The sequence below is a fragment of the Glycomyces buryatensis genome (genome assembly GCF_004912275.1).
Taxonomy (GTDB): Bacteria; Actinomycetota; Actinomycetes; order Mycobacteriales; family Micromonosporaceae; genus Glycomyces; species Glycomyces buryatensis.
In genome coordinates this window covers 1-56,241 of sequence record NZ_STGY01000067.1, presented here as the reverse complement: position 1 = coordinate 56,241, position 56,241 = coordinate 1, and the positions used below count along the sequence as shown (strand labels likewise).

At 69.2% G+C, this 56,241-nt stretch carries 58 protein-coding genes, 1 tRNA gene and 1 riboswitch (1 of these 60 only partly in view); of the genes, 45 read left to right on the top strand and 14 right to left on the bottom strand.

Going from position 1 to position 56,241, the window contains the following annotated elements; translation table 11 throughout:
- From FAB82_RS18615 to FAB82_RS18535, 17 genes are all read left to right on the top strand, one after another.
- Positions 1–803 carry the 3' portion of an aspartate carbamoyltransferase catalytic subunit gene (locus tag FAB82_RS18615; protein ID WP_136536046.1) on the top strand. Its footprint begins 118 nt before the window's first position, so the window shows 803 of its 921 coding nt (coding positions 119–921); its start codon lies off the left edge, out of view; the stop codon is at positions 801–803.
- Positions 800–2,113: a dihydroorotase gene (locus FAB82_RS18610; RefSeq protein WP_136536045.1), complete on the top strand. Its 1,314-nt coding sequence runs from the start codon at positions 800–802 to the stop codon at positions 2,111–2,113. Before FAB82_RS18615 ends, FAB82_RS18610 begins: the two co-directional genes overlap by 4 nt.
- Complete coding sequence (carA, locus tag FAB82_RS18605; protein WP_136536044.1) at positions 2,110–3,243, top strand: glutamine-hydrolyzing carbamoyl-phosphate synthase small subunit; 1,134 nt, start codon at positions 2,110–2,112, stop codon at positions 3,241–3,243. Before FAB82_RS18610 ends, carA begins: the two co-directional genes overlap by 4 nt.
- Positions 3,236–6,559, top strand: coding sequence for a carbamoyl-phosphate synthase large subunit (gene carB / locus FAB82_RS18600; protein ID WP_136536043.1), 3,324 nt, complete (start codon positions 3,236–3,238; stop codon positions 6,557–6,559). The genes carA and carB overlap by 8 nt, the downstream gene beginning before the upstream one ends.
- A gap of 68 nt (positions 6,560–6,627) precedes the next feature.
- A complete protein-coding gene (locus FAB82_RS18595; protein WP_342799467.1) occupies positions 6,628–7,731 on the top strand; it encodes a quinone-dependent dihydroorotate dehydrogenase in 1,104 nt (367 codons plus the stop codon).
- Positions 7,732–7,812: 81 nt separating this feature from the next.
- A complete protein-coding gene (gene pyrF, locus FAB82_RS18590; RefSeq protein WP_136536297.1) occupies positions 7,813–8,691 on the top strand; it encodes an orotidine-5'-phosphate decarboxylase in 879 nt (292 codons plus the stop codon).
- 148 nt (positions 8,692–8,839) lie between these two features.
- Positions 8,840–9,163, top strand: a complete 324-nt coding sequence (gene mihF / locus FAB82_RS18585) for an integration host factor, actinobacterial type (protein WP_136536041.1) — start codon at positions 8,840–8,842, stop codon at positions 9,161–9,163.
- 20 nt (positions 9,164–9,183) lie between these two features.
- Positions 9,184–9,786, top strand: coding sequence for a guanylate kinase (gene gmk, locus FAB82_RS18580; protein ID WP_136536040.1), 603 nt, complete (start codon positions 9,184–9,186; stop codon positions 9,784–9,786).
- A 29-nt stretch (positions 9,787–9,815) separates the two neighbouring features.
- On the top strand, positions 9,816–10,088 hold the full coding sequence (rpoZ, locus tag FAB82_RS18575) for a DNA-directed RNA polymerase subunit omega (RefSeq protein WP_136536039.1): 273 nt from the start codon (positions 9,816–9,818) through the stop codon (positions 10,086–10,088).
- 9 nt (positions 10,089–10,097) lie between these two features.
- Entirely contained in the window at positions 10,098–11,333 is a 1,236-nt protein-coding gene (gene coaBC, locus FAB82_RS18570; RefSeq protein ID WP_136536038.1) for a bifunctional phosphopantothenoylcysteine decarboxylase/phosphopantothenate--cysteine ligase CoaBC, read from the top strand.
- 116 nt (positions 11,334–11,449) lie between these two features.
- Entirely contained in the window at positions 11,450–12,643 is a 1,194-nt protein-coding gene (gene metK, locus FAB82_RS18565; protein WP_136536037.1) for a methionine adenosyltransferase, read from the top strand.
- A gap of 88 nt (positions 12,644–12,731) precedes the next feature.
- Positions 12,732–14,630 carry a primosomal protein N' family DNA-binding protein gene (locus FAB82_RS18560; RefSeq protein ID WP_136536296.1) on the top strand — a complete coding sequence of 633 codons (1,899 nt, stop codon included), beginning with the start codon at positions 12,732–12,734 and terminating at the stop codon, positions 14,628–14,630.
- Positions 14,631–14,817: 187 nt separating this feature from the next.
- Positions 14,818–15,573: a DUF72 domain-containing protein gene (locus FAB82_RS18555; protein ID WP_136536036.1), complete on the top strand. Its 756-nt coding sequence runs from the start codon at positions 14,818–14,820 to the stop codon at positions 15,571–15,573.
- A 78-nt stretch (positions 15,574–15,651) separates the two neighbouring features.
- Positions 15,652–16,131 (top strand): VOC family protein, encoded by a 480-nt coding sequence (locus tag FAB82_RS18550; RefSeq protein ID WP_136536035.1) that lies wholly within the window; start codon positions 15,652–15,654, stop codon positions 16,129–16,131.
- Between the two features lie 98 nt (positions 16,132–16,229).
- Positions 16,230–17,336: a hypothetical protein gene (locus tag FAB82_RS18545; protein ID WP_136536034.1), complete on the top strand. Its 1,107-nt coding sequence runs from the start codon at positions 16,230–16,232 to the stop codon at positions 17,334–17,336.
- A 19-nt stretch (positions 17,337–17,355) separates the two neighbouring features.
- Positions 17,356–18,606: a sensor histidine kinase gene (locus FAB82_RS18540; RefSeq protein WP_136536033.1), complete on the top strand. Its 1,251-nt coding sequence runs from the start codon at positions 17,356–17,358 to the stop codon at positions 18,604–18,606.
- A complete protein-coding gene (locus FAB82_RS18535) occupies positions 18,599–19,243 on the top strand; it encodes a response regulator (protein WP_136536032.1) in 645 nt (214 codons plus the stop codon). The genes FAB82_RS18540 and FAB82_RS18535 overlap by 8 nt, the downstream gene beginning before the upstream one ends.
- A gap of 65 nt (positions 19,244–19,308) precedes the next feature.
- Here the strand turns inward: FAB82_RS18535 and FAB82_RS18530 are convergent, their stop codons facing one another.
- The 4 genes from FAB82_RS18530 to FAB82_RS18515 form a co-directional block, all read right to left on the bottom strand.
- Complete coding sequence (locus FAB82_RS18530) at positions 19,309–20,640, bottom strand: replication-associated recombination protein A (protein ID WP_136536031.1); 1,332 nt, start codon at positions 20,638–20,640, stop codon at positions 19,309–19,311.
- Positions 20,641–20,874: 234 nt separating this feature from the next.
- A complete protein-coding gene (locus FAB82_RS18525; RefSeq protein ID WP_136536030.1) occupies positions 20,875–21,294 on the bottom strand; it encodes a nuclear transport factor 2 family protein in 420 nt (139 codons plus the stop codon).
- Positions 21,285–22,088, bottom strand: coding sequence for an MBL fold metallo-hydrolase (locus tag FAB82_RS18520; RefSeq protein WP_136536029.1), 804 nt, complete (start codon positions 22,086–22,088; stop codon positions 21,285–21,287). Before FAB82_RS18520 ends, FAB82_RS18525 begins: the two co-directional genes overlap by 10 nt.
- A gap of 120 nt (positions 22,089–22,208) precedes the next feature.
- A complete protein-coding gene (locus FAB82_RS18515) occupies positions 22,209–22,709 on the bottom strand; it encodes a MarR family winged helix-turn-helix transcriptional regulator (RefSeq protein WP_136536028.1) in 501 nt (166 codons plus the stop codon).
- A gap of 204 nt (positions 22,710–22,913) precedes the next feature.
- Here FAB82_RS18515 and FAB82_RS18510 point away from each other — a divergent pair, with 204 nt between their 5' ends.
- The 14 genes from FAB82_RS18510 (at position 22,914) to ribH (ending at position 35,371) form a co-directional block, all read left to right on the top strand.
- Complete coding sequence (locus FAB82_RS18510) at positions 22,914–23,279, top strand: GntR family transcriptional regulator (protein ID WP_136536027.1); 366 nt, start codon at positions 22,914–22,916, stop codon at positions 23,277–23,279.
- A complete protein-coding gene (locus tag FAB82_RS18505) occupies positions 23,276–24,151 on the top strand; it encodes an ATP-binding cassette domain-containing protein (protein WP_136536026.1) in 876 nt (291 codons plus the stop codon). Before FAB82_RS18510 ends, FAB82_RS18505 begins: the two co-directional genes overlap by 4 nt.
- Positions 24,152–24,153: 2 nt before the next feature.
- Positions 24,154–24,912, top strand: coding sequence for a hypothetical protein (locus tag FAB82_RS18500; RefSeq protein ID WP_136536025.1), 759 nt, complete (start codon positions 24,154–24,156; stop codon positions 24,910–24,912).
- 3 nt (positions 24,913–24,915) lie between these two features.
- Positions 24,916–25,674, top strand: a complete 759-nt coding sequence (locus FAB82_RS18495; RefSeq protein ID WP_136536024.1) for a hypothetical protein — start codon at positions 24,916–24,918, stop codon at positions 25,672–25,674.
- 2 nt (positions 25,675–25,676) lie between these two features.
- Entirely contained in the window at positions 25,677–26,372 is a 696-nt protein-coding gene (locus FAB82_RS18490) for a hypothetical protein (RefSeq protein ID WP_136536023.1), read from the top strand.
- Positions 26,373–26,605: 233 nt separating this feature from the next.
- Positions 26,606–27,157, top strand: coding sequence for a peptide deformylase (gene def / locus FAB82_RS18485; RefSeq protein ID WP_136536022.1), 552 nt, complete (start codon positions 26,606–26,608; stop codon positions 27,155–27,157).
- A complete protein-coding gene (fmt, locus tag FAB82_RS18480) occupies positions 27,154–28,077 on the top strand; it encodes a methionyl-tRNA formyltransferase (RefSeq protein ID WP_136536021.1) in 924 nt (307 codons plus the stop codon). Before def ends, fmt begins: the two co-directional genes overlap by 4 nt.
- On the top strand, positions 28,035–29,426 hold the full coding sequence (locus FAB82_RS18475; RefSeq protein ID WP_425461591.1) for an RsmB/NOP family class I SAM-dependent RNA methyltransferase: 1,392 nt from the start codon (positions 28,035–28,037) through the stop codon (positions 29,424–29,426). The genes fmt and FAB82_RS18475 overlap by 43 nt, the downstream gene beginning before the upstream one ends.
- 184 nt (positions 29,427–29,610) lie before the next feature.
- The gene (locus FAB82_RS18470; protein ID WP_136536019.1) at positions 29,611–30,975 is read left to right on the top strand and encodes a glycoside hydrolase family 6 protein; all 1,365 of its coding nucleotides are present in this window, start codon (positions 29,611–29,613) and stop codon (positions 30,973–30,975) included.
- Positions 30,976–31,039: 64 nt separating this feature from the next.
- The gene (gene rpe / locus FAB82_RS18465) at positions 31,040–31,711 is read left to right on the top strand and encodes a ribulose-phosphate 3-epimerase (RefSeq protein ID WP_136536018.1); all 672 of its coding nucleotides are present in this window, start codon (positions 31,040–31,042) and stop codon (positions 31,709–31,711) included.
- Between the two features lie 15 nt (positions 31,712–31,726).
- On the top strand, positions 31,727–32,713 hold the full coding sequence (locus FAB82_RS18460) for a GGDEF domain-containing response regulator (protein WP_136536017.1): 987 nt from the start codon (positions 31,727–31,729) through the stop codon (positions 32,711–32,713).
- A gap of 77 nt (positions 32,714–32,790) precedes the next feature.
- Positions 32,791–32,934, top strand: a riboswitch (FMN riboswitch).
- Between the two features lie 93 nt (positions 32,935–33,027).
- The gene (locus FAB82_RS18455) at positions 33,028–33,648 is read left to right on the top strand and encodes a riboflavin synthase (protein WP_136536016.1); all 621 of its coding nucleotides are present in this window, start codon (positions 33,028–33,030) and stop codon (positions 33,646–33,648) included.
- Positions 33,645–34,898: a bifunctional 3,4-dihydroxy-2-butanone-4-phosphate synthase/GTP cyclohydrolase II gene (locus FAB82_RS18450; protein WP_136536015.1), complete on the top strand. Its 1,254-nt coding sequence runs from the start codon at positions 33,645–33,647 to the stop codon at positions 34,896–34,898. Before FAB82_RS18455 ends, FAB82_RS18450 begins: the two co-directional genes overlap by 4 nt.
- Before the next feature lie 2 nt (positions 34,899–34,900).
- Positions 34,901–35,371, top strand: a complete 471-nt coding sequence (ribH, locus tag FAB82_RS18445; RefSeq protein ID WP_136536014.1) for a 6,7-dimethyl-8-ribityllumazine synthase — start codon at positions 34,901–34,903, stop codon at positions 35,369–35,371.
- 61 nt (positions 35,372–35,432) lie between these two features.
- Here ribH and FAB82_RS18440 read toward each other — a convergent pair whose 3' ends face one another.
- Positions 35,433–36,350, bottom strand: coding sequence for an NmrA family NAD(P)-binding protein (locus FAB82_RS18440; RefSeq protein WP_136536013.1), 918 nt, complete (start codon positions 36,348–36,350; stop codon positions 35,433–35,435).
- Positions 36,351–36,461: 111 nt separating this feature from the next.
- Between FAB82_RS18440 and FAB82_RS18435 the strand changes: the two genes are divergently transcribed.
- Positions 36,462–37,238 carry a TetR/AcrR family transcriptional regulator gene (locus tag FAB82_RS18435; RefSeq protein WP_136536012.1) on the top strand — a complete coding sequence of 259 codons (777 nt, stop codon included), beginning with the start codon at positions 36,462–36,464 and terminating at the stop codon, positions 37,236–37,238.
- Between the two features lie 25 nt (positions 37,239–37,263).
- On the opposite strand, the gene FAB82_RS18430 is transcribed toward FAB82_RS18435, so the two are convergent.
- Both FAB82_RS18430 and FAB82_RS18425 read right to left on the bottom strand, forming a co-directional pair.
- Entirely contained in the window at positions 37,264–37,968 is a 705-nt protein-coding gene (locus FAB82_RS18430; RefSeq protein WP_136536011.1) for a GH12 family glycosyl hydrolase domain-containing protein, read from the bottom strand.
- A gap of 178 nt (positions 37,969–38,146) precedes the next feature.
- A complete protein-coding gene (locus tag FAB82_RS18425) occupies positions 38,147–38,875 on the bottom strand; it encodes a GH12 family glycosyl hydrolase domain-containing protein (protein ID WP_136536010.1) in 729 nt (242 codons plus the stop codon).
- Positions 38,876–39,145: 270 nt separating this feature from the next.
- On the opposite strand from FAB82_RS18425, the gene FAB82_RS18420 reads away from it, so the two are divergent.
- On the top strand, positions 39,146–39,409 hold the full coding sequence (locus FAB82_RS18420) for a phosphoribosyl-ATP diphosphatase (protein WP_136536009.1): 264 nt from the start codon (positions 39,146–39,148) through the stop codon (positions 39,407–39,409).
- 38 nt (positions 39,410–39,447) lie between these two features.
- A complete protein-coding gene (gene hisG / locus FAB82_RS18415; protein ID WP_136536008.1) occupies positions 39,448–40,293 on the top strand; it encodes an ATP phosphoribosyltransferase in 846 nt (281 codons plus the stop codon).
- A gap of 14 nt (positions 40,294–40,307) precedes the next feature.
- Here the strand turns inward: hisG and FAB82_RS18410 are convergent, their stop codons facing one another.
- Genes FAB82_RS18410 through FAB82_RS18395 form a run of 4 tightly spaced genes read right to left on the bottom strand, consistent with a single transcriptional unit; the run spans position 40,308 to position 43,109 of the window.
- Positions 40,308–41,810 carry a PH domain-containing protein gene (locus FAB82_RS18410; protein WP_136536007.1) on the bottom strand — a complete coding sequence of 501 codons (1,503 nt, stop codon included), beginning with the start codon at positions 41,808–41,810 and terminating at the stop codon, positions 40,308–40,310.
- A complete protein-coding gene (locus FAB82_RS18405) occupies positions 41,807–42,313 on the bottom strand; it encodes a PH domain-containing protein (RefSeq protein ID WP_136536006.1) in 507 nt (168 codons plus the stop codon). The genes FAB82_RS18410 and FAB82_RS18405 overlap by 4 nt, the downstream gene beginning before the upstream one ends.
- A 3-nt stretch (positions 42,314–42,316) precedes the next feature.
- Positions 42,317–42,520 (bottom strand): hypothetical protein, encoded by a 204-nt coding sequence (locus FAB82_RS18400; RefSeq protein ID WP_136536005.1) that lies wholly within the window; start codon positions 42,518–42,520, stop codon positions 42,317–42,319.
- Between the two features lie 25 nt (positions 42,521–42,545).
- On the bottom strand, positions 42,546–43,109 hold the full coding sequence (locus tag FAB82_RS18395; protein WP_136536004.1) for an alpha/beta hydrolase: 564 nt from the start codon (positions 43,107–43,109) through the stop codon (positions 42,546–42,548).
- A gap of 410 nt (positions 43,110–43,519) precedes the next feature.
- On the opposite strand from FAB82_RS18395, the gene FAB82_RS18390 reads away from it, so the two are divergent.
- From FAB82_RS18390 to FAB82_RS18350, 9 genes are all read left to right on the top strand, one after another.
- Positions 43,520–44,569 carry an AAA family ATPase gene (locus FAB82_RS18390; protein WP_136536003.1) on the top strand — a complete coding sequence of 350 codons (1,050 nt, stop codon included), beginning with the start codon at positions 43,520–43,522 and terminating at the stop codon, positions 44,567–44,569.
- 12 nt (positions 44,570–44,581) lie between these two features.
- Positions 44,582–45,466 (top strand): DUF58 domain-containing protein, encoded by an 885-nt coding sequence (locus FAB82_RS18385; RefSeq protein WP_246039705.1) that lies wholly within the window; start codon positions 44,582–44,584, stop codon positions 45,464–45,466.
- A gap of 19 nt (positions 45,467–45,485) precedes the next feature.
- A complete protein-coding gene (locus tag FAB82_RS18380) occupies positions 45,486–46,436 on the top strand; it encodes a VWA domain-containing protein (protein ID WP_136536001.1) in 951 nt (316 codons plus the stop codon).
- Positions 46,437–46,557: 121 nt separating this feature from the next.
- Positions 46,558–47,262, top strand: coding sequence for a beta-ketoacyl-ACP reductase (locus tag FAB82_RS18375; protein ID WP_136536000.1), 705 nt, complete (start codon positions 46,558–46,560; stop codon positions 47,260–47,262).
- Positions 47,263–47,312: 50 nt separating this feature from the next.
- Positions 47,313–48,095, top strand: a complete 783-nt coding sequence (gene fabI / locus FAB82_RS18370) for an enoyl-ACP reductase FabI (RefSeq protein WP_136535999.1) — start codon at positions 47,313–47,315, stop codon at positions 48,093–48,095.
- A 10-nt stretch (positions 48,096–48,105) separates the two neighbouring features.
- Positions 48,106–49,146: a ferrochelatase gene (locus FAB82_RS18365; RefSeq protein ID WP_136536295.1), complete on the top strand. Its 1,041-nt coding sequence runs from the start codon at positions 48,106–48,108 to the stop codon at positions 49,144–49,146.
- 115 nt (positions 49,147–49,261) lie between these two features.
- Positions 49,262–49,699 (top strand): NfeD family protein, encoded by a 438-nt coding sequence (locus FAB82_RS18360; RefSeq protein WP_246039704.1) that lies wholly within the window; start codon positions 49,262–49,264, stop codon positions 49,697–49,699.
- A 4-nt stretch (positions 49,700–49,703) separates the two neighbouring features.
- Complete coding sequence (locus FAB82_RS18355; protein WP_136535997.1) at positions 49,704–50,744, top strand: SPFH domain-containing protein; 1,041 nt, start codon at positions 49,704–49,706, stop codon at positions 50,742–50,744.
- A 50-nt stretch (positions 50,745–50,794) separates the two neighbouring features.
- Entirely contained in the window at positions 50,795–51,643 is an 849-nt protein-coding gene (locus FAB82_RS18350) for a TrmH family RNA methyltransferase (protein WP_425461592.1), read from the top strand.
- Here the strand turns inward: FAB82_RS18350 and FAB82_RS18345 are convergent.
- Positions 51,640–52,737 carry a C45 family autoproteolytic acyltransferase/hydrolase gene (locus FAB82_RS18345; protein ID WP_168801666.1) on the bottom strand — a complete coding sequence of 366 codons (1,098 nt, stop codon included), beginning with the start codon at positions 52,735–52,737 and terminating at the stop codon, positions 51,640–51,642. The genes FAB82_RS18350 and FAB82_RS18345 overlap by 4 nt on opposite strands.
- Positions 52,738–52,784: 47 nt before the next feature.
- Entirely contained in the window at positions 52,785–53,798 is a 1,014-nt protein-coding gene (locus tag FAB82_RS18340) for a phosphotransferase enzyme family protein (protein WP_136535995.1), read from the bottom strand.
- Between the two features lie 154 nt (positions 53,799–53,952).
- On the opposite strand from FAB82_RS18340, the gene FAB82_RS18335 reads away from it, so the two are divergent.
- Positions 53,953–54,038, top strand: a tRNA-Leu gene (locus tag FAB82_RS18335).
- A gap of 111 nt (positions 54,039–54,149) precedes the next feature.
- Here the strand turns inward: FAB82_RS18335 and FAB82_RS18330 are convergent.
- A complete protein-coding gene (locus FAB82_RS18330) occupies positions 54,150–54,956 on the bottom strand; it encodes a tyrosine-type recombinase/integrase (protein WP_168801665.1) in 807 nt (268 codons plus the stop codon).
- 125 nt (positions 54,957–55,081) lie between these two features.
- Between FAB82_RS18330 and FAB82_RS18325 the strand changes: the two genes are divergently transcribed.
- On the top strand, positions 55,082–55,972 hold the full coding sequence (locus tag FAB82_RS18325; RefSeq protein WP_281276927.1) for an RHS repeat protein: 891 nt from the start codon (positions 55,082–55,084) through the stop codon (positions 55,970–55,972).
- The last annotated feature ends 269 nt before the right edge of the window (positions 55,973–56,241 follow it).

Genomic DNA, 56,241 nt, shown 5'->3' with positions numbered 1-56,241 from the left:
TGCGCGGGCGCACCGTGGTCAACCTCTTCTACGAGGACTCCACCCGCACCCGCACCTCCTTCGAGACCGCCGCCAAGCGCCTTTCCGCCGACGTCGTCAACTTCTCGGCCAAGACCTCCAGCGTCAGCAAGGGCGAGAGCCTGCGCGACACCGCGCTCACCTTGCAGGCCATGGGCGCCGACGCCGTCGTCATCCGCCACCCCGCCGCCGGAGCCCCGCAGCGCCTCACCCAGTGGCTCGACGGCGCCGTCCTCAATGCCGGCGACGGCACCCACGCCCACCCCACGCAGGCCCTGCTCGACGCCTACACCATGAAGCAGCGGCTCGGCGGCATCGAGGGACGCACCGTCGCCGTCGTCGGCGACATCGTCCACTCCAGAGTCGCCCGCTCCAACGTGTGGCTGCTGTCCAAACTGGGCGCCAAGGTGCGCCTGGTCGGACCGCCGACCCTGTTGCCCGCCAACCTGGAAGAGTGGCCGGTCGAGGTCGCCTACGACCTCGACTCCAGCCTCTCCGACGCCGACGCGGTCATGATGCTCCGCGTCCAGCGCGAGCGCATGAACGACGCGTTCTTCCCCACCGCCAACGAATACGCCCGCCTCTACGGGCTCGACGAGCGCCGCCTCGCGCTCATGCCCGACCACGCCATCGTCATGCACCCCGGGCCGATGAACCGGGGCATGGAGATCGCCGCGGCCGTGGCCGATTCGCCGCGCGCCACCATCACCGAACAGGTCGCCAACGGCGTCTGGGTCCGCATGGCCGTCCTCTACCTCCTGCTCACGAATGGAGAGACCGCATGAGCGACATACTCATCAAGGGAGCCGACCTGGTCGGCAAGGGCCGATCGGACGTGCTCATCTCGGGCGGCCGCGTCGCCGAGACCGGCTCGATCACCGCGGCGTCGTTGAAAGGCACCGGCGCCGAAGTCGTCGACGCCGACGGCCTGGTGCTCCTGCCCGGCCTGGTCGACCTCCACACCCACCTGAGGGAGCCCGGCCGCGAAGACGCCGAGACCGTCCGGTCCGGCACCCGCGCCGCCGCCAAGGGCGGCTACACCGCCGTGTGCGCCATGGCCAACTCCTACCCCGTCGCCGACACCGCCGGTGTCGTCGAGCAGGTCGCCGCGCTCGGACGCGCCGCGGGCTACGCCGACGTCCAGCCCATCGGCGCGGTCTCCGTCGGCCTCGGCGGGGAACGCCTCGCCGAGATCGGCGCCATGGCCCACTCGGCCGCCGCCGTCAGCATGTTCTCCGACGACGGCCACTGCGTCTCCGACGCGCGCCTGATGCGCCGCGCCCTCGAATACGTCAAGACCTTCGACGGCCTCATCGCCCAGCACGCCGAGGAGCCCCGGCTCACCGAGGGCGCCCAGATGAACGAGGGCACCGTCTCAGCCGAACTCGGCCTGCCCGGCTGGCCGTCGGTCGCCGAGGAGTCGATCATCGCCCGCGACGTGCTCCTGGCCGAGTACACCGGCGCGCGGATCCACTTCTGCCACATCTCGACCCGGCGGTCGGTCGACATCATCCGCGAGGCCAAGGCCCGCGGCGTCGCCGTCACCGCCGAGGTCTGCCCGCACCACTTGCTGCTCACCGACGAGGCCGCCCGGTCCTACGACCCGGTCTTCAAGGTCAACCCGCCGCTGCGCCGCGAGGCCGACGTCCTGGCCCTGCGTGCCGCGCTGGCCGAGGGCGTCGTCGACGCGGTCGCGACCGACCACGCCCCGCACGCCCCGCAGGACAAGGACTGCGAGTGGGCGGCCGCCCGTCCGGGCATGCTCGGCCTGGAGACGGCCCTGTCGATCTCGGTGCTCGCTCTCGGCGGGCCCGAGGACGTCGACTGGGACGTCGTCGCCGAGCGCACCTCCCGCACCCCGGCGCGCATCGCCCGACTCGAAGGCCACGGCCACGACCCCATCGCCGGGGCGCCGGCCAACTTCACCCTGGTCGACCCGGCCCGGTCCTGGACCGTCGTGCCGGCCGAACTCGCATCCCTCTCCCGCAACACCCCCTACGCCGGGATGGAACTCCCGGTAACGATCCAGGCGACGTTCCTTCGCGGACGCGCTACCGTCCTCGAAGGCAAGCTTGTGGAGGAGACGACCGTATGACCAGCAGAGCACCCGCGATCCTCGTACTCGAAGACGGCCGCGTCTTCCGGGGCGAGGCCTTCGGATCGGTCGGCGAGACCTTCGGCGAGGCCGTCTTCAACACCGGCATGACCGGCTACCAGGAGACCCTCACCGACCCGTCCTACTACGGACAGGTCGTCGCCCAGACCTCCCCGCAGATCGGCAACACCGGCTGGAACGACGAGGACGACGAGTCCCGCCGCATCTGGGTCGCCGGATACGTCGTCCGCGACCCCTCCCGCGTCGCCTCCAACTGGCGCTCCAAGCGCGGGCTCGAGGACGAGCTCGCCACCCAGGGTGTCGTCGGCATCTGCGGAGTCGACACCCGCGCCCTCACCCGCCACCTGCGCGAGGCCGGCGCCATGCGGGTCGGCATCTCCTCGCGCTCCACGGACGCCGATGCCCTGCTCGCCAAGGTCAAGGCCTCGCCCCAGATGGCCGGCGCCAACCACGTCGGCGCCGTCACCACCGCCGAGCCCTACACCTACGAGGCCGAAGGCACCGCGAAGTACACCGTCGCCGCCATCGACCTGGGCATCAAGCGCAATACGCCCCGGCGCCTGGCCGCGCGCGGCATCACCACCACGGTCTTCCCGGCCGAAGCCACGGTCGAGGACCTGCTGGCGGACGGCCCCGACGCGGTGTTCCTCTCCAACGGCCCCGGCGACCCCGCCACCGCCGACCACCAGGTCGCCGTCACGCGCGAACTCCTGAAGCGGAACGTCCCGGTCTTCGGCATCTGCTTCGGCAACCAGATCCTCGGCCGCGCGCTCGGCCTGGACACCTTCAAGCTCAAGTACGGCCACCGCGGCATCAACCAGCCCGTGCTCGACCGCCACACCGGCAAGGTCGAGATCACCGCGCACAACCACGGTTTCGCCTTGGCGCCACCGGAATCGGGCGAATTCTTCGACACCGACTTCGGCCGAGTCCAGGTCAGCCACGTGTGCCTCAACGACGACGTCGTAGAAGGCCTCACCTGCCTCGACGTCCCCGCCTACTCCGTGCAGTACCACCCCGAGGCCGCCGGCGGGCCGCACGACGCCGACTACCTGTTCGACCGCCTCACCGCGCTCATCGACAAAGAAGGGGCTGCTACCGATGCCTAAACGCGACGACATCCACCACGTCCTGGTCATCGGCTCCGGCCCCATCCAGATCGGCCAGGCCTGCGAGTTCGACTACTCCGGCACCCAGGCCTGCCGCGTCCTGCGCGAAGAGGGCATCAGGGTCACCCTGGTCAACTCCAACCCGGCCACGATCATGACCGACCCCGAATACGCCGACGCCACCTACGTCGAGCCGATCACCCCCGAGGTCATCGAGCAGGTCATCGCCCGCGAGAAGCCCGACGCGCTGCTGCCGACCCTCGGCGGCCAGACCGCGCTCAACGCCGCCGTCGCCCTCCACGAGGCCGGCATCCTCGAGAAGCACGGCGTCGAACTCATCGGCGCCGACATGGACGCCATCCAGCGCGGCGAGGACCGCCAGCTGTTCAAGGACATCGTCATCAAGGCCGGCGGCGAAGTCCCGCGCTCCGCCGTGTGCCACAACATGGACGAGGTCAAGGCCACCGTCGACGACCTCGGCCTGCCCGTGGTCATCCGGCCCTCCTTCACCATGGGCGGCCTCGGCTCCGGCATGGCCCACACCTGGGACGACGTCGACCGCATCGCCGGCAACGGCCTCGCCGAGTCCCCGACCACCGAGGTCCTCATCGAAGAGAGCGTCCTGGGCTGGAAGGAATACGAACTCGAGCTCATGCGCGACCGCAATGACAACGTCGTCGTGGTCTGCTCCATCGAGAACGTCGACCCCATGGGCGTCCACACCGGCGACTCCGTCACCGTCGCCCCCTCGATGACCCTCACCGACCGCGAATACCAGAGCCTGCGCGACCTCGGCATCGCCGTGCTCCGCGAGGTCGGCGTCGACACCGGCGGCTGCAACATCCAGTTCGCCATCGACCCCGCCACCGGGCGCATCATCGTCATCGAGATGAACCCGCGCGTCTCGCGCTCCTCCGCGCTGGCGTCCAAGGCCACCGGCTTCCCGATCGCCAAGATCGCCGCGAAGCTCGCCATCGGCTACACGCTGGACGAGATCCCCAACGACATCACCAAGGCCACGCCCGCCGCGTTCGAGCCGGCCCTGGACTACGTCGTCGTCAAGGTCCCGCGCTTCACCTTCGAGAAATTCCCCGGCGCCGACCCGACCCTGACCACCACCATGAAGTCCGTCGGCGAGGCCATGAGCCTCGGCCGCACCTTCCAGCAGGCCCTCCAGAAGGCCCTGCGCTCCACCGAGACCAAGCAGGCCGGGTTCTGGACCAGACCCGACCCCGAGGACGCCGACCTCGCGAACACCCTTGAGGCGCTTCGCACCCCGCACGACGGCACCCTCTACACCGCCGAGCGGGCCCTGCGCCTCGGCGGCACCGTCGACCAGGTCCACGAGGCCTGCAAGATCGACCCGTGGTTCCTCGACCAGGTCGCCCAGCTGGTCGACCTGCGCGCCGAGATCGAAACGGCCGTCGTCATGGACGAGGCGCTGCTGTGGAAGGCCAAGCGCGCCGGCTGCTCCGACGCCCAGATCGCCGCCCTGCGGCCCGAACTCGCCGGAGAGACCGGCGTGCGCACCCTGCGCCGCCGCCTCGGCCTGCGGCCGGTCTACAAGACCGTCGACACCTGCGCCGCCGAGTTCGCCGCGAACACGCCCTACCACTACTCGACCTACGAGGACGAGACCGAAGTGGCGCCCTCGAACCGGCCGAAGGTCATGATCCTCGGCTCCGGTCCCAACCGCATCGGCCAGGGCATCGAGTTCGACTACAGCTGCGTCCACGCCGTCCAGGCGCTCCGCGAGGCCGGCTACGAGACCATCATGGTCAACTGCAACCCCGAGACCGTCTCGACCGACTACGACACCGCCGACCGGCTCTACTTCGAGCCCCTCACCTTCGAGGACGTCGCCGAGGTCCACCACGCCGAGCACACCAGCGGCAAGGCCGCCGGGGGACCGGGCGTCGTCGGCGTCATCGTCCAGCTCGGCGGCCAGACCCCGCTGGGCCTGGCCGACCGCCTCGCCGCCGAGGGACTGCCGATCGTCGGCACCTCCCCGCAGGCCATCGACAACGCCGAAGACCGCGGCGTCTTCGGCAAGCTCCTGGACGAGCTCGGCCTCGTCGCCCCCGCGGGCGGCGCCGCCACCTCCTTCGAGGAGGCCCGCGCCGTGGCCGCCGAGATCGGCTACCCCGTTCTCGTCCGTCCCTCCTACGTCCTCGGCGGGCGCGGCATGGAGATCGTCTACGACGAGGACACCCTCGCCGGATACATCTCCCGCGCCACCGAGGCCAGCCCCGAGCACCCGGTCCTCATCGACCGGTTCCTCGACGACGCCATCGAGATCGACGTCGACTGCCTGTGCGACGGCGAGGACGTCTACATCGGCGGCATCATGGAGCACATCGAGGAGGCCGGCGTCCACTCCGGCGACTCCTCCTGCGCGCTCCCGCCGATCACCCTCGGCGCGGCCGTCATCGAGCAGATCCGGCACTACACTGCCAAACTCGCCTTCGGCATCGGCGTGCGCGGCCTCATGAACGTGCAGTACGCCCTCAAGGACGAACAGCTCTACGTCCTCGAGGCGAACCCGCGCGCCTCCCGCACCGTCCCGTTCGTCTCCAAGGCGACCGCGGTTCCGATGGCCAAGGCCGCCGCCCGCATCGCACTCGGCGCCCGCATCGCCGAACTGCGCGCCGAAGGCATGCTCCTCCCCGAAGGCGACGGCTCCGACACCGCGCCCGACGCGCCCATCAGCGTCAAGGAGGTCCTGCTGCCCTTCAAGCGCTTCCGCACCACCGAAGGCGCCGGCATCGACGCGCTCCTCGGCCCGGAGATGAAGTCCACCGGCGAGGTCATGGGCATCGACCGCTCCTTCGGGCTCGCCTTCGCCAAGGCCACCCTCGCCGTCTACGGGAAGCTCCCCACCTCGGGGAAGGTGTTCGTCTCCGTCGCCGACCGCGACAAGCGCTCCATCGTCTTCCCCATCCGCAGCCTGGTCGACCTCGGCTTCACCGTCTACGCCACCGACGGCACCGGCCTGGTCCTGCGCCGCCACGGCATCGACTACACGCCGGTCGCCCGCCACTCCGGCGGCACCGGCACCCACACCCAGGACGCGGTGAGCCTCATCGCCTCCGGCGGCGTCGACTTCGTCATCACCACGCCCTCGGCGTCCACCGGGCCCCGCACCGACGGCTGGGAGATCCGCTCCGCCGCCGCCGTCGCCGACATCCCCTGCGTCACCACGATCCAGGGCGCCGCCGCCGCGACCCAGGCCATCGAATCGGCCGCCCGCGGGGAGATCACCGTCACCCCGCTCCAGGAACTCCACCAGCGCCTGCGCGGCGCCGAGCGAGTTTAAAGCCGCAGGTGAGCGGCGCGACGTCCGTGGCCGTGTCGCTCACCGCCCGAATTGACGTATACAGGTAGATGATGCTCTATCAAACTCTGGCCCGACCGGTCCTGTTCAGGATCGGGCGGGGCGACGCCGAAGCAGCGCACGACACCACCTTGCGCTGGCTCTCGCGCGTGTCCACCCAGCGGCAGATCCGCAATGCGCTCATCAAGGTCAACCGCGTGAACGCGCCCGTGGAGGTCTGCGGAATCCGGTTCCCCAACCCCATCGGGCTCGCCGCGGGCATGGACAAGAAGGGGCTGGCCATCGGCGCCTGGCCCGCCCTCGGATTCGGCTTCGCCGAACTCGGGACCGTCACCGGCCAGGCCCAACCGGGCAACCCCCAACCGCGCATGTACCGGCTCCGCAAAAGCGGCGCGATCATCAACCGCATGGGCTTCAACAACGACGGCGCCCAGGCGCTGGCGGCCCGGCTCACCGCGGCCCCGCCCGTGGACTGCCCGCTCGGCATCAGCATCGGCAAGTCCAAGGCCGTGCCGATCGAGCAGGCCGTGCCGGACTACCTGCACTCGCTGCGGACCCTGTACCCCTTCGCGGACTACTTCGCCGTCAACGTCTCCTCGCCGAACACCCCAGGCCTGCGCCAGCTCCAGGACTCCTCGGCGCTGCGGGAACTGCTCGGCGCGATCCGGGCCGAGGGCGACCGCATCGCCGCCGGGCGGCCGCGTCGCCCGGTCTTCGTCAAGATCGCCCCCGACCTGACCGAATCGGCCATCGCCCAGCTGCTCGAGGTCTGCCTGGAGACCGGCGTGGCCGGCGTCATCGCGACCAACACCACGCTGGGACGCGACCGGGTGGACCCGAGCGAGGACGCCATCGCCGCCGAGCCCGGCGGCCTCTCCGGCCGCCCGCTCACCGAGGTGTCGCGAGAGATAGTCCGCTTCGTGCACACCGAAACCGGGGGGCGGTTGCCTATCATCGGTTCCGGCGGCATCATGACGCCCGATGACGCCGCATCCATGTTCGACGCGGGCGCCAGCCTGGTCCAGATCTACTCGGGCCTGATCTACGGCGGTCCCTCGGTGGTCCGCGGTTCCGTCCGTCGCTACAAGAAGTTCGCCAAGCAGCGCGCCAAAGCCGCCGCGCATCCCCCGTCCCGACCCTCACCCACGACCTAGGCCACGCTCCTCGAAGACCGTGCTTTTGAAAGGAAGCTAACCGTGTCCGCAAAGAAGGATTTCGGCTCCCGCGCGTTTCACATGTTCGATGCGCGAGGCCCGCTGTGCGCCGGAATCGACCCCCATGGAGCCCTGCTTCAGCACTGGGGCCTCGACGATGACCTCGCCGGGGCCGAGCGCTTCGCGATGACGATGGTCGAGGCCTGCGCCGGGACGGTCGGATTCGTCAAGCCGCAGTCGGCGTTCTTCGAGCGATTCGGCTCGGGCGGCATCGTCCTGCTCGAACGCGTCATCGCCGAGAGCCGCCAGGCCGGCGCCCTGGTGATCCTCGACGTCAAGCGCGGTGACATCGGCTCGACCATGGCCGCCTACGCCCAGGCGTACCTCGACCCGGCCTCGTCGCTGGCCGTCGACGCCATCACCGTCAGCCCCTTCCTCGGAGTCGGCTCCCTCCAGCCCGCCTTCGACCTCGCCGCCGCGCACGGCAAGGGCCTGTTCGTGCTCGCCCGCACCTCGAACCCCGAGGGCAAGCAGGTGCAGATGGCCCGCCGCCGCGACGGCCGATCGGTGGCCCAGTCGATCATCGACGAGGTCGCCGAGCACAACGGCGAGGCCGAACCGCTCGGTTCCTACGGCATCGTCCTGGGCGCCACTGTGGGCGCCTGCGCGAGCGAAGGTGAGGCCAGGCTGCGTGAGTCGACTTACGGAATCACCCACACGCAGGTCCGTCAACGTGACACCGCTCACGATTTGTCCGACTTCAACGGCCCCATCCTCGTACCGGGCATGGGGGCGCAGGGGGGCAGGCCGAGTGATCTTCCGCGCGTGCTGGGACCGGCTGTAAACTTCGCGATTCCGGCCTATTCCCGACAAATCGCACAGCCAGGTCCGGCCGTGGCGAGCATTCGCAGCGCCGTCGAGGCGTTGCAGGCCGAGTGCCGGGCGGCGACGAGGGAATAAATCGCCCGCTCTCTTGGCGGGAGATAGCCCCACCCCCGGTCACAGGCGTGTCGGAGGCTGGGGTTACCGTTCCCGAGCTGGGTATGCTTTGGCGATACCCGCACGTCAAGGTCCAGAGGGACGAAACCATCGACTGCAAGGAGACCCCGTGCCGCTCCCTAAACTGACACCGGAACAGCGCGCCGCAGCCCTCGAAAAGGCCGCCGCCGCCCGCAAGGCCCGCGCCGAGCTCAAAGAGAAGCTGAAGTCGGGCGAGACCACCCTGGACGCGGTTCTGAAGTCCGCCGCGACCGATGACATCTCCGGAAAGATGAAGGTCTCGGCCGTCCTCAAGGCCCTCCCGGGCATCGGCGACAAGCGCGCCACTCAGATCATGGAGAAGCTCAAGATCGCCGACTCGCGTCGGCTGCGCGGGCTGGGCGAGCACCAGCGCGCCGCGCTTCTGGATGAATTCAAGGGCGACCAGGCCTAACTTCGGGTAGTAGTAGTCGCGTGAGCATCGATTTTCCGCACGCCGCTCCGGCACAGCGTCTGACGGTCCTCTCCGGCCCGTCAGGGGTTGGCAAGGGCAGTGTCAAGGCCCTCATCCAGGAGTACTACCCGTGGGTCTGGCTCTCCGTGAGCTGCACGACCCGCCAGCCGCGCCCGGGTGAGGTCGACGGCGCCGACTACCACTTCGTGTCGACCGACCAGTTCGAATCGATGATCGCCGCGGGGGAGTTCCTTGAATGGGCCTCCTACGCGGGGAACCTGTACGGAACCCCCCGCGGCCCCGTCGAAGAGCGCCTTCGAGCCGGACTCCCGGCACTGCTCGAAATCGAACTCCAGGGCGCCCGCCAGGTCCGGCGCAGTATGCCGGACTCCCAGCTGGTGTTCCTGGCCCCGCCGTCATGGGACGAACTGGTCCGCCGCCTCACGGGGCGGGGGACCGAGGACGCCGCGACCATCGAGCGGCGCCTGAAGGCGGCCCGCGCTGAGCTGGCCTCCGAGGCCGAGTTCGATCACACGGTCACGAATGTGTCGATCGAGCAGGCCGCCTCCGAACTGGTAGAGTTGCTGGGTTCACCGGCCATCGTCAAGTCCGGAGCCCGTTAGCACCACGAGTCGCACACGAAGGACAACACGTGTCAGGGACTGTCGCCGACCCCGTCGGCATCACCAACCCGCCGATCGACGACCTGCTCGAGAAGAGCGAGTCGAAGTATCAGCTGGTCATCTACTCGGCCAAGCGCGCCCGGCAGATCAACGCCTACTACTCGCAGCTGGGCGAAGGCCTGCTGGAGTACGTCGGCCCGCTCGTCGAGACCACTCCCGAGGAGAAGCCGCTGTCGATCGCCATGCGCGAGCTCGACAAGGGCCTGCTTGAGACGAAGGCCTTCGACGACCCCGACGCCTAAGGGACGGGCGTGAACATCGTCCTGGGCGTGTCGGGCGGCATCGCCGCCTACAAGTCCGTCACCCTGCTTCGCCTCCTCAAGGAGTCCGGTCACGACGTGACCGTCATTCCCACCGAGGCGGCGCTGAATTTCGTCGGTGAAGCCACCTGGGAGGCCCTCTCGGGCCACCCGGTGGCTTCCGGCGTGTTCGCAGACGTCTCCGAGGTCAAACACGTCCAGCTTGGCCGTCAGGCCGATCTGGTCGCCGTCGTACCCGCCACCGCCGACCTGCTCGCCAGGGCCGCGACCGGCCGCGCCGACGACCTGTTGACCTCGACGCTCCTGACGGCGACCTGCCCGGTGGTCTTCGCTCCGGCGATGCACACCGAGATGTGGCAGCATCCGGCCACCCGCGCGAACGTCGCGACGCTGCGCGAGCGGGGCGCCCATGTGGTCGAGCCCGACTCGGGCCGCCTCACCGGAGCCGACACCGGCCCGGGCCGCCTCCCCGAGCCCGAATCGCTCTTCGCCCTCCTGAAGGGTTTTCTCACATCTGCCCGCCCGTCGCCCACCACCACCCGAACCGGAGTGAACGCTGTTTTCACCCGGGATCTCGTCGGACGCAAGGTCCTGGTGACCGCCGGCGGCACCCGGGAGGCCATCGATCCGGTCCGCTTCATCGGCAACCACTCATCGGGCCGTCAGGGCATCGCCATCGCCGCCGCGGCCGCTGGGCGCGGGGCCGAGGTGACGCTCATCGCCGCCCACGTGGACACGGCTCTGCCCGCAGGGATCCGCGTCGAGCGGGTCGCGACCACCGGCGAGCTGTATGAGGCCACGGTCAGGGCCGCTGTGGAAGCGGACGCGATGGTGCTCGCCGCAGCCCCGGCCGACTTCACTCCGAAGGAAGCCTCGGAGCGCAAGCTCAAGCGCAAGGGCGACCTCGAGCTCGCCCTCACCTCGACTTCCGACATCTCGGCTGCCGTCGGCCGGGCCAAAACTCCAGGTCAGGTCCTCGTGGTTTTCGCCGCTGAGACCCACGACGGCCCCGAGCACGCCCAATCCAAGCTCAAGCGCAAGGGCGCTAACCTGGTGGTGCTCAATGACGTCTCCGGCGGCGCCGTGTTCGGCGAACCGGAGAACTCGGTCACGATCTTCGACGAGCGCGGCGAAATCGATGCGCTCGTCCACGCCAGCAAGGAATCGGTGGCCGATGCCATCTGGGATGCCGTGTCAGCGCGTCTCCCGGCAGGTGGACGCGACTGACACTGCTCGGCCGCGCGTGCCGAGTTGGTGGGAAGATCTGGAGCGAATAGACTTGTGAGCTGCGAAGTCAGTTGAAGTGCGCCGCTGCGCGGCGTGGATGTGTGTTGAGGAGTGCCGTGGCACGTCGCCTGTTCACCTCCGAGTCGGTCACTGAGGGCCACCCGGACAAGATCGCCGACCAGATCTCCGATGGGATCCTGGACGCCCTGCTGGGCGAGGACCCCACGAGTCGGGTCGCGGTCGAGACGCTCATCACCACGGGCCAGGTCCACGTGGCCGGTGAGGTCACGACCGGCGCGTACGCCGACATTCCCCGGATCGTGCGCGACACGATCCTGCGGATCGGCTACGACTCCTCGAAGAAGGGCTTCGACGGCGCCTCCTGCGGCGTGAACGTCTCGATCGGCGGCCAGAGCCCCGACATCGCCCAGGGCGTCGACAAGGCCTGGGAATCCCGTGTCGACGGCACCGACCTCGACGAGCTCGACATTCAGGGCGCGGGCGACCAGGGCCTCATGTTCGGCTTCGCCTGCCGCGAGACCCCTGAGCTCATGCCGCTGCCGATCGCCTTGGCGCACCGTCTTTCCCAGCGCCTCACCGAGGTCCGCAAGGACGGCACCGTTCCGTACCTTCGCCCCGACGGCAAGACCCAGGTGACGATCGAATACGAAGGCAACCGGCCCGTGCGCCTGGACACCGTGGTGGTCTCCAGCCAGCACGCGCCCGACATCTCGCTGGACTCGCTGCTGTCGCCCGACATCGCCGAGCACGTCATCGCCCCCGTAGTGTCCGGACTGGACCTCGACACGGCCGACTACAAGCTGCTGGTCAACCCGACCGGGCGTTTCGAGATCGGCGGCCCCATGGGCGACGCCGGCCTCACCGGCCGCAAGATCATCGTCGACACCTACGGCGGCTACGCCCGCCACGGCGGCGGCGCCTTCTCCGGCAAGGACCCGTCGAAGGTGGACCGTTCGGCCACCTACGCGGCCCGCTGGGTGGCGAAGAACATCGTCGCGGCCGGCCTCGCCGAGCGCTGCGAGGTCCAGGTCGCCTACGCGATCGGCAAGGCCAAGCCGGTGAGCATCGCGGTCGACGCGCAGGGCACCGAGACCGTCGACCCGGCCCGCATCGAGCGGGCCGTGCGGGAGGTCTTCGACCTGCGGCCCGCCGCGATCATCCGCGACCTCCACCTGGTCCGCCCGATCTACTCCATGACCGCGGCCTACGGGCACTTCGGACGCGAGCTGCCGGAGTTCACCTGGGAGGCGACCGACCGCGCCGCAGCTCTGAAAGAAGCCGTGAATTAAGCCGTTGCCCGGTGCCCCCGAACAGTCGGTGGCACCGGGTATAACTGATCAAATGACCGAGTCCCCGACCACGTTCGCCGCGGTGTGCATCGACCACCCACTGCCGCAGCTGAACCGGGACTTCGACTACAAGATCCCCTCCGAACTCCAGGGCGAAGTCGCGGCGGGCTGCCGCGTCAAAGTGCGCTTCAGCGGGCGCCCGCTCAAGGGCACGGTCCTCGCGGTGAAGGACGCCTCCGACTTCCGCGGCCCCTTCCAGCCCGTCCTCGAAGTGATCTCTCCGGGCCCGGTATTGACCCCCGAGGTCTCCCGGCTGGCCCGCGCGGTGGCCGATCGCTACGCGGGCAGACTCTCGGACGTCCTGAGCCTCGCTCTGCCCAAGCGGATGAAGAAGGTCGAGACCGAACCGGCCCGGGAGCGGCACCCGATCACCGCGACACCTCTCCCCACTCTCTGGAATAGATATATCGCGGGCGAGGCATTCGTCCGCGCTCTCGGCGAAGGCAAGTCGCCGAGGGCGGTATGGGGCGCCGTTCCCGGCGAGGACTGGCCGACCCGCCTCGCCGAGGCCGCGGCGACCGCGGCCGCCGCCGGTCGCGGCGCGCTGCTGATCGTGCCCGACCAGTTCCACTTGGCCCGCCTCGATGCGGCGCTGACCTCCGTGCTGGGCCCCGATCGCCATGTCTCCCTTTCGAATGCGACCGGTCCGACCCCGCGATACCGCGCCTTCCTCCAGGCCCTGCGGGGGGAGGTACAGATCGTCGCCGGCACCCAGGTGGCGATGATGGCGCCGGTCGACCGGCTCGGCCTCGTGGCGATCTGGGACGACGGCGACAACAACCTGGTGAGCCTCCACGCCCCCTACCCGCATGCGCGCGAGGTGCTGCTGACACGCGCGGAACTCTCGGGAGCCGCCTGCCTCATCGGCGGATACACCCGATCCCCCCAGGCGCAGCTGCTGGTCGAATCCCGATGGGCCGTGTCGGTGACCGGGGACCGCGAAACCATCCAGGCCGCCGCGCCCCGGGTCGTCCCGGTCGGCGACGAGGGCGACATGGCCGCCGACCCGTCCGGATCGACGGCCCGACTCCCCACGGTGGCATGGGAGGCCGCGAGAAAGGCGCTGAGGGCCGAGCAACCGGTGCTGATCCAGGTGCCGCGGCGAGGCTACGTCCCGGCGGTGTCGTGCCAGCGCTGCCGAGCGCGGGCCATGTGCCCGGACTGTGGCGGGCCGCTGAGCCTGACCGGCTCGCGCCGCCCTCCCGCGTGCACCTGGTGCGGTCGGGTCGATGTCGACCACCAGTGCACGGAGTGCGGCTCGAATCGGGTCCGCGCGGTCGTGATCGGCGCCGAGCGGACCGTCGAGGAGATCGCCCAGGCGTTCCCCGGGGTCGAGGTGCTCGAATCGAATGCGTCGAATCGATTGGAAACGGTGCCGCCCGGCCCGGTCGTGGTGGTCTCGACCCCGGGTGTCGAGCCTGCGGCGCCCGACGGCTACGGCGCGGTCCTGCTGCTCGACACCTGGGCGCTGCTGACCCGCGCCGACCTGGCGGCTTCGGAGGAGGCGTTGCGCCGCTGGGCCAATGCGGTGGCGTTGGCGCGGCCGGAGGGGACCGCCGTGGTGGTCGCCGATGGGGGACTGCCGGTGGTGCAGGCGCTCATCCGCTGGGACCCGGCCTGGTTCGCCTCCCGGGAACTGGCCGAGCGCACCGAGTTGGGTTTCCCGCCGGCGGTGCGAATGGCGTCCCTGACCGGCCCCCTCGGCGAACCTGAGAAGTTCGCCGCGGCCGTGGCGGCGGAGACCGAGGTCGAGGCGGAACCGATCGGCCCGATCCCGGTGGACGAACACACCGAGCGTCTGCTCCTGCGCGTTCGCCGCCGCGACGGCGCCGCCCTGGCGAAGGCCCTGTCGGCGGCCACGGCCGCCAGGGCCAGCTCGAAGGCCGAACTCGTCAAGGTCCAGGTGGATCCCAGAGAGATCGCCTGAGCACTTCCCCGGACGCGTCCTGCGATGGTGAATGCGGCGACCCCCACCCGGTCGCCGTGGTTCGACCCCTCCAATACCGCGGGGAGACTCGCGTTCATCGACTCGGTCGGTGGGTATCCCCAGCATTCGGCCGGTGAATGCGATGGGTCGGCCCTGGCGCGGACCTGTAGGAGGTGAGAATTCGGGCATGGCGGTTCTTATCGGAACCTCAGGTTGGCAGTACCGCGACTGGAGGGGCGAGTTCTACCCCGAGCGGCTCCCGAAGCGGCTCTGGCTGGAGCATTATGCCCGGCACTATCCGACGGTCGAGAACAATGGCGCGTTCTACCGGCTGCCCGACCGCGATACCTTCGCGGGCTGGCGCGACCGCCTTCCCGACGGGTTCGTCATGGCCGTCAAGGCCAGCCGGTTCCTCACCCACATGAAACAGCTGCGCGAGCCCGCCGAACCGGTCGACCGGCTCAGCGACGCCGTCTCCGGGCTCGGTGACCGCCTCGGACCGATCCTGTTGCAGCTGCCGCCGCGGCTCAAGGCCGACCACAAGCTGCTCGCGGCCTGTCTCGACCGATTCCGGCCGGGACAACGCGTCGCCGTCGAGTTCCGCCATGAATCGTGGTGGACCGACGAGGTCCGCCAGGTCATGGGCGAACGCGACGCCGCCGTGTGCTGGTCCGACCGGGGCGGGCGGCCCCAGAACCCGCTTTGGCACACGGCGTCCTGGGCCTACCTGCGGCTGCATGAGGGCACGGCGAAACCCTGGCCGAGCTACGGCGACACCGCGCTGAACACGTGGTGCCGCCGCCTGGACGAGCGGTGGCCGGGCTCCGCCGACTGCTACGTGTACTTCAACAACGACCAGGGCGGCGCTGCCGTTCGGAATGCCGACCGCTTCGCCGAGCTGATGCGCCGGCTCGGCCGCGAAGTCGCCTCGTCGGATCGATGAATTCGCGCCCCTCGGATCGTCTCTACTGATGTCATCGGGTGGGGAACCCGAGCCGCATCTTTTGAGAGGACCGAAACCATGGCACAGAAGATCACCACCAACATCTGGTACAACGGCGACGCCGAGGACGCCATCGAGTTCTACTGCACCCTCTTCGACGACGCGAAGATCACCGACACCGCCCCCTACCTCGAAGACGCCCACGGCGAACCCGGCAAGACCATGATCGTGAACTTCGAGATCGCCGGGCAGAAGTTCACCGCCATCAACGGCGACGACTCCGCCAAGCACGACCACGCCATGTCCCTCCTGGTCGACTGCGAGTCCCAGGCCGAGATCGACCGCCTGTGGGACGCCATCCTCGCCAAGGGCGGCAGCGAGATCCAGTGCGGCTGGATCGCCGACAAGTGGGGCGTCAACTGGCAGATCTGGCCCGGTGAGGCCGACCGGTACGTGATGGGCCCCGACAAGGAGGGTGCCGTGCGCGCCACCCAGGCCATGTACCCGATGAAGAAGATCGACCTTCAGCAGCTCAAGGACGCCTACGAGGGCAAGTGAGCGCCGAATGACCACCGGAACTCGGCTCCCCCTCCCGGGGGAGCCGAACCGCTCTTCGGAGGGAGGCCCGGCGGCGGCCAGGCGGCGAAGCTGAATGCATGACACAGCAAACCGCTCACAGGCCTGTCACCGGAAGGCTCGCACCCACCGCCGCGTTCCTCTGGTCGCTGCTGGCCATCGCCATCGGCCTTTGGCACCTCGTCGCCCCCGGCGAAGGCCCCTTCTCCCACGAGCTCTACCAACCGACCGTCCCGATCCCGGACTCGTTGCCGGCCTTCGTGATCCCGACCGCCCTCATGGTGGCGGGAGCCGCCGGCCTGATGCTGGCCCGAGCGCGGGCCGGCCTGTGGCCCGTCACCGCCCTGTACGCCATCGTGTTCGGGCTGCTCGTGGCCACCTCCAACCTCGTGGCCGCCGCCGGATACCTGGCCGCGTTCGCCATTCCGCTGCTGGTCTTCGTCCTCCCACTCCTGGTGGCGCGCAGGCCGATCACCCGGATCGTCGCCTTCGTCGCCGAAGCCGCCGCGCTCGCGGCCCTATTCGCCTTCGGCCCGGTCTCGATCGGCGTGGCCGCTGAAACCTTCGGCAACGTCGCCAGGGCATTCGTGGACCTGGCGCCCCACCTGCTCGCCCAGGTCTGGGCCGGGGCCGGCGGGGTCATCTGGGCCGCGCTGACGGTGCGGACCCTGCGCCGACGCTGGACCAAGCTCGGCGCCCCCGCCTGGCTCGCCCCCGAATCCGCGATCCGCTGGGGCAGGGCGGCCGCCTACATCGCCGCCGCCTGCGCGCTTCCCTACGGACTCTTGCGCCTGACCTGGCTGACCCCGTGGCCGCTCCTGTCTCCGTCCCCGGGCGAACTCGAGGCCGACCCCGGCATGCGCATGTGGGGCCTGTTCCTCGGCTTCGCGTGCCTCACCGGCGGCGTGCTGTGCCTCGGAATGACCCAGCGGTGGGGCGAGCGCTGGCCCGTGTGGATGCCCGGCCTCCATGGCAAGCCGGTCCCTCCGAAGATCGCGATCATCCCGGCCACCACGGTCGCCGCCCTGTTCACGATCGCCGGAGTCTCCCTCCCGGTGATGGCGATCCGGCAAGGCGAGCCCCTACTGGCGCTGGCGTTCCCGTTCTACATCTGGGGCCCGGCGCTCGGCGCGGCAACGCTCGCCTACGCGATCAAGCGCGGCGTCGTCCAGCCGCTGACGAACTGATCCGCAGGAGTCACGATTCATGCCCACGATTCGCGATTGGCACAATGGCCTCATGCGAATGCTCGCCCCGCTCTGGTCCCGGGCCACCTATCGAGGGTGGATCTGGCTCATCCTGGGCGGGGCGCTCATGATGCCCTACATGATGGTCGGCGCCCTCGTCCACAACTGGATGTATCCCGAGTCGGGCCTCGACGGCATCACCCACCCCGGCGTCTACCTCGCGGTACTTCCCCTGGTGGCCGCCAGCTCGCTGCTGCTGCCCGACCGCGAGGTCGAGCGCACCGCCGCCCGCCGCCTCCTCGGCTCCGAGTTCGACTCCCCATTGGACGACGAGTCGTGGAACTCGCGCTGGCGCACCGGCTGCTGGTTCACCCTCCACGCTGCGATCGGCGGCCTCCTCTCGGGTGTCACGCTCGCGATGGTCCCGTTCGCGTTCTACTTGATGTACCGGGGAGTGTTCCCGGTCGAGGACGACCCGCTCCTGGCGCTGGGCTGGCCCGTCGGATGGGGCCTGCTGCTCGGTCCGCTCCTAACTGCCGTCCTCATCGGACTCGTCGCCGCCACTGCGGCGGGCATGCGGCGCCTCGCTCCCAGGCTGCTCGGGCAGGGCGCGGCCGACCGCCTGTCCGCCACCAGGGCCGAGGCCGCACGACTGGCCGCTCGCAATCGCATCGCCCGCGAACTGCACGACTCGGTCGGCCACGCCCTTTCGGTCGTGGTCGTCCAGTCGGATGCGGCCGCCCGCGTCATCGACGCCGACCCCGCCTTCGCCGCCCGGGCCATGGCCGCGGTCGGCGAGACCGCGCGCGACGCGCTGGCCGAGCTCGACGCCGTCATCGGCGCCCTCCGCGAGGACCGCGAGGCCGACCGCGTCCCGCAGCGCGACCTGACCGACCTGGAGGCGCTGGCCGCGGAGTCCGGCGTCGCCGTCGACCTGGAAGTCTCGGGGGAGCGGAGCGCATTGGGCCGCTTGGCCTCACGTGAGACGTACCGAATCGTCCAGGAGGCGCTGACCAATGTGCTGCGCCACGCCGACGAGGCCCGGGCGACCGTGCGGATCGACATCGGCGAGCGCGATGCGAGGATCGTCGTCACCAGTCCCGCCGCCCGCCCGACGCGATCGGGCCGGAACGGTCGGGGGCTGATCGGCATGAACGAGCGCGCCGCCGTGCTCGGCGGCACGGTCCAGACCTCCCGGGAGGACGGACGCTGGATCGTCCGCGCCGCCGTCCCGCTCGAAACGACCACCGGAAAGGCCGACAATGACTGAGCCGCTGCGCATCGCCCTGATCGATGACGAGGAGCTCATTCGATCCGGGTTCGCCGCCATCATCGGCGCCGAACCCGACCTGGAGGTCTGCGCCCAGGGCGCCGACGGCGTCGACGCGCTCAATATCGCCCGATCCGGGAGGGTCGACGTCCTGCTCATGGACGTGCGCATGCCCAGAGTCGACGGCATCGAGGCCACCGAGCGGATCACCGCCGAACTGGCCGAGCGCCCGAAGATCCTGGTGGTCACCACCTTCGACAATGACGATTACGTGTGGCAGGCGCTACGCGCCGGCGCCGACGGGTTCCTGTTGAAGCGCACCAAGATCGAGGACCTCCTCGCGGCGGTGCGGCTGGTCGCGCGCACCGACGCCGTGCTGTTCCCCGAATCGATCCGACGCCTGGCTGCGGCCACGGCCAAGCGGTCCGAGGCCCACCCGGGCATCGCGGACCTGAGCGAACGCGAGCGCGAGGTCCTCCAACTCGCCGCCAAGGGCATGTCGAACACGGAGATCGCCGAACGCCTGTATCTCGGCCGGGAGACCGTCAAGACCCACCTGAGCAGCGTCTACACCAAACTGGGAGTCCGTGACCGCACCCAGGCGGTCATCGCCGCCTACGACTCCGGCCTCGTCTAGAGCCCTTGAACCCCTAGAGCCGTTCTCGTCGCCCCGCCGGACAGCGCGTCGGCTCGGCGCCCTCTTCAGTCGTCCTCGCCTGGAGGTCCGTGCCGCCGCTCGGCGCGCAGGGCGGCCCAGTGGCGGAGTCGGCGGCCGATCTCCGCTTCGTTTCCGTTCGCGGTGGGGTGGTAGTAGATCTCGCGGTCCATGTCGTCGGGGAAGTAGTCGGCGCCGGAGAAGCCGTCTTCGGTGTCGGGGTCGTACTGGTAGTCCGCGCCGTAACCGAGGTTCTTCATCAGCCGCGTCGGCGCATTGCGGATGTGCAGGGGCGGCATGAGGGACCCGGTCTGGCGGGCGCTCTGCATCGCGGCCCCGAGGCCGCGGTAGACGGCGATGGACTTGGGGGCGGTCGCGAGGTAGACGACGGCTTGGGCGATCGCCAGTTCTCCCTCGGGGGAGCCGAGCCGTTCGTACACGTTCCAGGCGGCCAATGCCTGATGGATCGCCTCGGGGTCGGCGATGCCGACGTCCTCGGAGGCGAAGCGGACGATCCGCCGGGCGATGAACAGCGGGTCCTCGCCGCCGTCGAGCATCCTGGCGAGCCAGTAGAGCGAGGCGTCGGGATCGGAGCCGCGCATGGCCTTGTGCAGGGCCGAGATGAGGTTGTAGTGGCCCTCCTGGGACTTGTCGTAGAGCGGGGCGCGCTTCTGGATCTGCTCGGCCAGACCGGTCGTGTCCAATGGGCCGGTGCCCTCGGGGAGCGACTGGAGCTGTTCGACCATGTTGAGCAGGTAGCGACCGTCGCCGTCGGCCATGGCGATGAGGGAACCGCGCGCGTCGGCGTCGAGCGGCACGAGGCGGCCGGTGTCGCTCTCGGCGCGGGCCAGGAGGGTCTCCAACGCGGCGGTGTCCAGGCGGTTGAGGACGAACACCTGGCAGCGCGACAGCAGGGCGCCGTTGAGTTCGAAGCTGGGGTTCTCGGTCGTCGCCCCGACGAGCACGATCGTGCCGTCCTCGACGTAGGGCAGGAAGCTGTCCTGCTGGGCGCGGTTGAAGCGGTGGATCTCGTCCACAAACAGCAGCGTGCCCTGGCCGACCTCGTGCCGGTGCTGGGCCGCCTGGAAGATCTTGCGAAGATCCGCGACGCCGGAGAACGTGGCCGACAGCGGCTCGAACACCAGGTCGGTCGCCTCGGCGAGGAGCCGGGCGATCGTGGTCTTCCCGCACCCGGGCGGGCCCCACAGGATCGTTGAGACCAGCTTGCGGCGCGCGACCATGCGCCCCAGCGGCGCGTCGGGGGCCAGCAGATGCTGCTGACCCACCACCTCGCCGAGTGTCCGCGGACGCAGCCGGTCGGCCAGGGGCCGGGGCGGCTCGTCGCCGAACAGCGGCAGCACCGGCTCGGTGCTTCCCATCTATCAGCCCTTCACTCGAAGCGGTCCCCTGCGTTGCGGGGGCTCTGGTGGCAATGGTGCCCGAGGGGACCGACACAACGCCTCGAACTCGACGCAAAACGGCCGACCGGTGCAATCGAGGTCGCGCCGCCGAATCGGCGGCGCGACCTCGTGCGGTTCAGATTCCGGAGTAGGCACCCCGGCCGCTCCCTGAAGGTCTCGTGCCCGAGTCGCGGCGGCGTGCACGGGCCGGACTCAGGCCATGGCCTCGCGGACCTTCGCGGTGTCGACGAACTGCTCGAACCGGACAATCAGGCCGCCGCGCACGGTGAAGTGGTGGGCGACGCGCACGTCGATCGGTTTGCCGGTGGCCTGGTTGGTCGCCGTGTAGCGGGCCAGGACCACGACGTTCTCGCCGTCGACCACGTAGGTGTCGTCGTGGGCGGTCCAGTCGGTCCAGTCGGCGCCGAGCCGTTCCATCACGTTCGCCGTGACGCCCTCGGGCGTGCGGTAGGTGCCGGCGAGCGGGAAACCCGCCATCTCGGTCCACTCCACATCGGGTGCGAGGGTGACCCGCAGCGCGGCCAGGTCACCGGCGGCCGAGGCCAGGTATTGGCGCCGGACGACATCTCTCGGGGCCGTCGAGGCCGCGAAGTCGGTGTCGGTCAGCCCCACGCCATTTCACCCTTCGCGACCTTGCCGCCGATCTGGGCGGCGACGAGCAGTTCGGCGTCGGGGTGGCGCTTGACGAGCTCGGCCGTGACGGCTGCGCCGTCGGCGGCGTTCTTGAGGACCTCCTCGAACTCGTTGAGGTAGTCGCGGGTGTACCGAACCGCCGCGACGGTGGCGTCGGCGCCGGGCGCGCGGTGGCCGGGGACCACCAGGGCCGGGTCGAGGGCCTCGATCTCGTCGAGCACGCCCCGCCACACGGAGCGGGCGTCGGTGTCGGTGTCGGCGGTCCACACGTGCTGGCCGGAGAAGACCAGGACGCCGCCTACGACGGCGCGCAGGTCGGCCTGCCACAGGTAGTGCCGGTCGGCCAACCCGGGGACGCCGCCCTTGAGCTCGAAGCGGCTGCCTTCCAGGACGATGTCGTCGTCGAGGACCTCCAGGTCGACCAGGCGGGTCGGCAGGTTCGTCCCTGCCGAGGCCCAGGCCTGGAGCTTGCCCTCGTAGGAGTGCTTGATGTGGTCGATGACCGGTGCGGTGGCGACGAAGCGGGCATTGGGGAAGGCGTCCGCGAGGACCTCGGCCCCGAAGTAGAAGTCGGGGTCGCCGTGGCTGACGTAGACGGTGGTGAGGGACTTTCCGGAGTCGAGGATCTCGGCGACGAGGCGGTGCCCGTCGGCGCGGGTGAAGCCAGCGTCCACCAGCAGCGCTTCACTCTCGCCGGTGATGAGGGTGGCGGTCTTGGCCTTGTTCCCGGCCGGGAAGTCGAGGTCGAAGATCTTGATTTCCGGTGCGTTCATCGTTGCTCCTCGCAAGGTGACTGCTGGCCTCGCACGACGCGAAGCCGCTTTGTCTGATGCAACAGTATCTGACCAGTCAGATATTTCCGCTCGCTCAGATAGCGATTCAGATCACGTCGATTAACGCATGCGTCCGATGCTGTCGCGGGCGGAATGGCTGAGAATCCGCAGGTCGTCGGCGAACTGGCGGCGGTGGTCGGCGGGTAGAGGCTCCAGGAAGTAGCGCTCGATGTTCGCGGTGTGCACGCGGGACGCCTCGACGGTCTTGGTCTCGCCCGCCGCAGTGAGCCGCACCAGGCGGCCGCGCCGGTCGCCCGGGTTGGCGACGCGCTCGACCAGTCCAGCGGCCTCCATGCGATCGATCAGGCGGGTCACACCGCCGGAGGTGAGCACCTGGGCGCGGCTGATCTCGCCCATCGACTTTCCGGCGTCGCCGACGCGCGCCAGGATCAGCAGCACCTCGAACATGAGGTGGGTGATGCCGCATTCCTCCTCGATGGCGCGGCCCAGCAGGTGTTCGAGCCGGTTCGCGGCCCCGAGGAGTCGTCCGAACGCGAGCACGTGCTCATTGCCGGCGGCCTCCTCGGCCGTCCTGATCTCCTCGCCCACCCATGCCCCCATTCACCAGCCCCCAAGATACGACAACGGGTGAACGCGACCCTTCTGGGAGCGGAACTCCCGCTCTGACTGCGCCTTGGCGATCTGCCCAAGGAGCGAACGCCGCGCTCTGCCGGTCGACACTCCTCGGTCCATGGTGCTATGGTTAGTTAGTCAAGTAATGAACCACTGGACCAATGCACCGGTCCACGATGCGAAGGAGGCGAGATGTTCGATGACGGCGCACCGATCTATCGGCAGATCGCCGACCAGATCAAGGCCGAGATCATGAACGGCTCACTCGAACCGGGAGGCAAGGTCATGTCCACCAACCAGTACGCGGCCTTCTACAAGATCAATCCGGCCACGGCGCAGAAGGCGTTCCGGGATCTGGTCGAAGAAGGCGTCCTCTACAAGCAGCGGGGCGTCGGCATGTTCGTCGCCGAGGACGCCCGCGAGAAACTCGCCGGCGACTTCCGGGCCCGCTTCTTCGACGACGTCCTGCAACCCCTCATCCGCGAGGCCCGCCAGGCCGGAATCTCGCTGACCGACATCATCGACTACCTCAAGACCCAGGAAGGCGTCCTCAAATGAGCTTCTCCGTGTCCCTGCGGGACGTGACCCTCAAGTACCGCGACAGCGAAGCCCTGTCCAATGTGAACCTCGAACTCGAGGCCGGCAAGATCCACGGCCTCCTGGGCCGCAACGGCGCCGGCAAGACCACCCTGCTGAGTCTCCTGGCCGCCTTCCGCAAGCCCACCGCCGGCACGGTCCTGGTGAACGGCGGACCGATATGGGAGAACGCCGAGATCGTCTCCCGCGTCGCCCTCATCCGCGAAGGCGGCGACTTCGACGACAGCGACACCGTCAAGAGCAGCATCGAGACCGGCGAGATCCGGCCCTCCTTCGACCGCGACTACGCCCTCAAACTGGCCGACAAGTTCGAACTGCCCCTGAACAAGAAGGTCCGCTCCCTCTCCCGCGGCAAGCGCTCGGTCCTGGCCGCCATCTGCGGCCTCGCCGCCCGCGCCGAACTCGCCATGTTCGACGAGGTCCACCTCGGCATGGACGCCCCCACCCGCGACGCGTTCTACAAGGAACTCCTCGCCGACTACATGGATCGCGAGCACACGATCGTGTTGTCCACGCACCTCATCGACGAGGTCGCCAACTACCTCGAGGAGGTCGTCATCCTCGACCGCGGCAGCGTGCTCCGCCACGAGCCGGTCGAGGCCTTCCAACGGATGGGCGCCACCCTCACCGGACCGGCCGACGCCGTCGACGCCGTCGCCGTCGGGCTCGAGGTCCTGGCGGAGCAGCGCCTCGGCGGCACCAAGAGCGCCACCGTCACCGTCCTCGACGCCCCGACCCGCGAGCGCGCCGCCGCCTCCGGCATCGAGATCGGGCCCGTCGGCCTCCAAGACCTCTTCATCCACCTCACGAGCCCCGAACGCGATGGAGCGTAACGATGTCGGCCACCAAGACCCTCCAGCTCCCGACCCGCCGTTACTGGCTCGGCCCGGCCCTCACCTGGGAGGCCCTCAAGTACTACCGCTACTGGTTCGTCGCCGCGATCGTCCTGTCGGCGCTGTTGCCGTTCCTGGTCTCGTTCTCCCGGGACATCGACACCTCGACCTGGTCCTACACCGCGAACATCGGCGCGATCTTCACCGCCATCGTCGCCGGGGGCTTCCTCTACTCCCTGGCTCCGAGCTTCATCGCCAACAGCCTCACCCGACGCGAACTCGTCGTCTCCTTCGGCCTCTTCGGACTCACCTGGGGACTGTTCTGCGGGGCCCTGGTCTTCGCCGGGCTGGTGGCCGAACACGCCTACTACGGCGCGATGGGCTGGACCCAGAGCATCGAGTACTCCGGCGAGCTCACCGTGATGGCCTCCTTCGGCCAGGCGGCCGAGCATGGCGCCCTCTACCTGCTGGCCTACCCGCTGTACTTCCTCGGCGGCGCCATCATCGGCGCCGCCACCTACCGCTGGGAAGGCACCGGCTGGCTGATCGCCTTCCCGGTCGCCGTGGTCGTCATCGGCCTCACCGACGCGCTGTCCCGCACCGTCCCGACAGGCCCAGACTGGCTGCGGTTCGTCACCGAGTACGCCCAGGGCTGGGGGAGGGGAGCCGTCCTGGCCGCCTTCGCCGCGGCGCTCGTGATCGGTGCCGCGATCGGCTACCGGCTCCTCATCGACATCCCGGTCCGCGCGAAGAAGGCCTGACCCATGAGCGCCCGAACCCTCTCGCTCCGCGGCCGCCGCTACGCACTGGGCGCCCAGTTCACCGCTGGAGCCTTCAAGTACTTCGCGTGGTGGATCCTCGCCGCGACGGTCATCGCCACGGCGGCCGGACTCATCGTCGCCGCGTACGGCTCCCAGGCCGCCCACTCCGGATGGTTCTACGCCGCCAATGCCGCCAAGTTCTTCACCGCGTTCATCGGCGCCGCGTTCGTGGTCACTCTGATGCCCATCCTCGTCGCCCAGGGCCTCACCCGCCGTGAATCCGCCGTCTCCTTCGGCGTCTTCGCGCTGCTGTGGTCGGCCGGCGTGAGCGTGCTGTGCTCCGCCGGCTTCCTCGCCGAGCACGCCTACTACCGCGCCCTCGGCTGGACTCAGACCGTCAACGTCGACGGCGCCGACCACGCCATCGACTCGGTCGGATCCGCCTTCGGCGCCACCGCGACCTACCCGCTGTCCTACCTGATCTACTTCCTCGGCGGCGCGATCATCGGACTGTGCTGCTACCGCTGGGAGAGCACGGGCTGGCTCAGCGTCGTCCCCGTCATCCCCATCGGACTCGCCGTCGACAACGGCCTCGCCGTCTCCGGGCCGTGGGGGCCCGGCTGGCTGCTGGCCCTGATCGGCGTCACCGACGACCTCCCCGCCGCGGGCGGCATCACCCTCGCCGTCGCGGCAATCCTCCTGGGCGCCTGGCTGTTCCGCGGCATCCTGCTCGACACACCGATCCGACCTAAGAAGGCCTGACCATGAGCACCGTTCTCGACAACCGCCGCTACCGCTACGGGCTGCGCATCTTCACCGACGTGGCACGCTCCAGCCGCTACTGGATCCTCGGCGCGCTCTTCCTGTGCACCGCGGCCACGGCCGTCACCGCCCAGATCTGGCCCGGCGCCGACTTCAGCATCTGGGGCGTCGCCGTCTCGATCCTCCAGTGGTTCCCGGCCGCCCTCGGCGGCGTGTACCTCTTCACCATGCTGCCGATCATGATCTCCCTGGGCCTCACCCGGCGCGAATTCACCGTCGCCTTCGCCGTCTTCGGCATTCTGGCCGCGCTCGCCTCGGCCCTGATCGCGATCGCCGGCGCGCTCGCCGAACACGCCGTGCTCGAACTCGTCGCCGAACCCCTGAACACCTGGGGCGGCGACTTCGCCGCCGGGGCCCGGTACCTGATGATCGCCCCGATCTACACCCTCGGCGGCATGGCCGTCAGCGCGCTCACCATCCGCATCGGCAACGGTTCGGCGCTGTTGGCGGCCCCGCTCGTGCTGGCCGCGCTCATCTACGCCGGAACCCTGATGATCGAGTTCTTCGAGGTCACCGTCAACGCCCATGACTGGACGTTCGCGGCCTGGATCGGCAGCGGCCTGGTCGCCCTCGCGGCGCTCGCGGCGGTCTACACGCTGTCGCTGCGTTCGGTCCCGATCCGGCCGAAGCGGGCGTGAGACCATGGGCGCGCTCGCAGCACAGGTGCCCGCCTGGGTCGCCGTGCTGGCCGCATGCGGGGCGGCAGGGCTGGTGGCGGGCCTGCTCCTGGCCACAGGACCGGCCCCTCCGTCCAAGGCCCGGACGTCTCAGAAGACGCCGCGCGCCACAACTGGCGCCGACCCCTCTTGCGAGCCGCGCGGCGAGTGCGACACTGGTAGACGGCCAGTTCAAGCGTTGAGAGGTCAGCACATTGTCGATCCAGCCCATCCGCATCTTCGGTGACCCGGTCCTGCGTACGCCCGCAGAGGACGTCGACACCTTTGACAAGGAACTGCGGGGCCTGGTCAAGGACCTGCTGGACACCATGCGGGACGAAGGCGGGGCGGGGCTCGCCGCGCCGCAGCTGGGAATCAGCAAGCGGGTCTTCTCCTTCGATGTGGACGATGTCATCGGCCACATCATCAACCCGGTCCTCGAATTCCCCGACGAGGAGGAGCAGGACGGTCCCGAGGGCTGCCTGTCCCTTCCCGGCCTGTACTTCGACACCATCCGCCGCCAGAACGTCGTCGCGAAGGGCTTCAACGAGTACGGCGACCCGCTCCAGATCGTCGGCACCGGCATGATGGCCCGCTGTCTCCAGCACGAGACCGACCACCTGGACGGGATCATCTTCATCGACCGGCTCGACTCGGATCGCCGCAAGTCCGCGATGGCCGAGATCCAGGCCCAGGACTGGTATAACGAGGACGTCAAGGTCAAGGTCACACCGCACGACAGCAAGGGCGTCTTTTTCAAATCATGAGGATTGTTTTCGCGGGCACCCCCGAGGTGGCGCTGCCGACGCTGGAGGCGCTGCACGCCTCGGCCCATGAGATCGTCGCCGTGTTGACCCGCCCCGACGCCCGTGTCGGACGGGGCCGCAAGCTCTCGCGCTCGCCCGTCGCCGCCTGGGCCGACGAGCACGGCATCGAGGTCCTCACCCCGGCCAAGCCGCGCGAACCCGAATTCCTGGACCGCCTGCGGGAGCTCGACGTCGACGTCGTCCCCGTGGTCGCCTACGGCGCGCTCGTCCCGCCCGCCGCGCTCGAGATCCCGCGCCTGGGCTGGATCAACCTTCACTTCTCGCTGCTCCCGGCCTGGCGGGGCGCCGCCCCCGTCCAGCACGCGGTGCTCGCCGGCGACGCCATGACCGGCGCCTGCGTCTTCCAGCTCGAAGCCGGCCTGGACACCGGGCCGATCTTCGGCCGGCTCACCGAGCCGATCGGCCCCGCCGACACCTCGGGGGACCTGCTCGAACGCCTCTCGATCGCCGGAGCCCTGTTGACCAGGGACGTCGTCGACGCCCTGGCGGACGGCCTCCTCCAGGCCGAACCTCAGCCCGAAGACGGCGTCTCCCTGGCCCCCAAGCTCTCCGTGGAGGACGCCCGCGTCCGCTGGGCCGACCCGGCCTTCGCCGTCGACCGCCGCATCCGCGCCGTCACCCCCGCACCCGGCGCCTGGACCGAGTTCGACGGCGCGCGCCTGCGCCTCGGCCCGGTCACCGTCGACCCCGAAGGTCCCGCCCTGGAACCCGGCGAAGTCGCCGTGTCCAAGCGGGCCGTCCACGTCGGCACCGCCACTGACCCGGTCCGCCTCGACCAGGTCCAACCCGCCGGCAAAAAGCCGATGGACGCCGCCGCATGGGGCCGCGGCCTCCAGACCGCGAAACCGAGCCTTGTATGAGCCGCAATGAATCCGGCGACCTGAACACCGGCGTATCGGCCCGACGCGTCGCCTTCGACGCCATCCGCGCCGTCTCGGCCGAGGACGCCTACGCCAATATCGTGCTGCCGAAACTGCTGGCGCATGAGCGCATGAGCGGCCGCGACGCCGCCTTCGCCACCGAGCTGACCTATGGGACCCTCCGCTGCCTCGGCACCATCGAGGCGATCCTCACCGCCGCCTCCGGCCGCGACCTCGACGGCCTCCAGGCCGACCTGGTCGACGCGCTCTGCCTGGGCGCCTACCAGATCCTGTACACCCGCGTGCCCGTCCACGCCGCCGTCTCCACCACCGTCAGCCTCGTCAAGGCCGCCGTCAGCCCCCGCGTGTCGGGCCTGACCAACGCCGTCCTGCGCAAGGTCGCCGCCCGCGACCTCGACGCCTGGGTCGACCGGCTCGCCTCCGGCGACCGCCTCGGTGACCTGGCCCTGCGCCACGCGCATCCGAAGTGGATCGCCGAGGAGTTCGACGCGGTCGTCGGCCCCGACGAGACCGCCGCCGCGCTCGCGGCCGACAATGTCGCCCCGCCGGTCCACCTGTGCGCCAAGCCGGGACGCATCGAGCAGAGCGACCTGGCCGCCAAGGCCGACGGCAATGTCGGCCGCTGGTCGCCCTACGCCGTCTACCTGCCAGGGGGCGACCCCGGCAAGATCAAGGCGGTCGCGGTCGGCCGCGCCAGCGTCCAGGACGAGGGCAGCCAGCTGGTCGCCGCCGCCCTCGCCGCCGCGCCCCTGACCGGGACCGACAAGACCTGGGTCGACCTGTGCGCCGGACCCGGCGGCAAGACCGCGCTGCTCGGAGCGCTCGCCTCCCAGCGCGGCGCCCGCGTCGACGCCGTCGAGATCCAGGCCCACCGCGCCGAGCTGGTCACCAAGGCCGCCAAGGGGCTTCCCGTCACCGTCCACACCGGAGACGGGCGCACCTACGGCACCCCCGGCAGCGCCGACCGCGTCCTGGTCGACGCGCCCTGTTCGGGACTGGGCGCGCTGCGCCGCCGTCCCGAGGCGCGCTGGCGCAAGCGCCGTACCGACATCGACGGCCTCGCCATCCTGCAGCGGGAGCTGCTGGCCGCCGCGATCGAGCTGGTCCGGCCCGGCGGGGTGATCGCCTACGTGACCTGCTCGCCCGCCCCCGAGGAGACCGTGGAGGTCGCCGCCGGTGCGCTCAAGCGCCCCGACGTCGAGCTCCTCGCGCCGGTGTCGATCACCGAGAGGGTTCCCGATTCCGAGCGGGACGGTTTCGTGCAGCTGTGGCCCCACCGCCACGGCACCGACGCGATGTTCCTTGCGCTGCTGCGAAAGACCGCTTAGTCAGTCTGACTCGAAGGCTCTCACGCCGCCGTACCCGAATGCGGTTCAAGTTCGCCATGCTCTGGCCGGATTCTGCTGATTTGTCGCGAGCCCCCTCTGGACTCCACAATTTGGAAGCGCTACCATACATCGACAAACATTGATCTCCTCCGGGCATCCGGCACAGCAACCCTAGGAGCGCGACATGAACCGACGCAAGAGACTGGCCGCCATCGCGGCCGGTACGGCCGCTGCGGCGATAGCAGCGGCAAGCGCCGCATTCCTCCTCAGCCCCGGCGCGGGCGCCGAAACCGACGACGCCGCCCAGAGCGAAGCCGAAGCCGCACAGGCACAGCCGCTGTGGGCCAACCCCAACACTCAGGCGGCCCGATGGGTCGCCGAGAACGGCGGCGACTCGCGCGCCGCCCTCATCGGCGAGCGCATCGCCTCGACCGCCGCGGGCACCTGGTTCACCACGACCAACCCCGAAGGCGGCATCGAAGCGCAGATCTCGGCAGTGGTCGACGGCGCCGCCGCCGACGGCGCGGCGCCCATCATGGTCGTCTACAACATCCCCAACCGCGACTGCGGCGGCGCCTCCGGCGGCGGTGCGAGCAGCCACGAGGAGTACCGCGGTTGGATCGACGACATCGCCTCCGTCCTCTCGGGCCCGGCGTACATCGTCCTCGAACCCGACGTGCTCCCGCACGACTGCTACGGGGATTCCGAACGCGCCCAGATCAACCAGTCCATGGAGTACGCGGCCCGCACGCTCAAGGCCGCCGACCCCGAGGCCCACGTCTACATCGACATCGGCCACTCCAACTGGCTCTCCGCCGATGAGGCCGCCTCCGCGCTGAACGCGGCCGGCATCGCCAGCGCCGACGGCTTCTCGATCAACACCTCGAACTATCGCACCACTGAGGAGGCCAGCGCCTACGCCGCCGAGATCCGGTCGATCGTCGGGTCCGACAAGGGCGCGGTCATCGACACCAGCCGCAACGGCAACGGCCCGCTCGGCGAGGAGTGGTGCGACCCGCAGGGCCGTGCCATCGGCGCCAAGCCGACGACCGCGACCGGCATCGACGGCATCGACGCGTTCCTGTGGGTCAAGTTGCCGGGTGAGGCCGACGGCTGCGCCGGTGCCGCCGGGCAGTTCATTCCCGACCTGGCCTACTCCCTGGCCGATGCCGCCGGACCGGACTGGCCCGGCGAGGAGCCCACGGAGGACCCGACCGACGAGCCGAGCGAGGATCCCACCGGTGGGACGACCGACGGAGACTGCTCCGCCGAGTTCGTCGTGGTCAGTCGGTGGAACGGCGGCTGGCAGGCGAATGTCGACGTCACCGCCGGCACCACGGCGCTCTCCGGCTGGACCCTCACCTGGGACTGGCCCGGTGACCAGGCGATCTCCAGTTCCTGGAACGTCGACATCTCGCAGTCCGGCAAGACCGTGACCGCTTCGGACGTCGGCTGGAACGGTTCCATCGCCTCCACCGAGACGATGAGCGCGTTCGGCATGGTCGGCAGCGGGAGCCCGCAGGTTCCGGCGATCGAGTGCGCCGCCTGATTCGAGGCTGACCGCACACCCGGTGTCCGGTCTGTGTCGCGCTCCGGCGACTTACACTGTGCGTGTGGCACAGACCGACACCGTTATCGCCCCGAGCCTGCTGGCTGCTGACTTCGCCCGCCTCGCCGAGGCGGCCGACGCCGTGGACGGGGCCGTCGACTGGCTCCATGTCGACGTCATGGACAACCATTTCGTCCCCAATCTGACGCTCGGTCCGCCGGTTGTCAAGGCGCTCAAGGCGGCCACCGAGATTCCCCTCGACTGCCACCTGATGATCACCGCCCCCGAGCGGTGGGCCGTGGGGTATGCCGACCTCGGCGCCTACAACGTCACGTTCCATGCCGAGGCAAGCGCCGACCCCGTCACGCTCGCGAAGCAGATTCGAGCGGCCGGGTCCAAGGCCGGGCTCGCCATAGACCGGGACACCGCTGTGGAGGACTATCTTGACTTGCTGCCCGAGTTCGACACGCTGCTGATCATGACGATCAAGGCCGGTTTCGGCGGGCAGGCGTTCATGCCGGAGATGCTCGACAAGGTCCGCGTGGCCCGCTCCCGCGTCGAGACCGGACACCTGGAGCTGCGCATCGAGGTCGACGGCGGGATCGCCGATGACACCATCGAGGCCGCTGCCGAAGCCGGTGCGGACGCGTTCGTCGCCGGCACGGCCGTCTACGGTGCGGCCGATCCCGCCGAGGCGGCCAGGCGCCTCCGAGCCCGCGCGGACGCCGTGCGATGAGCAGATGAGCCTCGCATGGCCACCAACCCCTCAGATCTCGTCCTCATTGCCGATTCCGATCCGGAGATAGCCGAATTCCTGGCTGGGCGGCTGCGCGCCGACGGTTTCGATACGGCGCTGGCCCGCGACGGCTACCAGGCGCTGGCAGGGATCGCGCTGCGCCGGCCCGGCATCGTGATGCTGGAGGCGGAGCTGCCGTTCATCGACGGGCTGGCGTTGACGCGGCAGTTGCGGGCGGATCCGGCCACGGCGAGTTTGCCGATCATCCTGTTGAGCGCGCGCCCGAGCTCGGCGGACAAGATCGCCGGGCTCAAGGCTGGTGCCGATGACTACATCGCCAAGCCGTTCGATCCGGCCGAGGTCTCGGCGCGCATCGATTCGGCGATCCGCCGCCACCGTGAGATCCGCGAGTCCTCGCCGCTGACGGGGATGCCCGGGAATGACCGGATCCTGCGCGAGCTCAACTCGTGGATCACGCGGGGTGATCCGTTCGCCTTGTGTTACATCGACATCGACCATTTCAAGGCGGTCAATGACGTGTACGGGTTCGTGCGGGGCGACGAGTTCATCAAGGGCCTCGCCGAGTGCGTCTACGCCTCCGCGGGCGACGCTGGCGCCGCGCCGGTGTTCCTCGGGCACGTCGGGGGCGACGACTTCACGGTGCTGTGCCTGCCCGAGCACGCCCGGCCCGTCACCGGGTTCCTCAACGACCACTTCGCGCACCGGGTGCGGCAGCTGTGCGACCCGGTCGATGTCGAGCGCGGCTATATCGAGCACGCGGACCGCTCCAGTCGCAAGAGCGTCCGCTCGCGCCTGCCCACCCTTTCGACCGGTGTCGCGCTCTCGACGCACCGGCGGTTCGCCGACGCCTACGAGGCGGTCGCCGAGGCCACGGCCCTGAAGTCGATCGCGAAGTCCCACGCGGGCAACTACGTGGCCTACCCCGACGGCCGGGCCCCGGGGTCCAAGCGCCGCCCGGTGTTCTGGACGAACGAGACCTGACCACCCCAGCTGTTGAGACAACAGTCACGGAATAGAGACCCCTCGAATCCGTCGTGGCACACTTCTATGTAGCAAACGCGCGTCAGCGGGGTCGGTGAAATTCCGAGCCGGCGGTGAGCGGCCCAACAGCCGCGAGTCCGCGACCCGTCCGCAGCCAGCGGACGGTTGACCTGGTGAGAATCCAGGACCGACGGTTAGAGTCCGGATGGGAGCAGACGCGTCGCGGGAGCGGCCCTCTTCGGGTTGCCCTGCGCGATCTTCCCTGACCCCGCCTGCGTGCGTGACTTATCCGCATCATGTAGGGGGTCAATCCCATGTTCACCGGTATCGTCGAGGAACTCGGCGAGGTCGTCAAGACGGGCGCAGCAAGCCTGTCCGTGCGCGGCCCGCTCGTCACCTCGGACGCCTCGTACGGCGACTCGATCAGCGTCAACGGCGTCTGCCTCACCGTCGCCATGCTCGACGGGGACGCCTTCACCGCCGATGTCATGGCAGAGACCTACCGCCGCACCGCCATCGGTGATCTCAAGGTCGGCGACAAGGTGAACCTGGAGCGTGCCGCGACCCTCACCACCCGCCTCGGCGGCCACCTGGTGCAGGGCCACGTCGACGGCGTCGCCGAAATCGTGAAACGCAGCCCCGCCTCCGAGTGGGAGGAAGTCACCTTCCGCCTGCCGCCCGGCCTGGCCAAGTACGTGGTCGAAAAGGGCTCCATCACGATCGACGGCACCTCGCTGACCGTCGCCTGGATCGAAGGAGACGAGTTCTCCGTCGGCCTCATCCCCGCCACCCTTGAAGCGACCACGTTGGGCCGTAAGACCGTCGGCGACCCGGTCCACATCGAAACCGACGTGACCGCCAAGCACATCGAAAAGCTGCTGCAAGCACAGAGCCAATTCTCGGCTCCGGAGTCCACCGAGGGAGAGACGCGATGAGCGACATCAAACTGGACCGCGTCGAAGACGCCATCGCCGCCATCGCCGCCGGACGGCCGGTGATCGTCGCCGACGACGCCGACCGTGAGAACGAAGGCGACATCGTCTTCGCCGCCGAAGACGCCACGACCGAGCTCATGGCCTTCACCATCCGCTACACCGGCGGCTACGTCTGCGTCGCCATGCCCTCCGCGACCGCGGACCGGCTCGACCTGCCCCCGGCCCACCACACCAACCAGGACTACAAGGGCACCGCCTTCGCCGTCTCCGTGGACGCCCGCAAAGGCGTCTCCACCGGCATCTCGGCGGCCGACCGCGCCCAGACCATCCGGGTCCTCGCCGACTCTGAGACGCTCGCCACCGACCTCAACCGGCCCGGCCACGTCGTCCCGCTGCGCGCCAAGGACGGCGGCGTCCTGGTCCGGCGCGGCCACACCGAGGCCGCCGTCGACCTCACCCGCCTCGCCGGGAAGCAGCCGGTCAGCGCCATCTCCGAGCTGATGAACGACGACGGCACCATGATGCGCCTGCCCGAGCTGCGCGCCTTCGCCGATGAGCACGGCCTCGTGCTCATCACCGTCGCCCAACTCGCCGCTTGGCGCCAGCGCAACGAGGTCCAAGTCAAGCGCCTCGCCAAGGCCCGCCTCCCGCTGGAGGCCGGGGAGTTCACCGCCGTCGGCTACCGCGCCGTCTTCGACGGCAATGAGCACGTCGCCCTCGTCAAGGGCGACATCGGCGACGGCCTGGACGTCCTCGTCCGGGTCCACTCCGAATGCCTCACCGGCGACGCCTTCGGCTCGGTGCGCTGCGACTGCGGCCCCCAGCTCCAGGCCGCGCTCCGCGCCGTCGAAGCCGAAGGCCGCGGCGTCGTCCTCTACATGCGGGGCCACGAAGGCCGCGGCATCGGCCTGGTCCACAAGCTCCAGGCCTACCAGCTGCAGGACCAGGGCCGCGACACCGTCGACGCCAACCTGGAGCTCGGCCTGCCCGCCGACGCCCGCGACTGGGCCATCGGCGCGCAGATCCTCGAAGACCTCGGCATCAAGTCGATGCGCCTGCTGACCAACAACCCCGACAAGCGCGCCGGGATCGAAGGCCACGGCCTCGAGGTCATCGACCGGGTCGGCCTGCCGTCCTTCTCGACGCCTGACAACATCGCCTACCTGACGACCAAGCGCGACCGCATGGGGCACCTGCTCGACGGCCTGCCCCCGCTCGTGCCGGTCCCGGCCGCGGCGGAGGTGGCCTGACCATGGCCGGACATGGAGCACCCGAGATCAAGGTCCCCGACGCCACCGGCCTGACGCTCGGCATCGTCGCCACCGAATGGAACGCCGAACTCGTCGGCCAGCTGCTCCAGCGCTCGCTGGACGCCGCCGCCGACGCGAAGGTCGCCGACGTCAAGGTCCTGCGCGTGGCCGGAGCGGTCGAACTGCCGGTCGCCGCCCAGGCGCTGGCCAGGAAGTACGACGCCGTGGTCGCCCTCGGCGTCGTCATCCGAGGCGGCACCGCCCACTTCGACTACGTGTGCAAGTCGGTCACCGAGGGCCTGACCAGGATCGCCCTGGACGAGTCGACACCGGTCGCCCACGGCGTCCTCACCGTCGACAACCTCGAACAAGCCATCGCCCGCGCCGGCTACCCCGACTCTACGGAGGACAAGGGCTACGAGGCGGTCAACGCCGCCCTCGGTGCGGCCCTGGCGATTCGCTCGCTGGACTGACCGAATCGCGGCGACGGCGGGCCGCTCGAGCGAGCGGCCCGCCGTCGCCGCCTCGGCATGCTCAGGACCTCGGGGCGTCCACCCGCGCGAAGTAGGCGTCGACCAGGGGCCTGCCCACCCCGGTCATCCACTGCTCGAAGGTGAGCAGTCCGGGGTGGATCTCGCGCAGCGGGGGGATGTCGACCTCCAGAGGTGTCTCGTTGATCGCCTCCAACGCCTTGGCAGTCGAGCGGCTGAACTCGCGGACCTGCTCGATCGAGATCCGCTCGTACGGCACCTCCCGGCCTACGAGCCGTCCGATGAGCTCGGCCTTGTCGACCTGGGACAGGTTGTCCCCGGCCAGTACGTAGCTCTGGCCGTTGTGCCGTTCGGGATCGGTGAAGGCGATCGCCGCGAACGCCGCGATGTCGGCGGCCGCGATGAGCGGTTCGAACGAATCGGGCGCCAGCGCCGAGACCAGTTTGCCGTCCTGGAGTTCGCGCGGGGAATCGAACGTGTTCTCCATGAACGCGCCGGGACGCAGGATGGTCAGCGACAACCCGGCCGCGCGCCAGGCGGCCTCGGCCGCAGCCTTGAGCGGGAGGGAGTCCATCTGCGATTCCAGTGGCGTGTCCACCCCGATCGAAGAGGAGTGCACCACGTGGGCGACGCCGGCCTGCTTCGCGGCCGCGCCGAGCTTGGCCGCGGTGCGCGCCTCATGGTCGCGGTCGTGCCCGTACGGACCGCCTTCGTAGGACCCGGCGTGGACGCTGAAGACGCCCCAGGCGCCCTTCGCAGCGGCATCGAGCGAGGCCCGGTCATCGAGATCGCCCGTGACGACCTCGGCTCCGGCTTCGGCCAGCGCCGCGGCCTTGGGGGAGGAGGCGTCGCGCGTGAGCGCGCGGACGGACCAGCCGTCGGCCAGCAGCTTGGCGGCGACCGCGCCGCCCTGGCGGCCGGTGGCGCCGGTGACGAGAATGGTCTTGTCGGCGTTCGACATGAGGGTGTTCCTTTCCGTCGGGGGGACTGCCGACTAATATCGGGAGCGGCAACCCGGTTTATGAAACGGAACATTACACCCGTTTAAATCCGAAGGCGAGAGGAGCACCCGATGCAGGCGACCACGGAGCGGGCCGAACGCGTTGACTCCCAGCGCAATCGGCAGCGAGTCCTGGACGCGGCCGACCGGCTCCTCGCCGATCGTGGCATCTCGGTCACGTTGGGGGAGATCGCTACCGAGGCCGGTGTCGGAGCGGGCACGGTCTACCGGCATTTCCCCACCAAGGACGCCCTCATGGCGCTCGTTCTCGACCAGCGGGTGGCCCAGGTGGTCGACCGGGCGAAGGCGGTGGTGGACGGCCGCGAGCCCGGCGAGGCCTTCTTCGACTTCCTCCGCTATGCCACCGATCAGGCGATGCGGAACCGGGGCCTCTGCGAGGCGCTGGCGACTCGTGGTGAGTGGCAGGAGCCCTCGAAGATGGTGGGGGAGTGCGTGATCTCTTCGCCGGTCGGCGTCCTGCTCGAACGGGCGCAGCGGGCCGGTGCGGTGCGTGAAGGCTTGGACGTCGGTCACGTGCTCGCCCTGATCCCGGCCTATGTGGGCCTGGCTCAGTCCCTCGGCTCTCCCGAGCGGACCCGCGACTTGGCCGAGATGCTGTGGGACGGGCTGCGACCCCCACTAGAACGAAACTCCGCGATTGATAACGAAACCTTGGTCGAGTCGGTAGCTCGTAACGAAACCGGGGCCGACCTCGATAACGAAACAGGTCGGTGCTGCCCCGTCTGCGGCGACCCGATCGCCGTCTCCGCCACCGGTCGACCGCCGAAGTACTGCTCGGCCGCCTGCCGCCAGAAGGCCTTCCGGGACAAGCGAAAGGCCGCGGCCTGAGCCGCGGCCCGGTGAGGGACCCCTACTAGGTTGTCAGCGAGTAGTTATTGACGTTGAAGTTGCGCCCGCCCGCCGATGAGGTGATCTCCCAGCCGAACTGGATCTGGTCGATGCGCACCCGCGGCATGCGTCCCTGGCTCACCAGCCACTGGCAGATCGGGGTGATGTTCACGGTGCCGCTGGTGAACTGGCTCGTCGCCATGAAGCTGTAGACGTGGTTGCCGCCGTTGTGGCCCTGGTGGTAGTTCCAGTTGCGGCCGCCGAGGTTGACGTTGGTGACGTAACCGCCGATCGGGCCGACGTTGGAGGTCCACTGCGTCCAGATCATGACCTCGTGCGCGTGGCCGTTGCCCCACACGTCGTAGGCGGTGTTGTATGCCAGCCCCGAGCCGGAGGGGTTGGAGACATTGAACGAGCTGGAGACGTTCCCCATGCTCCAGACGTCGCGCCCGAGCGTGTAGGAGACGTTCGGGTAGGACTTGATGCCGCCGGTGTTCGGGTGGTCGGCCCACACGCCCCAGTTGCTCTGGGAGTTCGCCCAGATCGACTGGTAGCCGGCGCCGCGGCCCCAGATGTTGTTGTAGAGCGTGTAGGGCCCGGTGTTCCACTGCCCGTACTGGGCGGAGGAGGACCAGTTGGCGGCCTGGGCGGGAGAGGCGAGGCCGCCGACGGTGGCGACCGTGGCGACCGGGGCGGCCAGTGCCGCTGTAAGAAGCGATCTGCGTCGCATGAGAGGGCCTTTCTATGGGTCCACTGACGAATCGACACCACTGATTGCTCGCGGAATTCTAAATCCACGAGTGTCGATTCGTTAATTAGATCATATGACCCAATTAATTACTAGTCCTGCGTAAGCGGCAAAAACGGGGCCGCGGCGAGTGCCGCGGCCCCGAGGTGAAGCGATGTCATTAGACGGTCAGCGAGTAGTCCGTGACCGTGAAGTCGTGGCCTCCCGCAGCCGAGGTGATCTCCCAGCCGAACTGGATCTGGTCGATCTGGACCTCGGGCATGTGGCCCTGCGCGACCAGCCACTGGGCGATCTCGGTCAGACCGACCGTGCCCTGGGTGAACTGCTCCTGCGCCAGGAAGCTGTAGACCTCGTTGGCGCCGTTGGATCCCTGGTAGTAGTCCCAGGTGTGCCCGCCGAGCTCGACGGTGTCGACTTGGCCGCCGATCGGGCCGACGTTGGAGGTCCACTGGGTCCAGATCATGATCTCGTGCGCGTGGCCGTCGCCCCAGACGTCGAAGGCGCTGTTGTAGGCGACCCCCTCGCCCTCCGCCGGAACGTCGACGGCGAGGGTGGCGCTCACGTCGCCCATCTCCATGACGGGCAGCCCGAGCGTGTAGGAGACGTTCGGGTAGGACTTGATGCCGCCGGTGTTCGGGTGGTCGGCGGTCACGCCCCAGTCGTCGATGGTGTTCGCCCAGATCGTCTGGGTGCCGGCACCGGAACCCCAGATGTTGTTGTAGAAGGTGTACTCGCCGGACTCCCACATCCCCCACTGATCGGAGGAGGACCAGGTCTGCGAGGCGCCTGCCTCGTCATCGGACTGCGCCCATGCCGGGAGGGTGCTGACCGCGGCGGTGCCGGCGACCGCTGCCGCGGCTCCGGCGGTGAAGAGCGTTCTGCGTCGCATAATGCCCTGCCTGTTCTTCGATTCGTGTTGCCGGTCAACAACATTCTGTATTCGTGAATGTCGATGTGAGAATTAGATCACGTGGCCAAACTAATATCCATACCGGGTTCTAATACCCTAATATCCGCCAATCGGCCGACAGTGAAAGCCCCTCACGCCCCGTCCCGTGGGCCCCGCGCGCTGCGACGCAGGTCTCATGGTGTGCGCTCCGGTGGTCGTGCAGCGTAGCGGCGTCGCCACCGCCGGAGCGGGGACGTAGAATTCCGAGCCGTGAAGACCTTCGAGCAGCTCTACGCCGAACTTTCCGAGAAAGCACTCACCCGCCCCGAGGGCTCCGGGACCGTCGCCGCCCTCGACGCCGGCGTGCATTCCATCGGCAAGAAGATCGTCGAGGAGGCGGCCGAGGTCTGGATGGCCGCCGAACACGAATCGGACGAGGCCGCCGCCGAGGAGATGTCACAGCTGCTCTACCACCTGCAGGTGATGATGATCGCCAAGGGCATCGCGCTCGACGACGTCTACAAATACCTCTAAGCACGCCGTCCTCAGGCGCCATCCGAAAGGCCCATCACATGCTCCGCATTGCCGTGCCCAACAAGGGATCGCTGTCCCAAGGGGCCATTGAAATGCTCACCGAGGCCGGCTACCGCCAGCGCCGATCCACCCGCGACCTCCAGGTCATGGACGCCGACAACGAGGTCGAGTTCTTCTACCTGCGCCCCGGCGACATCGCCACCTACGTCGCCTCCGGCGATCTCGACCTCGGGATCACCGGCCGCGACCTGGCCATCAACTCCGGCGTGGAGGTCGATGAGGTCGTCGCGCTCGGCTTCGGCCGCTCCACCTTCCGCTACGCCGCCCGTCCCGGCACCGTCGATTCGGTTCCCGGTCTGCACGGTCGCCGCATCGCCACCTCCTACCCCGGCGTGGTCCGCCGCAACCTGGAGTCGGTGGGCGTCGAGGCCGAGATCATCAAGCTGGCCGGCGCCGTCGAGAACGCCATCGCCCTGGGCGTCGCCGACGCGATCGCCGACGTCGTGGAGACCGGCACGACCCTCAAGCAGGCCGGACTCGCCGTCTTCGGTGAGCCGATCATGAAGTCCGAGGCGATCCTGGTGCACAAGACCGGGAACGGCGAGACGCCCGCGACCGAGCAGCTGCTGCGCCGCGTCCGCGGGGTCCTGGTCGCCCGCTCCTACGTCATGCTCGCCTACGACGTGCGCGCCGAACTGCTGGAGCAGGCCGTCGAGCTGACCCCCGGCATCGAGTCGCCGACGGTGTCCCCCCTTCATCGGGAAGGCTGGGTGGCGGTCCAGTCGATGACCGAGCGCTCAGACCTGCACCGCGTCATGGACGGGCTCTACGAGCTCGGCGCACGCGGCATCCTGGCGTCGAACATCGACGCCTGCCGCCTTTAGGTGGGTGAGCGCCGCTACGAGAGCCGCGGCGTCTCCAGCGCCGCGGCCGCGTCGGCCCGCTCGCGCAGTTCGTCCGCCATCGAGGCGGCCTCCCGCGCGTCGCGGTGGTACGCGACGGCGTCGTTCCCCAGGCCTCCGGCGGTCATCGCCCGCACGGTCGCCAGCCCCTGCAAGCGCTGCAACGGCCCCTGCACCACGGTCACCGACTGGATCCGCGCGTACGGCACGGCGAAGTAGGTGTTCACCAGCAGCCCGTGGCGGACGACGAAGACCTGTTCGTCGAGTGCGGCGCCGTTCCACTTCCAGCGCAACGGCATTCGCCACCGCGCCCGCCTCGGCGGGCGCTCCACCGTGAACTGGGACGGCAGGCCCGGCACGGCCGCTTCGGTCACCGCGGCGACCAAGTCGGGCTCGCCCACCGGAAGCACGGTGGTCAGGCGCGTGCCGACCCCGGCGCTCGACTGGGCGGCCGCCGCCGTGGAGACCTCGACCCGGCGCCAGCGGCGCCCCCGCCACAGCACCGGCCGTTCGAAACTGACGGCGGTGACCCGGTCCTGCGGGACCGTCTCATGGCTCGTGTCGGTCAGACCCCGCTCGATGAGCAGGCTCTGCCCGTCGCGGCGCAGCCGGAACCGGCAGTTGCGCAGGAACTTATTGACCGTGGCGATGGTGCTCTGGACGTACCCGAGCAGCGCCGGGGCGATGAACCCGACCCAGACCGTCGTCGTGACCCGGTTGAAGCCGAAAATGGAGCCGGCCGTCAAATACGCCGCCCCGAAGATGACGAGGGCGCTAATCTGCACCGGCAGCGCCTCCAGCAGGGACGCTGTGGCCAGGCGCCGCACCCGCACTGGCGGCACGACCTGACCCGGGGGAGGCGTCTTCACCTCTTCGGCGGACTCGTCGGTCTCGGCGACATCGCCATCGACGGCGACATCGCCGCTCGGGCGTCCGGCGATCGCCAGCAGCTCGCCCCGCAGCTCCAGCGCCCGGTCGGCCTTCAGATACGCCAGCTTGGCGTCGGTCCCATCGGAACCGGCCACCTCGATGTTCAACTGCGCCAACCCGAACAGCCTGGCCCTGAGCGGCCGGGCCACGTCCACCGACTGGAGCCGGCCCAGCGGCACCGTGCGGTGGTTGCGGGTGAACACGCCGCCGTAGATGTGCAGTTCCGGGCCCCAGATGACGAAGCCGCGGTACTGGATCGAGATGAGGCTCCCGACGCCGCCGAGGACGGCAGCGGCCAGCGCGATGTACACCGCGAAGAGGTAGTTCTGCGAGGTGACGACCTGGATGCCGGCGGCCGCGATGGCGGCGGCGAAGAACCGGAAGCTCTCCAGCAGCGGAGTGAGCGGGTGCAGGCGCTGGCGGGGGACGCCGGGCGGAGGGGCGCTCGCGGTGGGGGCGACCTCGGGTCCGATCGGCCAGTCCGCCAATGGGGGAGCGGGCCATTGGTCAGGTGCCGCCGCGGGAGTCGGCTCCGGTTCGGCCGCTTCGCCCGGATGTGCGGCGCTCACAGGCCCTCCCGGACCTCGGCGGCCCGGACGGCGAGCCGGTCGCGCAGCGCGGCGGCGACCGCCGGGTCGAGGCCGGGCACTTCGGTGGTCGAGCCGAGGGCCGCGGTGCGCACCTGCACCGTCGTCAGCCCGAACATCCGCTCCACGGGTCCGGCCGACAGGTCGATGAGCTGGATGCGCCCGTAAGGCACGATGCTGAGGCGCCGCGTCAGCAGCCCGTGCCGCACCAGCAGGTCTTCCGCCCGCTCCGAATAACCCCAGGTGGAGACGATCCGGGCGACCGCCAGAGCGCGCAGGCCCGCGATGACGACATACCCGCCGAGGGCCCACAGGAGGCCGTCCCAACCGAGCCAGATCGTCAGGCCCACCGCCGCGATCAGGGCGAGGATGCCCAGCCGCAGCAGGCTGCGCAGCACCCACACCGTCCGCAGCTGCCGGGCCATCGGCTGCCATTCGAGATCGGCGGGCCACAGGTCCCACACGGGAGTCGCACGAGCATTCATAGGTCAATCATCCAACTTCACCGTCTCGCACGGGAACCCACGCGAGGTCAGGAAACCGCGGAGGGTGGTCAGGTGGTCGTCGCAGGCCGCCCACTGCTTGACGCGGTCGCTGCTGTGCAGACGCGGGTTGCGCCACTGGAGCATCCAAGCGGCGTCGCGACGGCAGCCCCGGGCGGAGCAGACGTGCGTATCGGATTGGAGGGTCACGCCGCAATTCTGCGGCACCGGTGAGTCAGCCGCGACGGGGCCACACCGCGGTGTCGATGAACGTCTCAATGGCCTCGATGACGTCGGCCAAGACGTGCGCGGACTCGACCAGCGGGCGCCCGCGCATGAACATGCCGGTGTCGGCGCCGCTCACCTCGAATACCTCGCCGGGCAGTTCCATTGCGAGCGAATGGTTCCACGACGGATCGGCGGTCCCCCCGATGAGCAGGTAGGGGGCCGTCGCCCGGCGCAGGGCCTGCACGATCGGATAGTGCTGGAGGAAGGGCGTGAACCAGATCGCCGGGAGCCCGTGGTGGGCGGCCAGAACGGCGGCGGCACTGCCGAGCGCCTTGCCGACCAGGAGCGGCGGATCGTCGTTGTGGACGTTGTCGAGGACGGCCTCGACCTGGTCGCAGACGCCGTCGATCATGGTCTGCTCGTCGGCGGCGAGCGAATCGGGGTCCTTCCAATCCACCGGGAAGGTCCGCACGCCCCTTGACTGCAGCGCGACGTGGGCGAACATCAGAAGGGGCCCTTGAACTCCGTAATTGCGGCCGGGGAGGAGGAGGGCCTGTCGACGACGGGGCATGAGGGTAATTCTAGATCTCCGAGGCCACCGGAGTAGTACGCGAGTGGCGTGGGAGAGAAGAAAGCCCGCGCGGCCACGGGGGAAGCCGCGCGGGCCTCCAAAGCATAGCGCTCCGACATAATGCAGCAACGGATTGAATCGGCGCGGCGTGTCACTCTCCCGGGCAAAACACGCTTGCCAACGCGGCCAAGTCCCCACCGCCGCACCGTGAACGAAGGTTATACCCATTGCAGGCCAAGGAAATCCACCAGAACTGTCGGGTTGTTGACAAAACACGGTCAAAACGGCGCGGCAAAGCCTTCGGCGTGTCGCCGCGAATATTCGACACCCGAACGCCAGCCGCGCCGGTCTCGTACGAGCGAATTAGTATCGGAGGCACCAGACCGAACCACGTGGGATCAGGAGCCGACATGGCATCACCCGAGGCCGACCGTTCGACCCCGGCCGAGAACGCCGCCCTGCTGGAGAAGGCGCTGTTCGAGATCAAAAAGGTCATCGTCGGCCAGGACGGCCTGGTCGAACGGATGTTCGCGGCGCTCCTGGCCCGGGGCCACTGCCTCATCGAAGGCGTTCCCGGCGTGGCGAAGACGCTCGCGGTCGAGACGATGGCGAAGGTCGTGGGCGCCGACTTCCAGCGCATCCAGTTCACCCCCGACCTGGTGCCGGCCGATATCGTCGGCACCCGCGTCTACCGCCAGTCCAAGGAGACCTTCGACGTCGAACTGGGACCGGTCTACACCAACTTCGTCCTCGCCGACGAGATCAACCGCGCCCCGGCCAAGGTCCAGTCCGCGATGCTCGAGGTCATGGCCGAGCAGCACATCTCGATCGGCGGCGAGACCCACATGCTCCCGAAGCCGTTCCTGGTCATGGCCACCCAGAACCCGATCGAGCAGGAGGGCGTCTACCCGCTGCCCGAAGCGCAGCGCGACCGCTTCCTGTTCAAGATCAACGTCGGCTACCCCACGGACGCGGAGGAACGCGAGATCGTCTTCCGCATGGGCGTGGACACCCCCGTCCCCGACCGAGTCCTGGACTCCGACGACATCCTCAGGCTCCAGCAGGCCGCCGACGGCGTCTTCATCCACAATGCGCTCGTCGACTACGCGGTGCGGATCGTCATGGCCACCCGCAACCCGACCGCCGCCGGGCTCGGCGCGCTGGCCCAGCACATCCAGTACGGCGCCAGTCCCCGTGCCTCGCTCGGCCTCATTCGCGCCACCCGCGCCATCGCGCTGCTGCGCGGTCGCGACTACGCCCTGCCGCAGGACCTGGACGACATCGCCCCCGAAGTGCTGCGCCACCGGCTCGTCCTCTCCTACGACGCCATGGCCGACGGCATCGCCGCCGACCACATCGTCGCCCAGCTGCTCGCGGCCGTGCCGGCTCCCACCGTCACGCCCCGCCAGGACTCGGCCCCGCGTTCGGGCCCGAGCCCGCAGCAGCCGGGGGCCTGGTAACGGGTGGTGCACGTGGACGCCGCCAGCCTGCGCGCGCTCGACCGGTTGCAGCTGCTCATCACGCGGCGGCTCGACGGGCTCCTGCACGGCGACTACCTGGGGCTGCTGCCGGGCCCCGGCTCCGAACCCGGCGAGGCGCGCGAATACCGGCCCGGTGACGATGTGCGCCATATGGACTGGCCGGTCACCGCCCGCACCACCGTCCCGCACGTGCGCACCACCGTCGCCGACCGGGAACTGGAGGCCTGGCTGGCCGTGGACCTCTCGCCGAGCCTGGACTTCGGCACCGTGAACATGCTCAAGCGGGACCTGGCGATCAATGCCGTCGCCGCGTTCTCCTACCTGGCGGGCCGCGGCGGCAACCGCGTCGGCGCCGTCGTCACCGAGGGCGGCCCGGCCAAGGCCATCCCGCCCCGGCCCGGGCGCGCCGGCTCGCGCTCGCTGCTGCGCACGGTCACCCAGATGCCCAAGGGCACCGGCCCGGGGGACCTCGCCGAGCTCCTCGACAAGACCCGCCGCCACACCCGCCGCCGCGGCCTGGCGGTCGTCATCTCCGACTTCATCGACGAGGCGGAGTGGGAACGGGAGCTGCGGCGCCTCTCGGTGCGCCAGCAGGTGCTGTGCGTCGAGATCCTCGATCCCGCCGAGCTCGGGCTGCCCGACGTCGGCGTCCTCGACCTCATCGACCCCGAGACCGGCGAACACGTCGAAGTCCAGACCGGCAACGCCCGCTTCCGCGCCCGCTACGCCGAGGCCGCCGCCGCCCAGCGCGGGCGGATCGCCGCGGGCATCCGCGGCGCCGGCGCCGCCCACCTGCGACTGTCCACCGGCGCCGACTGGCTGCGCGACATCGCGACCTTCGTCGCCGAGCGCCGCCACCTCGCCGCCTACCGCTGACCTCGTAAAAGGAGAATCGTTGATCCGCCTGCTCGATCCGCTCTGGCTGCTGGCGCTGATCCCGGTGGCCGCGCTCGCCGGCGTCTACGTCTGGGCCCAGTTCAACCGCCAGCGCATCGCCGTCCGATTCGCGAACGCCTCGCTCCTGGCCCAGCTCGTTCCGAAGGTCCCCGGCTGGCGCCGCCACTTCCCGGCCGGGCTCATGGTCATCGCCCTCGCGGTGCTCGTCGGCGGCATGACCCGCCCGGCGGTCGACGTCGAGGAACCCCAGGAACGGGCGACGGTCATCCTGGCCATCGACGTCTCACTGTCCATGATGGCCACCGATGTGGACCCGACCAGGATCGACGCCGCCAAGACCGCCGCGATCGACTTCGTCAACGAACTTCCCCAGCAGTACAACGTCGGTCTCGTCTCCTTCGCAGGCTACGCCTCGGTCGCCGTGCCCCCCACCAAGGACCGGGCCCAGCTCACCTCCGCGATTCAGGGGCTGACCCTCGCCGAGGCCACCGCCACCGGCGACGCGGTCTTCGCCTCGCTCCAGGCCGTCCAGCAGGTCCTCACCGACGCGGAGGGCCAGCTCGCCCCCGCCCGCATCCTGCTCCTCTCCGACGGCTACCGCACCGCCGGCAGGGGAGTGGACGAGGCCGCCGAGGCCGCGGCCGCCGCCGAGGTCCCCGTCTCCACCGTCGCCTTCGGCACGGACGAAGGCGTCATCGAACTGGACGAGGAACTCGTCTCCGTCCCGGTCGACCGCGATGCCCTCGCCGGACTCGCCGAGGAGACCTCCGGGCAGTACTACGAGGCCGCCTCCGTCGAAGAGCTCCGCGAGGTCTACGAGGACATGGGCTCGTCACTGGGCTACCGCACCATCGCCCAGGACATCTCGCAGTGGTTCATCGCCACCGCCATGGTCCTGCTGTTCGCCGCCGCCGGCCTGAGCCTCGCCTGGTCCTCGAAACTCACCTAGGGGGTGTCTGGTGGCCCTGAGGCGGGGAGCACACGGTGCGTGAAGGCCCCTTCGCCCCCGATCTGCGCCGTCGTTACGATCATCGGTGGCTTCATACAAAGAACATGAGGGAGTTCAGACAATGGCGCGCACGGTCCTCGTCACCGGAGGCAATCGCGGGATCGGTCTCGCGATCGCCCGGGCCTTCGCCGAGAACGGCGACAATGTCGCCGTCACCCACCGCGGCTCCGGCGCGCCCGACGGTCTCTACGGCGTCCAGTGCGACATCACCGACTCCGCCTCGGTCGACGCCGCCTTCAAGGAGATCGAGGAGAAGTTCGGCCCCGTCGAGATCCTCGTCGCCAACGCCGGCATCACGGACGACACCCTGCTGCTGCGCATGAGCGAGGAGCAGTTCGAGCGCGTCGTGGACACCAACCTCAAGGGCGCCTGGCGCGTCGCCAAGCGCGCCTCGGCCAAGATGCTCCGCGGCAAGTTCGGCCGGATGATCTTCATCTCCTCGGTCGTCGGCCTCTACGGCAACGCCGGGCAGACCAACTACGCCGCCTCCAAGGCCGGCCTGGTCGGCCTCGCCCGCTCCATCACCCGCGAACTTGGCTCCCGCAATATCACCGCGAACGTCGTCGCCCCCGGCTTCGTGGAGACCGACATGACCGCGGCCCTCCCCGAGGACCAGCAGAAGGCCTACCTCGCCTCGATCCCCGCCCGGCGCTTCGCCGCCCCCGAGGAAATCGCCGGCGCCGTCACCTGGCTCGCCGGGGACCAATCCGGTTACATCAACGGCGCGGTCATCCCGGTCGACGGCGGTCTCGGCATGGGGCACTAGCCCCCCGCCCACATTTCAATAAGTGCGACAGATCTAAAGACGGAGGACAGATGTCAGGAATCTTGGACGGAAAACGACTGCTCATCACCGGTGTCATCACCGAGCAGTCCCTCGGGTTCGGGGTGGCCAAGTACGCCCAGGAGCAGGGGGCCGAGGTCGTCCTCACCGGCTTCGGGCGCATGTCCCTGGTGCAGCGGATCGCCGGCAAACTCCCCAAGCCGGCCCCGGTCATCGAGCTCGACGCCACCAACCCCGAGCAGCTGGAAGGCCTGGCCGACAAGGTCCGCGAGCACGTCGACGGCATCGACGGCGTCCTCCACGCCATCGCCTACGCCCCGCCCTCGGCGCTCGGCGGGAACTTCCTCAACACCCCGTGGGAAGACGTCGCGACCGCGCTTCAGGTCTCGACCTTCTCCTACAAGTCGCTCGCGATGGCATGCCTGCCGCTGATGGAGAACGGAGGCTCCATCGTCGGCCTCACCTTCGACGCCAGCCAGGCCTGGCCGGTGTACGACTGGATGGGCGTGGCCAAGGCCGGACTCGAGTCCGCCAACCGCTACCTGGCCCGCGACCTGGGCCCCAAGGGCATCCGCGTCAACCTCGTCTCCGCCGGACCGCAGCGCACCATGGCCGCCAAGTCCATCCCCGGCTTCGAGGAATTCGAGATCGCCTGGACCAAGCGCGCCCCCCTCGGCTGGTCGCTCACCGACTCCGAGCCCGTCGCCAAGGCCTGCGCCGCCCTCCTGTCCGACCTGTTCCCCTCGACCTCGGGCGAGATCGTCCACGTCGACGGCGGCTTCCACGCGGTCGGCGTTGAGCGTTCAGACTCATAACGTGACTGATATGTCCGGATACGACGCAGTCATCCTCGTCTCCTTCGGAGGACCCGAGGGCTCGGGCGACGTCCTGCCGTTCCTGCGCAACGTCACCCGCGGCCGCGGCATCCCCGAGGAGCGCCTCGAAGAGGTCGCCGAGCACTACCACCACTTCGGCGGCATTTCGCCGATCAACCAGTGGTGCCGAGAGGTCATCGACGCCCTGCGCGCCGAGTTCCGCGCCTCCGGCATCGACCTTCCCATCTACTGGGGTAACCGCAACTGGCCGCCGATGCTGGTCGATGCGGTCACCCAGATGACCGCCGACGGGGTCAAGCGCGCCCTCGCCATCTGCACCAGCGCCTACGGCTCCTACTCCTCGTGCCGCCAGTACGTTGAGGACATCAACGCCGCCCGCGCCGCGGTCGGCGAGAGCGCCCCGGCTATCGACAAGATCCGCCACTTCTTCGACCACCCCGGTTTCATCGGCGGTTTCGCGAAGCAGCTCAGGGCGAGTCTGGACCAGATCGATAACCAGACGAACACGCGCGTTGTCTTCACCGCGCACTCGATCCCCACGATCATGGAGGACTGCTCGGGCCCCGAGGGCGCCCGCTACTCCGACCAGGTCGCCGAGGCCGCCGCGCTGGTGGCCGAGCACGCCGGCTGGGCCGGGCCGCACGACGTGGTCTGGCAGTCCCGCTCGGGGCCGCCGTCCATGCCGTGGCTCGAACCCGACGTCAACGACCACCTCAAGGTCCTCGCCGCCGAAGGCGTCGACACCGTCGTGGTCAGCCCCGTCGGTTTCCTCTCGGACCACATCGAGGTCCTGTGGGACCTCGACAACGAGGCCGCCGAGACCGCCGCCGGACTGGGCCTGCGCTACCTGCGGGCCGGGACGCCGGAGATCGACGCCGACCTGGTCGGCATGTTCCGCGACCTGGTCGCGGAGAGAGTCTCCTCCGCGCCCTTGAAGCGGCTCGGGAAGCTCCCGGCGTGGGACCCGACGATAGAGGGCTGCTGCCCCGCGCGTCGCCCGCCTGCTCCCGAGAAGAGCCGGGGACGCTGAACGAAGGACGGCGCCCGGCCGATAGACCAGCCGGGCGCCACGGGCGCCGCCCGCGATCGCAAACGCCTGTCGGCCAGATCACCGCTTGTCGACAGCGCATGACATGCTTGTAAGCGTGGACTCCGTATTCTTTTGGATCATCGCCGCTGTGATCCTCGGCGTGATCGAACTCTTCACCGGCACCCTGGTGTTCGCCATGATCGCCGGTGGGGCCGCGCTCGCCGCGATCGCCGCCGCCGTAGGCGCACCGTTCTGGCTCCAGATCGTCTTTCTCGGAGCCGGCTCGGTCGCCTCGATCTGGGGCCTGCGACCCTTCCTCAAGCAGGCACTTGACTCTCGCGGGGGACCGGGACCGGTGCTCGGGACCAAGGCCCTCGAAGGGTCGGAGGCGACCGTGCTCGAGCAGGTCGACTCGAGCGGCGGCCTGGTCGAGATCGCCGGAGACAACTGGACCGCGTACCCGCTGGAGCCCGACCAGCTGCTGGAACCCGGGGAGCGCGTCACAGTGGTAGAAATCAAGGGAGCCACCGTCATCGTCTGGAGGCAGAGTTAAAACCATGGACCCTGTTGGAGCACTATTCCTCGTTGTCGCGGTATTCCTGTTCATCGTGCTCGCACGATCGATCAGGATCGTTCCGCAGCAATGGAACTACATTATCGAGCGGCTCGGCCGCTACCGGCGCACGCTGGAGCCCGGCCCGCGCCTGCTCGTGCCCTTCGTCGACTCCGTTCGCGCCAAAGTGGACCTGCGCGAGCGCGTCGTCAACTTCCCGCCCCAGCCGGTGATCACCGCCGACAACCTGGGCGTGCAGATAGACACCGTGCTGTACTACATCATCACCCAGCCCACTTCGGCCGTGTACAACATCGACGACTACCTGGCAGGTGTGGAGCAGCTGACCACCACCACGCTGCGCAACGTCGTCGGGTCGATGGACCTGGAGAAGACCCTCACCAGCCGCGAGGAGATCAACGCCCGCCTCGCCGCCGAGCTGGACAAGGCCACCGACAAGTGGGGCCTCAAGGTCACGCGCGTGGAGCTGCGCTCGATCGAGCCGCCGCCCAGCATCCGCGACGCGATGGAGAAGCAGATGCGCGCCGAGCGCGACCGCCGCGCCGTCATCCTGCAGGCCGAGGGCACCAAGCGCTCCGAGATCCTGCAGGCCGAGGGCGAGCAGCAGTCGAAGGTCCTGCGCGCCAAGGGTGAGCGTGACGCCGAGGTGCTGCGCGCCGACGGCCAGGCCAAGGCCATCCAGACGGTCTTCGCCGCCATCCACAAGGCCAAGCCCACCGACCGGCTGCTGGCCTACCAGTACCTGCAGAAGCTGCCCGAGATCGCCCAGGGCGACGCCAACAAGGTGTGGGTCATTCCCGCCGAGCTCACCAAGGCCCTCGGCAGCATCGGCAACGCCTTCGGCGGCAATACCGCGGCCGAGGACGAGGAAGAGGAGGAGATCGAGGTCGACACCTCGGCCCTCGAACTGGACGCCGAAGCCAAGGCGGCCCTGGAGGCCGCCCAGCAGGCCGCCAGCGACGTCAAGGACCTTAGCGGAGGCAGGACCCAGGCTCAGGGCGAACTGCCCTCCTCGGAGTCCTAGAACCGAAGTGTGAAGCCCGGGGCGGCCATCCGGCCTCTCCGGGCTTTTTCCTGCCCGTCGGGCACAATCGTGGGGTGCCCGACCAAGTGCCTTCCCCAGTGACGCCCATCGCCGACCCCGCCGACGAACGGCTCGGCGACTACCGGGCGCTGACCGACCTGGCGCTGCGGACCCGCATGGAGCAGCCCAACGGCCTGTTCATTGCCGAAGGCCACCAAGTGATCTCGCGCGCATTGCGGGCCGGGTACCGAATGCGGTCGCTGCTGATCGACGCCAAGCGCGCCGACCAGCTCGCGCACCTCGCCGAGGACGCCCCCTGCTACACCGCCGGACCCGACGTCCTCGAATCGGTGACCGGCTTCCACGTCCACCGCGGCGCGCTCGCCTCGTTCCATCGCAGGCACCTGCCGCAGCCGGCCGAGGTCCTGGCGGCCACGAAGCGCCTCGTCGTCCTCGAAGGCATCAATAACCACACCAATATCGGCGCTATTTTCCGCGTCGCCGCCGGTCTCGGCTTCGACGGTGTCCTGCTCGCGCCCGACTGCGCCGACCCGCTGTACCGCCGCAGCGTCCGCGTCAGCATGGGGGAGGTCTTCGCCGTCCCCTACACCTACCTCGACCCGTGGCCCGCCGGTCTGGAGCTGATCCGCGAGGCGGGGTTCACCCTGCACGGGCTGAGCCCCTCGTACGGCGCGATCGACATCGGCGCCGTCCCGGCCGCCGAGCGGGAGCGCCCGGCCCTCATGTTCGGCGCCGAGGGTCCCGGACTGACTCCGGCCGCGCTGAAGGCCTGCGACCGGACCGTGGTGATCCCCATGTACGCCGGCGTCGACTCCCTCAACGTCGCCGCCGCCACGGCAGTGGCCTGCTGGGAACTGTCGCAGGCCCAACCTCGTTAAAGCGCGACCGTCGCGAACTCCGACTCGCAGGGCGGGCCCCAGGTGTAGTGCATGCGGCCCTCGGCCAGCTCCAGGTGCACCGCCAGCGCGGTGTGCGTCCGCAGCTCTTCGGGGTCGGTCTCGACCGGGTGGCGGCAGATCGCGATCGGGCCGCCGTCGTGGTCGCGCATGGCCGCGTGCAGGCGTTCGGCGGAGATCGGGGTCTCCTTGTGGAGCAGCGTCTCCATCCGCTCGCAGCGGTGGTAGGTCGAGACCCGGCCGGACTGGAGCCAGCTCTCGTAGACGCCGAGCGCCTTGGGTTCGCGGAAGTGGTTGGCGTGCACCAGTGGTTGCGTGCCGTCCTGGTAGATGACGCGGGAGCTCAGGGGAGAGGTCTCGATGGTGGCGACGCCTCGGGAGGCACTGCCGATGAAGAAGTTCGCGGAGCAGGCCGGGCGGGGAGCGGTGGCGTGCCCGACGGCCTGCTGCATGGTGGTCGACTGGAGAATCCGCCAGGTGCGCAGGTGGAACGGCACCGAGTCGATGCGCCAGTCGTCGACGCTGGCGCCGAGTCCGTTGACGCACAGGCCGATCCCGTTGCTGTTGATGCCGACCTTGGCGCCCGCGACTCCGGCCTCGGTGAATCCGATCACGGTGGTCTCGCCGCTCTTCCATTGCAGGAGTGCGCCTTCGACTCCGGTGAACCAGTCCCAGTTCTGGCCCATCTGGACCCCGCCGTCGGTGAAGGCGTCAGAGTTCCCGCCGAAGGCCGTGCATTCGGAGCGAATGCTGTCGAGCGAGGGCCGGCCGAACTCGCTCCAGGCGCTGTAGAGCAACTCGTAGCGGGCATTGAGGAGGGCGATGTCGAGCAGCTGCTGGCCCGAGCCGTCGGCGATGCCGTCCATGATCGCCCGGTAGAGCGAGTCCTCGCGGGTGAACAGGCCGAGGTAGCGCTGGGCGCGCTCGGCGAGCTCGGATTCGGCGAGTCCGGCGGTGATCATGCGGGAGCGGTAGAGCTCGATATTGTGCGCGATCTGCCGTTTCAGTTGCCGGCCGTGTTGTACGCCTTGGCGATACGGACTGCCTTGGAGGTGGAGGAAGGGGAGTTCGCTCATGTGAACGATTGTGGCAGAAGCGACACTCGGTGTCATCCGCAATAGCGTCAGCGGCCCATGAGGGCCTGTTCGACCTGCGAGTAGTGGATGGTCCACCACTTCACCAGCCCGGTCTGACCGGGCAGGAGGTGGTCGCAGGCCGAATTGTGGCGCACGTAGTGCCACTCGATGACCCAGTTGTCGGTCAGCCGATCCCACCACAGCTGATGTGTGGCGAGCCCGATCTCCGCCTCGCCCACGTCGAACGCCGAGCGGTAGCCGCCGGCGAAGGCGCGGATGCGCTCGCAATCCAGCCCGCGCTCATCCCCGTAGGTGAAATAGAACACGGCGGCGCGGGCCATTTCCCTGGCGTACGAGGCGACATTGAGCCGGTCCCAGTCCAGGATCGCGGAGACGGCGTCGTCGGGCCCGTGCAAGACGTTGTGCGGGTGCAGGTCACCGTGCACATAGCCGGTGTACTGCTGCGCCAGATCTGGCGGTCGCCGGTCGGCCAGCCGCACCAGCAGCCCGCGCTTGAGCCTGAGCGTCTGCTCGGCGGTGGCCTCGAACCCGGTCTTGTCCCCGCGTCCGGCCGCGACCAGGTCCAGCAACCGGTCCACCTTCTGCAACGCGGCCTCGGTCGTCGGCGGCACCTCGACCTTCGGCGGCCGATCCACCGGGATGGCCGTGTGAAGCGTCCGGTGCAGCCGCCCGATGACCGACCCCAGGGCCCGGCACGATTCCCGTGACATGGAGAGCCCCGACCGGTGGCGCCCGGCGACCCACGGGAACACCCCGAACTCCTCGCCCTCCAAGAAGATGGTCGACATCCCCGCCCGACTCGGCGTCGGCAACACCACGGGCACACCCGAGGTCCCGAGCGTCTGCAGAACATGGAACTGGAACTGAAGCTCGGGCCCGGTCACGTCGCGGAACAGCTTCAACAGGTACGACCCGCTCGACGCATCGACACGCCAGCTGCGATTCATCAGTCCGGTCTGGACCCGCTGCATCTGGTAGATCTGACCCAGATCCCAATGTGCAAGCGCCGCGTCAGGGAGTCGAGGCGCGGTCACGGTCATGCCCTCAAGCGTAGCCGCCACCCGCCCGCGCCCCAGACCGCGAACCCCCCTTGCGCCACCTCCGCACACATCCTGTAAAGTTTCATCTCGCGCGCCGGTAAGGCCAAAAGGTCCTCCTGGCAGGCAAAACAAACTACATATAAACTCTGTGTACGCGCGAGTGGCGGAATGGCAGACGCGCTAGCTTGAGGTGCTAGTGTCCTACTAATGGACGTGGGGGTTCAAGTCCCCCCTCGCGCACAGAATCGAAGGTCTCGGGAAACCGGGGCCTTCTTTCATTTGCTTGAACCAGACGTTTGCCTTTTGCGGCTGCTAGCAGGCAGCCAATAAGGCAGCCACGACATGCCAGTTTCATCGTCCCTTTTGGCTTCGGAGCGCTTCCCTGATCGCTGCATCCATCAGTGCAGCGCCTTCGGTGATGACCGGCCGGAGCTGGTGCCGGTACACCGTCCAGGTCGTAGCGGTGTCCTTGTGGCCCACGAGGTCGGCGATGAGCTCGACTGAAGCGCCTTGTTCGGACATGATCGACACGAACGTGTGGCGCAGGTCCCGGGGCGTCCAGGAGCCCCTGATCCCCGCTCGGGTGACAGCAGCCCGGAACTGGTCGCGGATCGTCTGAGCCTGGGGAACGGTGTCGTACCGAGTCCCGAAGACGTACACGATCCCGACTGACATCCAATCATGTCGGGCCCGCCATTTCTGCTGCCGTACTTGATGTTCGGCGAGCAGGTCGACAGCGATATCGGGAAGCGCGACCGTCCGCCTGCTGTCGGGCGTCTTGGTGTCCCCATCGATGCGGACCGAACGCCAGATCTCGACATGCGGCAGCTGGCTCTCGGCATGCTCGCTGCCGCAGGAACAGATCTGGCCCTTGACCGGGCGGAGATGGAGATGCTGCCACTCCAGCGGCCGCGCCTCCTCGGTGCGGATCCCCGTGAACACCGACAGGGCGATGTAGGAGCCGATGGGTCGGCCTCGCGAGGACTCGAGCAGCGCGGCGACTTTTTCGAGCGTGAGTGCCTTGCCCGGTCGCCGAGCCCGGCCGCGGGGCGCGTCGACGAGCGCTGCGACGTTCCGATCGACGTGGTTGTGCGCTTCGGCGAATCGGATAATCCGGCGCAGTGTGCTCAGCCGCCGCTTGACCGAGGACGGCGCCATTTCCCACGCCATGTCGTCAATTCACGTCTCGACCTCGTCTGCTCGGAGCCGCTTCAACTTGGCCGCGCCAAGACCAGGGATGATCCACTTCTCGGTTCCTCGACGCCCAGGGCCGCACGGTCGAACTGCGCGAATACACGGGCAACACTCCCACCGGCGAAGCCGACACTACCGCCTACGACTACACCGAAGCGGGGCAGCTCGCTTCAGTGACCGACCCTGCGGGCAATCAATGGTCGTTCACCTACGATCTGCGCGGGCGACAGACCGCGGCCGACGACCCCGATACCGGCCACTCGACCACCACTTACGACAACGCCGGACAGGTCACCTCCACCGCCAGCGCCACCGGAGCCGTGCTGTCCTACGAGTACGACGACCTCGGCCGCAAGACCGCCCGCTGGGAAGGCCCGGTAGACACCGGGACACTGCTGTCGGAGTGGACGTATGACACCGCTACCAAGGGCATCGGTCTGCCACACAAGTCCATCAACTGGGTCGACGGTCAGGCCTGGACACAGGAGATCCGCTCCTACACCGCCGAAGGCCAGGCTTATCAGACCTACACCCACCTCCCCGAGACCGCCGGAGCACTTGCAGGGTCCTACTGGCAGGCCTACACCTACCACCCCGACGGCAGCCTGAAGACTTCCCGAGCGATCGGGGCCGGCGGCCTGTACCCCGAGACGATGATCTACGGGTACAACGAGATGGGCCAGGCCAGCCGGGTCTCGGGAACCAGCGCTGACTTCGGCGCCGGAAAGATCTACGTCGACCAGGCAACCTACTCGCCCTACGGGCAACTGCTCCAACGCAGTCTCGGCGACCCGGCCGACAGCGGCGGCACCTCAGGGCAGGTGTGGCAGACCTGGATCTACGAGCAAGGCACCGGTCGGCTCTCGGAGTTCTACTTCGACAAGGACACCGCAGGTGAGTACGACGGCACCAACTATGGCGTCGCGGCCCTCTCCTACGAGTACGACCAGGTCGGGAATATCTTGTCGATCACCGACTAGCCCGTCCACACTTCCGAAGCGCTCGCACCTGAGACCCAATGCTTCGAATACGACCACCGGCTTCGTCTGACCGAAGCCTGGAGCCAGGCGGGGACCGGAGCATGCGCCGCCACCCTCAGTACCAGCGTCATCGGCGGCCCGGCCTCCTATTGGTCGTCCTATGCATACGACACCACCGGAAACCGGACCTCTGAAGACCGTTGGAACGGCATCGACCAGACCACCTACGACTGAGCCTCTTCCATCCGTCTTCACGATCGATCGGTGAC

Coding starts and splice junctions, on each gene's coding strand:
- FAB82_RS18610 (WP_136536045.1), top strand. CDS start 800: ATGAGCGACATACTCATCAAGGGAGCCGACCTGGTCGGCAAGGGCCGA.
- carA (WP_136536044.1), top strand. CDS start 2,110: ATGACCAGCAGAGCACCCGCGATCCTCGTACTCGAAGACGGCCGCGTC.
- carB (WP_136536043.1), top strand. CDS start 3,236: ATGCCTAAACGCGACGACATCCACCACGTCCTGGTCATCGGCTCCGGC.
- FAB82_RS18595 (WP_342799467.1), top strand. CDS start 6,628: ATGATGCTCTATCAAACTCTGGCCCGACCGGTCCTGTTCAGGATCGGG.
- pyrF (WP_136536297.1), top strand. CDS start 7,813: ATGTTCGATGCGCGAGGCCCGCTGTGCGCCGGAATCGACCCCCATGGA.
- FAB82_RS18555 (WP_136536036.1), top strand. CDS start 14,818: ATGGCGGTTCTTATCGGAACCTCAGGTTGGCAGTACCGCGACTGGAGG.
- FAB82_RS18550 (WP_136536035.1), top strand. CDS start 15,652: ATGGCACAGAAGATCACCACCAACATCTGGTACAACGGCGACGCCGAG.
- FAB82_RS18545 (WP_136536034.1), top strand. CDS start 16,230: ATGACACAGCAAACCGCTCACAGGCCTGTCACCGGAAGGCTCGCACCC.
- FAB82_RS18540 (WP_136536033.1), top strand. CDS start 17,356: ATGCCCACGATTCGCGATTGGCACAATGGCCTCATGCGAATGCTCGCC.
- FAB82_RS18535 (WP_136536032.1), top strand. CDS start 18,599: ATGACTGAGCCGCTGCGCATCGCCCTGATCGATGACGAGGAGCTCATT.
- FAB82_RS18530 (WP_136536031.1), bottom strand. CDS start 20,640: ATGGGAAGCACCGAGCCGGTGCTGCCGCTGTTCGGCGACGAGCCGCCC.
- FAB82_RS18520 (WP_136536029.1), bottom strand. CDS start 22,088: ATGAACGCACCGGAAATCAAGATCTTCGACCTCGACTTCCCGGCCGGG.
- FAB82_RS18515 (WP_136536028.1), bottom strand. CDS start 22,709: ATGGGGGCATGGGTGGGCGAGGAGATCAGGACGGCCGAGGAGGCCGCC.
- FAB82_RS18510 (WP_136536027.1), top strand. CDS start 22,914: ATGTTCGATGACGGCGCACCGATCTATCGGCAGATCGCCGACCAGATC.
- FAB82_RS18505 (WP_136536026.1), top strand. CDS start 23,276: ATGAGCTTCTCCGTGTCCCTGCGGGACGTGACCCTCAAGTACCGCGAC.
- FAB82_RS18500 (WP_136536025.1), top strand. CDS start 24,154: ATGTCGGCCACCAAGACCCTCCAGCTCCCGACCCGCCGTTACTGGCTC.
- FAB82_RS18495 (WP_136536024.1), top strand. CDS start 24,916: ATGAGCGCCCGAACCCTCTCGCTCCGCGGCCGCCGCTACGCACTGGGC.
- FAB82_RS18490 (WP_136536023.1), top strand. CDS start 25,677: ATGAGCACCGTTCTCGACAACCGCCGCTACCGCTACGGGCTGCGCATC.
- fmt (WP_136536021.1), top strand. CDS start 27,154: ATGAGGATTGTTTTCGCGGGCACCCCCGAGGTGGCGCTGCCGACGCTG.
- FAB82_RS18475 (WP_425461591.1), top strand. CDS start 28,035: ATGGGGCCGCGGCCTCCAGACCGCGAAACCGAGCCTTGTATGAGCCGC.
- FAB82_RS18470 (WP_136536019.1), top strand. CDS start 29,611: ATGAACCGACGCAAGAGACTGGCCGCCATCGCGGCCGGTACGGCCGCT.
- FAB82_RS18460 (WP_136536017.1), top strand. CDS start 31,727: ATGGCCACCAACCCCTCAGATCTCGTCCTCATTGCCGATTCCGATCCG.
- FAB82_RS18455 (WP_136536016.1), top strand. CDS start 33,028: ATGTTCACCGGTATCGTCGAGGAACTCGGCGAGGTCGTCAAGACGGGC.
- FAB82_RS18450 (WP_136536015.1), top strand. CDS start 33,645: ATGAGCGACATCAAACTGGACCGCGTCGAAGACGCCATCGCCGCCATC.
- ribH (WP_136536014.1), top strand. CDS start 34,901: ATGGCCGGACATGGAGCACCCGAGATCAAGGTCCCCGACGCCACCGGC.
- FAB82_RS18440 (WP_136536013.1), bottom strand. CDS start 36,350: ATGTCGAACGCCGACAAGACCATTCTCGTCACCGGCGCCACCGGCCGC.
- FAB82_RS18435 (WP_136536012.1), top strand. CDS start 36,462: ATGCAGGCGACCACGGAGCGGGCCGAACGCGTTGACTCCCAGCGCAAT.
- FAB82_RS18430 (WP_136536011.1), bottom strand. CDS start 37,968: ATGCGACGCAGATCGCTTCTTACAGCGGCACTGGCCGCCCCGGTCGCC.
- FAB82_RS18425 (WP_136536010.1), bottom strand. CDS start 38,875: ATGCGACGCAGAACGCTCTTCACCGCCGGAGCCGCGGCAGCGGTCGCC.
- hisG (WP_136536008.1), top strand. CDS start 39,448: ATGCTCCGCATTGCCGTGCCCAACAAGGGATCGCTGTCCCAAGGGGCC.
- FAB82_RS18405 (WP_136536006.1), bottom strand. CDS start 42,313: ATGAATGCTCGTGCGACTCCCGTGTGGGACCTGTGGCCCGCCGATCTC.
- FAB82_RS18395 (WP_136536004.1), bottom strand. CDS start 43,109: ATGCCCCGTCGTCGACAGGCCCTCCTCCTCCCCGGCCGCAATTACGGA.
- FAB82_RS18390 (WP_136536003.1), top strand. CDS start 43,520: ATGGCATCACCCGAGGCCGACCGTTCGACCCCGGCCGAGAACGCCGCC.
- FAB82_RS18375 (WP_136536000.1), top strand. CDS start 46,558: ATGGCGCGCACGGTCCTCGTCACCGGAGGCAATCGCGGGATCGGTCTC.
- fabI (WP_136535999.1), top strand. CDS start 47,313: ATGTCAGGAATCTTGGACGGAAAACGACTGCTCATCACCGGTGTCATC.
- FAB82_RS18365 (WP_136536295.1), top strand. CDS start 48,106: ATGTCCGGATACGACGCAGTCATCCTCGTCTCCTTCGGAGGACCCGAG.
- FAB82_RS18355 (WP_136535997.1), top strand. CDS start 49,704: ATGGACCCTGTTGGAGCACTATTCCTCGTTGTCGCGGTATTCCTGTTC.
- FAB82_RS18345 (WP_168801666.1), bottom strand. CDS start 52,737: ATGAGCGAACTCCCCTTCCTCCACCTCCAAGGCAGTCCGTATCGCCAA.
- FAB82_RS18340 (WP_136535995.1), bottom strand. CDS start 53,798: ATGACCGTGACCGCGCCTCGACTCCCTGACGCGGCGCTTGCACATTGG.
- FAB82_RS18330 (WP_168801665.1), bottom strand. CDS start 54,956: ATGGCGCCGTCCTCGGTCAAGCGGCGGCTGAGCACACTGCGCCGGATT.